The 57,671-nt window shown below is 67.9% G+C and carries 51 protein-coding genes and 1 pseudogene (2 of these 52 cut by a window edge); 24 read left to right on the top strand and 28 right to left on the bottom strand.

Annotated features, from left to right (window positions below; all coding sequences use genetic code 11):
* A protein-coding gene (locus D451_RS0119245; RefSeq protein WP_014912442.1) for an LLM class flavin-dependent oxidoreductase crosses the window boundary here: on the top strand, positions 1 to 411 show its end. 654 nt of this gene lie to the left of the window's left edge; only the last 411 of its 1,065 coding nucleotides appear in the window; its start codon lies off the left edge, out of view; the stop codon is at positions 409 to 411.
* A gap of 162 nt (positions 412 to 573) precedes the next feature.
* On the opposite strand, the gene D451_RS0119240 is transcribed toward D451_RS0119245, so the two are convergent.
* From D451_RS0119240 to D451_RS0119225, 4 genes are all read right to left on the bottom strand, one after another.
* The gene (locus D451_RS0119240) at positions 574 to 1,725 is read right to left on the bottom strand and encodes an undecaprenyl-diphosphate phosphatase (RefSeq protein ID WP_014913005.1); all 1,152 of its coding nucleotides are present in this window, start codon (positions 1,723 to 1,725) and stop codon (positions 574 to 576) included.
* Between the two features lie 414 nt (positions 1,726 to 2,139).
* Complete coding sequence (locus tag D451_RS26660; protein ID WP_017535620.1) at positions 2,140 to 2,991, bottom strand: alpha/beta fold hydrolase; 852 nt, start codon at positions 2,989 to 2,991, stop codon at positions 2,140 to 2,142.
* A 166-nt stretch (positions 2,992 to 3,157) separates the two neighbouring features.
* Complete coding sequence (locus tag D451_RS0119230; RefSeq protein WP_014911092.1) at positions 3,158 to 3,784, bottom strand: GAP family protein; 627 nt, start codon at positions 3,782 to 3,784, stop codon at positions 3,158 to 3,160.
* A 192-nt stretch (positions 3,785 to 3,976) separates the two neighbouring features.
* On the bottom strand, positions 3,977 to 5,119 hold the full coding sequence (locus D451_RS0119225; protein WP_017535619.1) for a TIGR04222 domain-containing membrane protein: 1,143 nt from the start codon (positions 5,117 to 5,119) through the stop codon (positions 3,977 to 3,979).
* Between the two features lie 549 nt (positions 5,120 to 5,668).
* Here D451_RS0119225 and D451_RS27405 point away from each other — a divergent pair.
* The 11 genes from D451_RS27405 (at position 5,669) to D451_RS0119175 (ending at position 17,755) form a co-directional block, all read left to right on the top strand.
* Positions 5,669 to 5,881 (top strand): hypothetical protein, encoded by a 213-nt coding sequence (locus D451_RS27405; RefSeq protein WP_081616097.1) that lies wholly within the window; start codon positions 5,669 to 5,671, stop codon positions 5,879 to 5,881.
* Positions 5,882 to 5,883: 2 nt separating this feature from the next.
* Entirely contained in the window at positions 5,884 to 6,960 is a 1,077-nt protein-coding gene (locus D451_RS28310) for an OmpA family protein (RefSeq protein ID WP_169336179.1), read from the top strand.
* 46 nt (positions 6,961 to 7,006) lie between these two features.
* Positions 7,007 to 7,498 (top strand): hypothetical protein, encoded by a 492-nt coding sequence (locus D451_RS28670; RefSeq protein ID WP_241463351.1) that lies wholly within the window; start codon positions 7,007 to 7,009, stop codon positions 7,496 to 7,498.
* Between the two features lie 217 nt (positions 7,499 to 7,715).
* Complete coding sequence (locus tag D451_RS0119210; protein WP_014912036.1) at positions 7,716 to 8,216, top strand: aggregation-promoting factor C-terminal-like domain-containing protein; 501 nt, start codon at positions 7,716 to 7,718, stop codon at positions 8,214 to 8,216.
* A 504-nt stretch (positions 8,217 to 8,720) separates the two neighbouring features.
* Positions 8,721 to 8,900 (top strand): hypothetical protein, encoded by a 180-nt coding sequence (locus D451_RS0119205; RefSeq protein ID WP_017535617.1) that lies wholly within the window; start codon positions 8,721 to 8,723, stop codon positions 8,898 to 8,900.
* A 650-nt stretch (positions 8,901 to 9,550) separates the two neighbouring features.
* A complete protein-coding gene (locus tag D451_RS0119200) occupies positions 9,551 to 12,013 on the top strand; it encodes a glycosyltransferase family 4 protein (protein ID WP_017535616.1) in 2,463 nt (820 codons plus the stop codon).
* 351 nt (positions 12,014 to 12,364) lie between these two features.
* Positions 12,365 to 13,570 (top strand): outer membrane protein assembly factor BamB family protein, encoded by a 1,206-nt coding sequence (locus D451_RS0119195; protein WP_234305872.1) that lies wholly within the window; start codon positions 12,365 to 12,367, stop codon positions 13,568 to 13,570.
* A gap of 487 nt (positions 13,571 to 14,057) precedes the next feature.
* Entirely contained in the window at positions 14,058 to 14,405 is a 348-nt protein-coding gene (locus D451_RS0119190; protein WP_014912758.1) for a hypothetical protein, read from the top strand.
* A gap of 215 nt (positions 14,406 to 14,620) precedes the next feature.
* On the top strand, positions 14,621 to 15,700 hold the full coding sequence (locus D451_RS0119185; protein WP_202423213.1) for a pilus assembly protein TadG-related protein: 1,080 nt from the start codon (positions 14,621 to 14,623) through the stop codon (positions 15,698 to 15,700).
* Positions 15,701 to 16,096: 396 nt separating this feature from the next.
* A complete protein-coding gene (locus tag D451_RS26650; protein WP_017535614.1) occupies positions 16,097 to 16,750 on the top strand; it encodes a hypothetical protein in 654 nt (217 codons plus the stop codon).
* 189 nt (positions 16,751 to 16,939) lie between these two features.
* Entirely contained in the window at positions 16,940 to 17,755 is an 816-nt protein-coding gene (locus D451_RS0119175; protein ID WP_017535613.1) for a hypothetical protein, read from the top strand.
* Positions 17,756 to 17,852: 97 nt separating this feature from the next.
* On the opposite strand, the gene D451_RS0119170 is transcribed toward D451_RS0119175, so the two are convergent.
* From D451_RS0119170 to D451_RS0119145, 6 genes are all read right to left on the bottom strand, one after another.
* On the bottom strand, positions 17,853 to 18,950 hold the full coding sequence (locus tag D451_RS0119170) for a pectate lyase family protein (RefSeq protein WP_017535612.1): 1,098 nt from the start codon (positions 18,948 to 18,950) through the stop codon (positions 17,853 to 17,855).
* A 305-nt stretch (positions 18,951 to 19,255) separates the two neighbouring features.
* Positions 19,256 to 20,959 carry an ABC transporter family substrate-binding protein gene (locus D451_RS0119165; RefSeq protein WP_017535611.1) on the bottom strand — a complete coding sequence of 568 codons (1,704 nt, stop codon included), beginning with the start codon at positions 20,957 to 20,959 and terminating at the stop codon, positions 19,256 to 19,258.
* Positions 20,960 to 21,036: 77 nt separating this feature from the next.
* A complete protein-coding gene (locus D451_RS0119160; protein WP_017535610.1) occupies positions 21,037 to 23,262 on the bottom strand; it encodes a dipeptide ABC transporter ATP-binding protein in 2,226 nt (741 codons plus the stop codon).
* A gap of 16 nt (positions 23,263 to 23,278) precedes the next feature.
* On the bottom strand, positions 23,279 to 24,208 hold the full coding sequence (locus tag D451_RS0119155) for an ABC transporter permease (RefSeq protein WP_014912607.1): 930 nt from the start codon (positions 24,206 to 24,208) through the stop codon (positions 23,279 to 23,281).
* 103 nt (positions 24,209 to 24,311) lie between these two features.
* Positions 24,312 to 25,292: an ABC transporter permease gene (locus D451_RS0119150; protein ID WP_014911571.1), complete on the bottom strand. Its 981-nt coding sequence runs from the start codon at positions 25,290 to 25,292 to the stop codon at positions 24,312 to 24,314.
* 631 nt (positions 25,293 to 25,923) lie between these two features.
* Positions 25,924 to 27,483 (bottom strand): glycosyltransferase, encoded by a 1,560-nt coding sequence (locus tag D451_RS0119145; RefSeq protein ID WP_014909540.1) that lies wholly within the window; start codon positions 27,481 to 27,483, stop codon positions 25,924 to 25,926.
* A gap of 543 nt (positions 27,484 to 28,026) precedes the next feature.
* Between D451_RS0119145 and D451_RS0119140 the strand changes: the two genes are divergently transcribed.
* A complete protein-coding gene (locus tag D451_RS0119140; protein WP_014911680.1) occupies positions 28,027 to 28,581 on the top strand; it encodes an ATP-binding protein in 555 nt (184 codons plus the stop codon).
* A gap of 46 nt (positions 28,582 to 28,627) precedes the next feature.
* Here D451_RS0119140 and D451_RS0119135 read toward each other — a convergent pair whose 3' ends face one another.
* Complete coding sequence (locus D451_RS0119135; protein WP_014912461.1) at positions 28,628 to 28,816, bottom strand: hypothetical protein; 189 nt, start codon at positions 28,814 to 28,816, stop codon at positions 28,628 to 28,630.
* Between the two features lie 357 nt (positions 28,817 to 29,173).
* Between D451_RS0119135 and D451_RS0119130 the strand changes: the two genes are divergently transcribed.
* Positions 29,174 to 30,379, top strand: a complete 1,206-nt coding sequence (locus D451_RS0119130; protein WP_017535609.1) for an MFS transporter — start codon at positions 29,174 to 29,176, stop codon at positions 30,377 to 30,379.
* A gap of 37 nt (positions 30,380 to 30,416) precedes the next feature.
* Positions 30,417 to 31,250, top strand: coding sequence for an aldo/keto reductase (locus D451_RS0119125; RefSeq protein WP_026125189.1), 834 nt, complete (start codon positions 30,417 to 30,419; stop codon positions 31,248 to 31,250).
* Between the two features lie 116 nt (positions 31,251 to 31,366).
* Here the strand turns inward: D451_RS0119125 and D451_RS0119120 are convergent, their stop codons facing one another.
* Both D451_RS0119120 and cmtR read right to left on the bottom strand, forming a co-directional pair.
* Complete coding sequence (locus D451_RS0119120; protein WP_026125188.1) at positions 31,367 to 34,624, bottom strand: efflux RND transporter permease subunit; 3,258 nt, start codon at positions 34,622 to 34,624, stop codon at positions 31,367 to 31,369.
* 629 nt (positions 34,625 to 35,253) lie between these two features.
* Positions 35,254 to 35,595: a Cd(II)/Pb(II)-sensing metalloregulatory transcriptional regulator CmtR gene (gene cmtR / locus D451_RS0119115; protein ID WP_187294466.1), complete on the bottom strand. Its 342-nt coding sequence runs from the start codon at positions 35,593 to 35,595 to the stop codon at positions 35,254 to 35,256.
* A 125-nt stretch (positions 35,596 to 35,720) separates the two neighbouring features.
* Between cmtR and D451_RS0119110 the strand changes: the two genes are divergently transcribed.
* The 5 genes from D451_RS0119110 (at position 35,721) to D451_RS0119090 (ending at position 40,646) form a co-directional block, all read left to right on the top strand.
* Positions 35,721 to 36,632 (top strand): cation diffusion facilitator family transporter, encoded by a 912-nt coding sequence (locus D451_RS0119110; RefSeq protein ID WP_017535608.1) that lies wholly within the window; start codon positions 35,721 to 35,723, stop codon positions 36,630 to 36,632.
* Between the two features lie 194 nt (positions 36,633 to 36,826).
* Positions 36,827 to 38,269: a TrkH family potassium uptake protein gene (locus D451_RS0119105; protein WP_394296800.1), complete on the top strand. Its 1,443-nt coding sequence runs from the start codon at positions 36,827 to 36,829 to the stop codon at positions 38,267 to 38,269.
* A 56-nt stretch (positions 38,270 to 38,325) separates the two neighbouring features.
* A complete protein-coding gene (locus tag D451_RS0119100) occupies positions 38,326 to 39,006 on the top strand; it encodes a potassium channel family protein (protein WP_017535606.1) in 681 nt (226 codons plus the stop codon).
* 86 nt (positions 39,007 to 39,092) lie between these two features.
* Complete coding sequence (locus D451_RS0119095; protein ID WP_036568378.1) at positions 39,093 to 40,073, top strand: metal ABC transporter substrate-binding protein; 981 nt, start codon at positions 39,093 to 39,095, stop codon at positions 40,071 to 40,073.
* A 339-nt stretch (positions 40,074 to 40,412) separates the two neighbouring features.
* On the top strand, positions 40,413 to 40,646 hold the full coding sequence (locus D451_RS0119090; protein WP_014909954.1) for a DUF397 domain-containing protein: 234 nt from the start codon (positions 40,413 to 40,415) through the stop codon (positions 40,644 to 40,646).
* A 215-nt stretch (positions 40,647 to 40,861) separates the two neighbouring features.
* On the opposite strand, the pseudogene D451_RS26645 reads toward D451_RS0119090, so the two are convergent.
* Together D451_RS26645 and D451_RS0119080 are read right to left on the bottom strand one after the other, a co-directional pair.
* Positions 40,862 to 41,699, bottom strand: a pseudogene (locus tag D451_RS26645) (helix-turn-helix domain-containing protein).
* A gap of 269 nt (positions 41,700 to 41,968) precedes the next feature.
* A complete protein-coding gene (locus D451_RS0119080; protein ID WP_017535604.1) occupies positions 41,969 to 42,466 on the bottom strand; it encodes an ATP-binding protein in 498 nt (165 codons plus the stop codon).
* Between the two features lie 311 nt (positions 42,467 to 42,777).
* Here D451_RS0119080 and D451_RS0119075 point away from each other — a divergent pair, with 311 nt between their 5' ends.
* The gene (locus D451_RS0119075; RefSeq protein WP_017535603.1) at positions 42,778 to 43,536 is read left to right on the top strand and encodes an SDR family oxidoreductase; all 759 of its coding nucleotides are present in this window, start codon (positions 42,778 to 42,780) and stop codon (positions 43,534 to 43,536) included.
* A gap of 35 nt (positions 43,537 to 43,571) precedes the next feature.
* Here the strand turns inward: D451_RS0119075 and D451_RS0119070 are convergent, their stop codons facing one another.
* The 10 genes from D451_RS0119070 to D451_RS0119025 form a co-directional block, all read right to left on the bottom strand.
* Positions 43,572 to 44,513: a serine hydrolase gene (locus D451_RS0119070; protein WP_017535602.1), complete on the bottom strand. Its 942-nt coding sequence runs from the start codon at positions 44,511 to 44,513 to the stop codon at positions 43,572 to 43,574.
* Between the two features lie 159 nt (positions 44,514 to 44,672).
* Positions 44,673 to 45,299 (bottom strand): energy-coupling factor transporter transmembrane component T family protein, encoded by a 627-nt coding sequence (locus D451_RS0119065; RefSeq protein WP_017535601.1) that lies wholly within the window; start codon positions 45,297 to 45,299, stop codon positions 44,673 to 44,675.
* Positions 45,296 to 45,994, bottom strand: coding sequence for an energy-coupling factor ABC transporter ATP-binding protein (locus tag D451_RS0119060; RefSeq protein WP_014910212.1), 699 nt, complete (start codon positions 45,992 to 45,994; stop codon positions 45,296 to 45,298). The genes D451_RS0119065 and D451_RS0119060 overlap by 4 nt, the downstream gene beginning before the upstream one ends.
* Positions 45,994 to 46,629 carry a biotin transporter BioY gene (locus D451_RS0119055; protein ID WP_017535600.1) on the bottom strand — a complete coding sequence of 212 codons (636 nt, stop codon included), beginning with the start codon at positions 46,627 to 46,629 and terminating at the stop codon, positions 45,994 to 45,996. The genes D451_RS0119060 and D451_RS0119055 overlap by 1 nt, the downstream gene beginning before the upstream one ends.
* Positions 46,630 to 46,862: 233 nt before the next feature.
* Entirely contained in the window at positions 46,863 to 47,510 is a 648-nt protein-coding gene (locus D451_RS0119050; RefSeq protein WP_014910741.1) for an RraA family protein, read from the bottom strand.
* Positions 47,511 to 47,560: 50 nt separating this feature from the next.
* On the bottom strand, positions 47,561 to 48,976 hold the full coding sequence (locus tag D451_RS0119045) for a TRAP transporter large permease (protein WP_017535599.1): 1,416 nt from the start codon (positions 48,974 to 48,976) through the stop codon (positions 47,561 to 47,563).
* Positions 48,973 to 49,554 carry a TRAP transporter small permease subunit gene (locus D451_RS0119040; RefSeq protein ID WP_017535598.1) on the bottom strand — a complete coding sequence of 194 codons (582 nt, stop codon included), beginning with the start codon at positions 49,552 to 49,554 and terminating at the stop codon, positions 48,973 to 48,975. Before D451_RS0119040 ends, D451_RS0119045 begins: the two co-directional genes overlap by 4 nt.
* Complete coding sequence (locus tag D451_RS0119035; RefSeq protein WP_014911240.1) at positions 49,551 to 50,666, bottom strand: C4-dicarboxylate TRAP transporter substrate-binding protein; 1,116 nt, start codon at positions 50,664 to 50,666, stop codon at positions 49,551 to 49,553. Before D451_RS0119035 ends, D451_RS0119040 begins: the two co-directional genes overlap by 4 nt.
* A 3-nt stretch (positions 50,667 to 50,669) precedes the next feature.
* Positions 50,670 to 51,470 carry a carbon-nitrogen hydrolase family protein gene (locus D451_RS0119030; protein ID WP_017535597.1) on the bottom strand — a complete coding sequence of 267 codons (801 nt, stop codon included), beginning with the start codon at positions 51,468 to 51,470 and terminating at the stop codon, positions 50,670 to 50,672.
* The gene (locus tag D451_RS0119025; protein WP_014913447.1) at positions 51,470 to 52,216 is read right to left on the bottom strand and encodes an HpcH/HpaI aldolase family protein; all 747 of its coding nucleotides are present in this window, start codon (positions 52,214 to 52,216) and stop codon (positions 51,470 to 51,472) included. Before D451_RS0119025 ends, D451_RS0119030 begins: the two co-directional genes overlap by 1 nt.
* Before the next feature lie 113 nt (positions 52,217 to 52,329).
* On the opposite strand from D451_RS0119025, the gene D451_RS0119020 reads away from it, so the two are divergent.
* Positions 52,330 to 53,004 (top strand): GntR family transcriptional regulator, encoded by a 675-nt coding sequence (locus D451_RS0119020; protein WP_026125185.1) that lies wholly within the window; start codon positions 52,330 to 52,332, stop codon positions 53,002 to 53,004.
* A gap of 73 nt (positions 53,005 to 53,077) precedes the next feature.
* Here D451_RS0119020 and D451_RS0119015 read toward each other — a convergent pair whose 3' ends face one another.
* On the bottom strand, positions 53,078 to 54,277 hold the full coding sequence (locus D451_RS0119015) for a lactonase family protein (RefSeq protein WP_014909723.1): 1,200 nt from the start codon (positions 54,275 to 54,277) through the stop codon (positions 53,078 to 53,080).
* Between the two features lie 107 nt (positions 54,278 to 54,384).
* A complete protein-coding gene (locus tag D451_RS0119010) occupies positions 54,385 to 55,206 on the bottom strand; it encodes an SDR family NAD(P)-dependent oxidoreductase (protein ID WP_169336178.1) in 822 nt (273 codons plus the stop codon).
* 491 nt (positions 55,207 to 55,697) lie between these two features.
* Here D451_RS0119010 and D451_RS0119005 point away from each other — a divergent pair, with 491 nt between their 5' ends.
* Entirely contained in the window at positions 55,698 to 56,186 is a 489-nt protein-coding gene (locus D451_RS0119005; RefSeq protein ID WP_017535595.1) for a globin domain-containing protein, read from the top strand.
* A gap of 55 nt (positions 56,187 to 56,241) precedes the next feature.
* Entirely contained in the window at positions 56,242 to 56,982 is a 741-nt protein-coding gene (locus D451_RS0119000; RefSeq protein WP_017535594.1) for a pyridoxamine 5'-phosphate oxidase family protein, read from the top strand.
* Positions 56,983 to 57,032: 50 nt separating this feature from the next.
* Here the strand turns inward: D451_RS0119000 and hrpA are convergent, their stop codons facing one another.
* Positions 57,033 to 57,671, bottom strand: the 3' end of a protein-coding gene (gene hrpA / locus D451_RS0118995) for an ATP-dependent RNA helicase HrpA (RefSeq protein WP_017535593.1). It continues 3,348 nt past the right edge of the window; only the last 639 of its 3,987 coding nucleotides appear in the window; the start codon falls outside the window, past its right edge; the stop codon is at positions 57,033 to 57,035.

Genomic DNA, 57,671 nt, shown 5'->3' with positions numbered 1-57,671 from the left:
TACCGGGAGGGGTTCGCCCCCTCGGCCCAGGCCGAGAAGCCCTACGCCATGGCCGGGATCAACGTGTGCGTCGCCGACACCGACGAGGAGGCCGAACGCCTGTTCACCTCCATGCGGCTGTCGTTCCTCGGGATCCTGCGCAACGAGCGCGGACTCCTTCAGCCGCCCGTGGAGCCCTCGGCCCTGGACACCATGTGGCGCCCCGGGGAGAAGCCGCAGCTCGACATGATGCTGCGTTACTCCTTCGTCGGCTCACCCGAGACCGTCGTGGCGAAGATCGATCGGTTCGTCGCCGACACCGGGGTGGACGAGCTGATGCTCTCCTCCATGATCTTCGACAAGGAGGCCCGCATGCGCTCCTACGAGCTGCTGGCCGACGCCTACGGCCTGGAGGCGCCCACGAGCGGCTGACAGGTCGAGAGAAAGCCCTGGTCGGGGGAGCTGGGTCAAGGGTGATGGTGTCGAGTCAGGCAGGGCTCGACATCGTCTTCCCCCGATCATCGGGGCGTGGGGCGGAATCGGTCAGGGTTCCGCCCCACGCTTTATTCACCGACCACCGCCGGAGAACGTTCCCTAGTGGTCCCGCGCGGCGAGGTCCGGAGCGTACCGTTCACCGCTCATGGGGTTGGTGGCCATGCCGCTCACGGGGTCGTAGTCGACGTCCATGCCCAGGTTCGGATCGTGCAGGAGACCGCTCTCCGGGTTGCGGAGCAGACCGGACTCGGCGTCGATCTCCCAACCGGTCGCCGGATCGACCTCCGGGGCGCCCGCCTCCGTGGAGGGCTCGGTCGAGGGCGCCTCGGCCTCTCGCTCCTCCTCGTCGGCGGCCGGGGCCTCCTCTTCCTTCTCCGGGGCCTCCTGCTCGGCGACGACGTCGCTCCGGGCGGGCTGGGACTCCGCGCCGCCCTGAGGGTCGAGCGCGCCCCAGCTCACCAACGCCAGGATGACGATGCCCAGAGCCACGCGGTAGTAGACGAAGGGCATGAAGCTGTGCGTGGAGATGAACTTCATCAGCCACGCGATCACCACGAAGCCGACGACACCGGCGATGACCGTACCGACGATGGTGGCGCCCCAACCGGCGTACTCGTCCCCACCGATGTCCAGCATCTTGTAGAAGCCCGAACCGAAGACCGCGGGCAGCGCCAACAGGAAGGCGTACTCGGCGGCGTCCTTACGGTTGAAACCGAGCAGCATTCCACCGGTGATCGTGCCGCCCGAACGCGAGACGCCGGGGATCAGGGCGAGAGCCTGGAACATACCGAAGGCCAGACCGCGGGGGACGTTGAGGTCCTCCAGGCTGCGCTGCTTACGCGCGTACCTGTCGGCGATACCGAGGATCACACCGAAGATGATCAGGTTCAACGCGACCAGACGCAGATCGCGGAACACACTGTCGATCTGGTCTTCCAGGAGCAGGCCCAGCACCACGATGGGGACCGAGCCCAGGATGACGTACCACCCCATACGGGCGTTGATATCGCTTCGCAGCTCACGGACGACCAGGGAGCGCGTCCACGTCGACAGGATCGCCCAGATGCGTTTACGGAAGTAGATGACCACGGCCAGCTCGGTACCGATCTGGCTGACGGCGGTGAAGGCCGCACCGGGGTCGGGCCAGCCGAAGAACGCGGACACCACGCGCAGATGCCCGCTGGAGGAGATCGGCAGGAACTCGGTCAGCCCCTGGACCAGTCCAAGGACGATTGCTTCGATGAGGGACACAGAGGGGCCTTCTGTTGAACGTCGGCGCCGTGGCCGCGCGCGTCGATGTCGACACCGATCGTCACGCGGTCGAACGTGCTCGATGAGATGACACAGGACAGCAGGTCAGCGATGCCGCCGGCCCGATCTGGGTCATCGTATCCCGCTCTGGCGCGCCCTTCTTCGGGCTCGTTCGGCCCCCACGAACCCGTTCTGTCCCGGTATCGGGCACCCTCCGGTGGGACGAAGGCAGCGATGTCGGACACCACGCCCCTCCGAGACCGGCGCGTCGTCCGCCCGGAACGGGGACTTCTCCGCGGCGGTGGGGCGAAGACCACACACCCATCCGGACACGGCCACCGGCACGACACACGGAACGCCCCATGTCGGAGCCCCGAGGCCGGACGCCGACGGTGTCCGATATTCGCCATGATTTCACCGGGTGTCCCCCGGCCCTCCACCTCCGTGTACGGAGACCGCGAAGAGAACGGCCGCCTCCACACCCCGGCTCAGCCCTCGTTCTCCCCCAGGAAACCCTCGATCCGGGCCAGCAGGGGCAAGGGGGGTCTCCTCCATCGCGTAGTGCCCCGCGTCCTGGAGCACGTACAACTCCCCGCGGGGGAACCACTCCATCCAGGTCGCCCTCATCACCTCCGCGGACAGGGCCGGATCATGGGCCCCGGCCACGGCGAGCGCGGGAACCTCGGCCCCCTCGACGGCCTCATGGAAGTCCTCGAAGGCCCAATCCCGGAAGTAGGCGGCGAAGGCGTCCCGGTCCGAACGGGCGAGGGAACGATCCACCATCCGATCGAGCCACCTGGCGGGGAGCCTGCCGCCCGTGGTGAGATCGATGATGGCGCGCCGGGCCGCCGGATCCCCCGCGGCCTGGGTGAAAAGGGCCCGGGCATCGTCTCCGAGCCCCGCCCCCGAGGCCGGGACCGGAGAGATCCCCACCATGCACCGGACCCGCTCGGGGGCCAGCGCGACGATGTTCTGCGCGACCTTGCCGCCCATGGAATGGCCGACCACGGAGAAGGTCGACCACCCGAGATGATCGGCCAGTGCCAGGGCGTCGGCCGCGACGCGAGCGGTGGTGTACTCACCCCCGATGCCCCCGGCGTCACCATAACCACGCTGGTCGAGGGCGGCGTAGGTGAAACGCCCGCCATCGGAGTGGGCCAACACCGTCTCGTAGTCATCGCGATCTCCGAACCATCCGTGCAGGGCGATGACGCCGTGCGGGCCGGTACCGCGAATCGTGTGGGGCAGGACGAGGGGTTCCGCCATGGGGGGCGCTCCTGGTGCGTCAGGGGTCGTACGGCGGCCGGGATCGGCGCGACGGTGGTCCGGGGCGTGGCGCTGGAGCCCCTACCCACTGGGGAGGAGGTCAAGCGCCACCACCGCCCGCGTGAAGATCTCGGGGCCCGGTCTCCGTCCGCGCCGGGCCCGGACCTCACAGGATGAGGAGCACGAAGACCGCACATGTGGCGATGGTGATCACCCAACTGTTCGAGGTCAGCCAGTCCCGTACGGCGGGCATGGCGTCCCTCCCACGATGGCCCAGGGCCAGGAGCGTCAACAGTGGAAGAGCCGCTATCAGCACGGTCGCCGCGACGAACCCCAGCCCGGCCACGAAATCCTCCCCGCCATGGGCCAGGTGCGCCCCCACCGTCAGCATGACGACGATGTCCGAGGGCATCGCCAGGATCACCAACAGCCCGGTCGTCAGCCCACGACCGACCCCCGCGTCCATCAGTCCGGTGAGCCACCCCGGTGGCTCGGACGTCTCCCGTGTCAGGAAGGCCCGGATCGCGGCGAGGACCAGCAGCACCACCAGCCCGATCTGGATCAGGGTCCCCACCGACCCCGAGTCGGAGGGGCTCCCCAGAGAGACCTTGTTCCCGAAGAGCCCGAAGAGGCCATGGGTGATCGCCACCCCGACACTCGTGGCGATGGCGACCCCCAGCAGGAACGCCACGGACACGCGTACCGCCTGTCTCGCCGTGACCAGGACGAGGGCCGCGATGATCTGCGGCCCCGCCATCATGGTGATCGCCAGCGGCAGGATCTTGAGGTCCATACTCTCCCCCGTCGTTCTCGAGGAGTCGGTGCCGGCCGAGGGCGGGGCGTGGGTCTCCGATGCTCGTGACCACGATCCTCCACCCGCCTACCGACGACGGCATGGTCTCCTCCAGTCTGCGCGGAGGGCGGCAAAACCACGGGCAATGACGGCTCGACGATCGGTCGACCTCGATGAGGACCGGATCGGGGATCAGTCTCCCCCGCCGCCTCCACCGTCCCCACCACCCGAGTCGCCACCACCACCGGAATCACCGCCACCGGAATCACCGCCACCGGAGTCTCCTCCGAAACTCCAGCCTCCCCCGTCACCACCGAAGCCACCGGAATCACCGGAACCGCCCCCATGGGAGCCACCGCTCGACCCGCCGCCGCTCTCGTCGGCGCACCGCTCCGCGTAGTCGCACACCTCGTCCCAGGTGAAGACCTCCCCGCCGACGGCCCCCTCCCCTCGCGACGAGTGGTGCGCGCCCGGGTCGACCATGAGGCCGGGGTCGGTCACGACCGGTCTCCGCTGTCGACGCACACCCGACATGCCGTGGATCGCTCCGAACCGTAGAGCCGTCTCCCGGTTCACGTCCCGCCCTCGGGATTCGGCGAGCGGATAGCGGGCCTCGGCCACCTCCAGAAGCCGGTCGCCCGCGGACGTGCGCGGCACCGATCTCCCTCCCCGCCGCTCCGGAACACCGGAGAACCCGGAGGCGACCGTCCCGACCACCCCCAACGTCAGCCCGAGCGCCAGTTGCCCCGACGCCCAGGAGACCCCCTCCAGCAGAAGCAGGAACACCGGCCCGAGGACGGCGATCACCCAACCGGCCTTGGCGATGACCTGGAGAAGGGCGTGGGAGCGCCGTCGACGACCGAGCGACCGCTCCGACCCGGCCGAATGGACGATGAGACCACGTTCGCCGAGACCCCGCCGAACGGTGTCGAGAACATCCCCCTCGGAGACGGCGTCGACGATCGCCACGGCGTTCACCGCCACCCTCCCTCGAAAGACGGCGAGCACCGCCCTGCCGACCGGATCCCGCTCACCGACATAGGGGCGTTCGGGACCGACCAGGGTGATGAGCCCGCCTCTCCGTTGGGCCCGCACCCTCCCCCTGAGGAAGAGCTCCATCAGGACGACCCTCCCCGCCCTTCTCGGTCCTCCCGCGAGGTAGGCGAGTTCGACCGGGGAGAGCTCGTCCACCCCTGTGACCCTTTCGGGTTCGGGCGTTCGAGCGGCCTGGCGACGCAGGCTCAGATTCGCGACGATGAGGGAGAGGACCGGCCACAGGGTGAGCAGAAGGCCGATCACCACCCCGGAGGCGACGAGGAAGGGCACGGTGTCCATGGGTGAGGCCCTTTCGGCGAGGAGGACACGAACACGGAGGCGACAAGCGGGGGTAGGGCTCGGGGGGAGTTCCAAGCCTCCCACTCGACCGGACGAAGCGGACGAACAGGGTTCGGTCGACGCCCCACCGCCCCCACCCCAGGCCCCATCGAACGCCGCCCTCCGAACAGAGCGATCGTTCCCGGCGTCTCGAACCACCCGTACTCGTCGAATCGGAGATCAGCGTGGGAGACCACACCCGAAAACAGCGCTCATCTGCAGAAATAAGATCCGCTCACCGCACACGTGAGATAGTCGCGAAGAACCGGGTCCTTCACTCATCACGCACCGCTCTAACCCCTCTGACCTGCATACTCATAAACCCCGTTGACCACATCCGGTCAAAACAGAGCAGGCTATCCTGGTTCTCCTGATAGTGGTGGTCGCCTCTGTCCAGGGGAGTGGGCCTCGTGCCATGATCCACAGGGAGACCTCCACGCTCAGCCCTGCCGAGAGCCACAGACGAAGAAGACATTCACACAATCCCCCTCCCCTACAAGGAGTCGATCCGTGAACATCACCCACAAGGCCTGGGCGAAAATCATCTCCCTCCTGACACCACCAGAAGCCGACACGAAGGATAAGGGGGCCGGCTTCGTCGAATACGCCGCCATCATCGTGTTCGTAGGCATCATCGCCGCACTGCTGTACAGCAGCAACATCGGAGATCGGATAGCCCAAGGGATGATCTCTTCGATCAATAAGATCTTCTCTCCGACCTAAAAATGGATAACAAAAACTCGAACTCAAGAAAAATCCACGAGGGAAAAACAATCCCGCGCGAAACCCCAAAGAAGAAAATAAGTAGAAAATCAGCACTGGCCCTGGCCTCTGTGATCATCATATCCTCATCAGGTTGCGTGACAGCCCCTGAAGAACCACATGAGGCAAGCAACACGCCGACCTCCCCCAATCCGGGCAATCCTCCGAACGAAGAGGCTTCGAGAGAGATACTGCAAAGCTCCATAACAACATCGACGGCGCTCGGATCCGACCTTCGAATAGACGTCTTCGCCCTCGAGCGCCTAGAGAACAACCTCCTAAGGCTACAACTTGGCGTGACAAATGAATCTTCAGATCCATTCGATCTCGGGTTCGGCCTCTCAGACACCGAAAACTATCTGTCAGCCAGCAATGTAAGCCTCATAGACGACATAAACCAACAACACTATCTAAGCTACAGAAGCAACGATGGAAAATGCTTCTGCAGCTCCCTGGACAGCTCAATAGAAGGCGGGAAAACCGAAGATCTCTGGGTGATCTACCCAGAGCCACCGGAGAATATCGAAAAAATGACAGTGGTGACCCCGCTCTCTCCACCGATACTCGACATCCCGATCAGTGAATCATCTGAAACAGTCGAGACCAGCAACCTTGCAGAACCAAAAATCCTCGATCTCACACTGATCTCGGACAGTCTCGAAGACCAAACCGGGCGAAGCGAAAGCGGAGACGAAGTAAGCATTATTCTCTCATCCGATGTACTCTTTGAAACCAACAGCTCCGAACTGACAGATGATGCCTCTGACATCTTGAACCAGGTGGCAAGAGAGATCGACGACTCGAGCTCCAACGTGGTTTCGATCGACGGACATGCCGACAACACTGGAAATGACTCCATCAACCTCCCCCTCTCTAAAGAACGAGCAGAGAGCGTTGAATCGAGCCTGGCCGACCTCATAAATAGGGAAGGCGTGACATTCGAAGTGGAAGGACACGGATCCGCCGCCCCTATCGCCGACAATGACACCGAAGAGGGGCGCGAGCGAAACCGCCGAGTCAGCGTCACGTTCGAAAAGTAGGTGACTTCATTTGAAAAAATGGAAACGCATCATAGGAATATCCGCGATGGCAGTCATTCTACCCGTCAGCACTTCATCCGGAGTACTGGCATCCGCAACCCCGAAAGTTGAAGACCTCACCTCCCTGGGCACCTCTTCCTCGAATGAGGAGATCAGCACAGGACTCTCCGCAGAGGCACATAAAGCCGAACTCAGCGAGTCAGGCAATATTCTTTCGGTCACCTGGAGCATCCAGAACACAGGAAGCTCGGGCGTGGATTTCAACTGGCCATCAGGAAAATCTTATATGTACAGCAATCCATCACACTACTCAGGAGTGACGATAACCCCATCAGACCAAAGAAGCAGGTATCACCCTGTCATGAACGGCGAAAGCGAATGCCTCTGCTCAGGAGATACCTCCCTCGACTTCAAAGAAAGAATAGAACCCGGAGAGCAGGTCGCTTATTGGTCGATGTTCTCTGTTCCTTCGGACGTGGACACCATCACTCTGGAAATCCCGGGGTTCGACCCGATCGAGGACATTCCTATATCCTGACCTCGGCCCCTGACCCACTCCTGGAACTTCTCTGGAGGCGGCGTTGACCACCCCCCACCATCCTGAACTCGGGGATCCTCGGCGACCCTCGTCGACCCGCCCTCCGAACCGCTCCGACGAGCGTGGACGTCCACCACGGGCGGCGCCCCGGCTCGGTCGTGTCGCTCGTTGGTTCCGGCCCGCGCGGCGAAGCGAGAGAGATCGTGGGGCCGGTCTGGTGGAGGTCGGGGCGACCACGATCTTCGCCGCGCTGGTGATCACGTTGATCTATCAGAGCGATCTCGGCACACGCTTCAACGACGGTGTGCGTTCGATGGTCTGCGCGGTGCGGGGACCGGGCTGTGGCGACGAGACCTGGGTCGACCGTGATCGGCCAGAGGAGCCGGAGCAGTACGACTGGGGGGCGGGCGGCGGCGACTTCGAGGACAACAAGAACATCGCCATGCAGTCGGCCAGGGGTTACAACTGGACCGATCAGGAATGGGCCTGCCTGGACAATCTCTGGAGTCGACAGTCGGGGTGGGACCCCGGCATGGTCGACTCGGAGACCGGCTCGCGGGGGATCGTCGGGTTCAATCCGGCTCTGCACGGGGAGATGCCGGAGGGTTTCGAGGGCAGCGCGGCCGCACAGATCGACTGGGGGCTGGACTACATCCGGGATGCGCATGGGTCACCCTGCCAGGCGTGGGCGTACTGGCAGTCCACTCGGACCTACTGACCCCTCCGCCCCCTCGTTCCCAGAGGTTCGCGCGCCTCCGGCGGTGAGTCGGCGAGAGCGCGGGCGTTCTGGGTGAGGTGCGATATTCGCCCTGGGCCCCGGGGACATACGGCCATGCACGGATGACGAGGAACATCCTCGTGGTCGGGCCGGCCGCGGTCGAGAGGCGTTCCGCTTTCGCCTTCTCCGGGTTTCGTCGCCCCTGAGAAGGCGTCGGTCCGAGTCGACGCTCACCCTCCGCCAACTGGGGATTCCCCAACGTGGCCGGTTACGGCCACAAGAAGTACCCGTCAGAGCACGACATTTTCCTTTGTTTGCGGCAAAGTGTCTCTCACGGGCAACATTGCGTTGCCTGCGGCAATACATGAGATGTAGGACAACCCTCACGCGTTTGTTGTTGATCATGAAAACGATCCGCCGATGAGCGCACGCCGATGGACTCACGGGGTTCTCGACCGAGAGTCCATCGAACAACGAGCCTCCCCCGACTCGTCAGGAACAGCCGTGGACATCACCCCCTTCGACCTCTCTCCGGAGCGCCCGCCCTTGCCCAAGCGGACACCTCCGACCGTCCACAACGTCGACAACCCGCACGACATCGCTCATGCCGTCCAGCGTCTGGCGCTGTTCGGGATGATCGGCCTCGTCCTCGCTCACGCTCGAAGAGACGACGCCGACGTGTGATACCGAGCCAGGAGGCGGCACCGGTGTGGGGGGCGGGCCCCGACCCGGTCGACCGGGCTTCGTGGCCCGATGACTCCCGAGCCTGGAGGGTCTTTCGGGAGCTTCTTCGGCCACGGCCCGGAAGAGATGGAATTCCGTCCTGCCGCCTCCGATCCCGCTCCCTCGGCCGAAGCGCTCCTCATGGACGCGGGCCGAGGGGGCGGACCCTCTCCCGAACGCTCAGGGAAGCGTTCGGTCCAGGCCGGCGGGCGCGCGGTCAGCAGAGCCCCATCCCACCGCGCGCCCGTCCTCTCCCGGGGCCTCGTGAACGGTCGTGAGGGCGAAGCCCACCGCCGTCGGCCCGGGAGCACCGGCGCGGACCGTCTCGCGCGAGGCCGGCCCGCACGAACACACCCATGAGGGTCCGCCCTCCCGGGTCTCCGTCTCATCGCGACCGGACGGTCTTCGCGCTCATGGCCCGTGTTTCACGAAGGCCCCGCAAAACCCCCACAGGAGAGGGCAAATATTCGGACAGGCGAGCATAGATATGGACCTTTTGCACCATTTCTCCCCCTAATCTGATCGACCACTCGCGCATCGCTCCGATGTGGGTGAGGGGGATCGTCTCCGTCCGTCAGCGCACAGGGCGGGGTTGAGGACACGGGGGCCCGATGAAGATCGCTTATCTGATCAACGACATGTACGGCATCGGTGGCACCGTGCGCACCGTCGCCAATCAGGCCGCGGCTCTCTCGGAACGGCACGAGGTCGAGATCGTCTCGGTGTTCCGCCACCGTGCCGACCCCGTCCTGCCCGTCCCCTCCCGGGTCCGTATACGTCCGCTCGTCGACATCCGCCGCCATGGGGACCAGGGGACCGGCATCGGAGGGCGGCCCCTCTACGAGGGTTCCGAACGCGCCGGCCTGCCTCCTCTCCTGTTCCCCCCGGAGGACGGGCGCGGTTCCACCCACAGCCGGCTCACCGACGACCGGCTCGAGGAGTACCTGGCCACCACCGACGCCGACGTGGTCGTCGGCACCCGCCCGGGCCTCAACGTGGTCATCGCACGGGCCGCCCCCGACCACCTGATCAAGGTCGGACAGGAACACCTCACCTACGAGCAGCATTCCGACGAACTGCGGCGGATCCTGGCCTCCGAGTACACCAACCTGGACGCCTTCGTCACCGTCACCGAGGCCGACGCCCGCACCTACTCCGCGAAGATGCCCCTGCCCGGGGTGCGGCTGTTGTCCATCCCCAATTCGGTGCCCGCCCCCGCCTTCATCGGCAACGGCCACGACACGCGCACGATCGTCGCCGCCGGACGGCTCGCGCCCAGCAAACGGCACGACCTGCTCGTCCAGGCCTTCTCCATGGTGGGCGACGAGTTCCCCGACTGGACCCTGCGCATCTACGGACGAGGCAGCAGGCGAGGCGCGCTCGGACGGCTGGTGAACTCCCTGGGGCTCCAAGACCGGGTGTGGCTGATGGGGCCTCATCCGCGGGTGGAGGAGGCATGGGCCCAGGGGTCGTTCGCGGCGGTCACCTCCAGTGAGGAGCCCTTCGGGATGACCATCGTCGAGGCCATGCGTTCGGGGCTGCCCGTGGTTAGCACCGACTGTCCGCACGGTCCGGCCTCGATCATCCGCGACGGCGAGGACGGACTGCTGGTGCCCAACCGATCGGCCTCCGGCATCGCCGAGGGGCTCGCCGAACTGATGGGCGACGACGATCTGCGTCGGCGCATGGCCTCGGCCGCGCTGACAGCTTCGGAGCGGTTCGATCCGGTCAACATCGTGCGCCTGCACGAGGAGCTCTTCCACGAGCTGGCCGGGGAGCGCCTCCCCTCCTCTCCCCCGATCACCGTGCCGGCCCCACGATCCGAGCCGCCCGCCGCCTGTCGGGTGGAGCTCGGCCCCGACGGGGTGGCGGTCCTGAACTTCGGGCCCTCCCTCGGAGAGACCGGCCTCGGGTCGATACCGGACAAGGTGGTGCTCTCCCGGGGGGCCGGGCACCTGGAGCTGGCACCCGATCGCGACGGAAAGGTGAAGGTGGACGCCTCCGCCCACAACCTGGCCACCGGAACCTGGCAGGTGCATCGGAAGGACGCGGGCGTGGAACGCCCGATACGGGACGTGACCATCCACCAGCACGGTTTCCCGCTCTCCGTCGCCGACACCGAGGAACTGTCCCTGGTGATCCCGGACCGTTCCCCCAAGGGACGGCTGGTCCTGCACGCGCGGCGCTCTCCCCACCACGCCGAGGTCGAACACGTGGAGATCGCCGACGGGCTCATCACCGTCCAAGGACGGCTTCTGGGCCGGCGGCTCCCCGACGCTCGGGCCCGCCTTGTGGTGCGGACGACCCCCTCTTCCCAGGAGCGCCACGAGTTCCCGTCCGCCGTCGCCTACGAAGGCGAGTTCACCGCCGTCATCGACCCGGCCGAAGTGGTGCGGGGACGCCATGGGGATTCCGACAAGTGGCAGATGAGGCTGGTGTTGTCCGACGGAACCGAGTGCACTTTGGGGCGGCATCTGTCGGGGGTCGTGGGTTACAAGAGGATCATCGACTATCCGGCCCAGCAGGTGAAGACCGGTCGGGGCACCGGTTCCAAGGTGCGGCCGTACTACACGATCAACGACCGCCTGGGGCTTCGCAGCTCGCCGTTGGCGCCGACCCTGCCCGTGGAGAGAGTGCGCGTGCGTCCCGTCGGGAGACGCGCCGACGAACTGCGTGTGGAGGTGGGTCTCGGAGCGCCTTCTCCGGAGGGGGTGGCCTACGCGCTGGAGGTGGTACGCGGTACCGACGCCGGCCGTCGTTTCCCGTTGGAGGTCCTCCCGGGTTCCTCCTCCCGGGAGGAGGGACGGCTGGTGGGCACGCTGCCGCTTCTGCTCCATGACGACTACCGGGGGTTGACGATCTCGCGTGCCCGCTGGCGTCTTCGGCTGCTCGCCGGCCCTTCCGGAGCGTTGGGGAGGTTGGGGGCCAAGGCCGTCCCCTCTCTGACCTCACGGCGGTGGAGTCATGGGGCGTACGCGAGGTCGGTGACCGTGACCCCGACCGATTCGGGGGACCTGCGATTGACCATCGCCGACGTGCACGTCGTGGAGGCCCTGAGCCGCCGACTGCCCTGATACCGCGCACACGAGAACGTCTCAGGGGCGGACGTTCCATCCGGGGGTGCGCTTTCACGCGCGCTGAGGGCTTCCGTGGGGTACTCCACCGGCGCGGCATGCTCCGGAGCCCGCCTCCCGACGGATCACGACTCGGCTCCATGTGACGCTCGCGGTGGAACACGGTAGAACGGCCGGGAACATCCCCGAGCGAGAAGGTCTCCCGTGCCCACTACCACTTCTCGAACGGTCGGTTCCCTCACCGTTCTCTTCCTCTGCGTCCCACTTCTGGCGTCCGGCTGCTCGATCATGCCCGGCGTTTCAGAGGGTTCCACCCCTGTAGAGCACCATGTCCTCGATGGTGAGGCGCCTGTGCGTTCGTTGCCGACCTCGGTGTCGGAGGTGGGCTGGGAGTGGAGCGCCGAAGAGGCCGGTGGCAGGCTCGAGTACATCCTGCCGGGGGTGTCCGGCCCCTTGATGGTGCTGGGCAGCGGTGTGGTGGGGTTGGACGGGGTCACCGGGGAGGAGCTGTGGAGCTACCGGATGCCACAGACCTCCTCCGCCCGTGCCGGGGTGACCCCGGATCATGAGAGCGTCCTTTTGACCTTGTCGGAAGGGGCGGTCGATACGACCGTGGTGCTCGACTCCGGGACGGGGCGGGTTCTCGCCGAACACGAGGATGGTACGGGTGAGATCTTCCAACGGACGGTGGAGCTCACTTCGGACGCGGCGATCGTCGCCTCGAAGGAACCTGGAAGTCCGGTGGAGACCTTCTCCCTCATGGAAGGGGAACGGCTCTGGTCCTTCGAACCACCCGAGCGCGGGGCGGGGGTGGTCGTCGAGAAGGTGCTGAGCTTCGAGGACACCGTCGTGCTCATCATGGCCTACAACGACGGCGGCCTACGGGACGACTCGGTCGACACCAGCGAGCAGGGGATGCTCGTGATCGGGTTGGACGCGACCACGGGAGAGCCCCGTTGGGAGCTGGAGCAGGGGTTCACCGACACGGTTCGCCGTGTGGCCGACCACGAGCTCGCACCGAACGGTAGGGCGCTCCTTCTCCAGGTGGGTTCCGGGAATCAGCGTCATGAGTTCCTCATCGACCCGGTCACGGGCGAGGAGATCGAGGGTGAGGCCTACCGGGTACAGGAGCGGGACCCGGTCGGGTTGCTCGACGACGGTTACGTGGAGACCTCCATCGACGATGACGAGTCCACGGTCGACTACTGGTACACGTCCTTTACGGGTGAGGAGGTGGCCCACTTCGAGGTACCGGAACGCCCTGGCGAAGGCGACGACATCGGTCGGGGGCTTCTCCTGGAGGAGGGTGTGCTCCGACTGGATCCGCTGACGGATCCGGACCTGGAGCGAGGGCCGGTCGGGGTGGAGTTCGCACGGTGGGAGGGCTCCGAGACCCCTGTCCATCTGGACGCGGACCTGACCGTGAACGAGGAGATACGCGCTGTTCCGGAGGGGGCCGTCGACTCTCCCTACCTTCCGGTGGCGACGCTCATGCCGGGCGCGGTCGTGGTCACCGAGAAGGACCCCGGGTTCTGGGGCGTGGTGGGGGTGGTTTGAGGGGCCCGGGAAAAGAGGGGACGCCTCGCCGGGAGGATGTCCCCCACTCGGGCGGCGTAGGGCTCTAAGGTGATGCGGGATGGTGGCGAAGCGCCACCGTCGATTCCGTCGACCCTTGCACGGAATCCATCACCATTTCGGTTCCGGACCTGGTGGCCTGGCCGCCGGGTTCGGTTCTGAGTGCTGCCCGAAAACTGGCCCTGGCCACCAGGTTGGCATCTGCACTGGTCAGCCCATGTCTTCAACCTGGCCACCAGGTCGCCAGGTCTTCTTGTGGCCACCCTTCAGGCACTCACGAGATACGGCCGGCCAATACGAAGGTATAGACACATACCCGTATAACACCGACCGGAAGAGGCCGCCCTTTCCCGGCGGAACATCCCAGGGGGGAGTTTTCCCCAGGTTCCGGGATCTCGCTTGTACCGCCCTTGGGAACAGCGCATGCTCGGTCCAGGGTTCTTCTCCCCCAGTGAAGAGGTGAGTCGCTTTGATCCGCGAACCCCTACGGTCGAAACCCCCGGTCGGCGACCTCGAGGACTCCGTCCTGCGCGCCGCCGTCCTCCGTGTGGCCCCCGATGCCCTCACCACCTTCGACACCCAACAGCATCACGTCCGCGACCTGTGCTCCCGTAACGGGGATCCGGCTCCGGTCCGTATGTTCCTTCGCCGTTGGGGCATGTTCGTGGAACTGCGCAGCTGCCCGCGCCGGGCCGCACGGCTGGCCCGTCTGGAACTGGCGGTCTCCGAGGCGACCGACATCGAGACCGCGCGGGCCGCCGCACAGGAGATCGCCCTCATCCTCGACGGGGCCACCCGCCGGCTGCCCGCTCCCTGAGGCCCCCTTCCGAGGCGGAAGGCTTTCGTCCTCGGCCGTACCGCTCCGACCTGGGGCGACCCCGCGGATCGTCCACAGATGAGGGAGTTCCCCCTGTACCCGGGGTACGAGGCGGACTAAGCTTCCCGAAGCAGGGGTCCGTGCGAGAGGGCCCCTCCCGCCCCACGACCCGCCCCGACCGTGCCCGCCCCCGCGGGATCGACCCCCGGACCACCATGCGACGGACCTCCCCCCGAACGGACCGCGGACGCCTTCTCCAGGGCCGCCGTGACGACGGCCAGGCCAGTATCCTCCTGATCTTCGGCATGGTCATCGCTTTGCTCTCGCTCACCGTGTTGTTCGTCCGCGTGGGCGCGGCCAACGACCAGCGTTCCCAGGCCCAGACCGCGGCCGACGCCGCGGCCCTGGCGGCGGTGGGGGCGCTCCGGGACCACGCGGCCCGGCAGCTCGCCGACGGCGTCTTCCCGATGCCCCGATACGACGAGGAGATCGCCAGGGACCGGGCCGAGGCCTATGCCCGGGAGAACGGGGCGGTGCTCACCGATATCCAGGCCAGCGACAACGTGATGGGCCGCTCCGGCAACATCGTCCGGGTCGAGGTCCGGGGCGCGCTCTGCCAGAAGGAGCTGGAGCCGGACGGTTCCCGGGACTGGAACGACATCGTCTGCGACGGAGAGGACGATTCGGGGTCGACGGCGGTGGGCAACGCGTCGGCGATCGCGATCATCGAGATGGGTTCGGGCTGTGGTCGCCAGGACATGGAACTGACCTGTGACGGCGCCTCCGTGGACGATGTGGACCAGGCCTCGGGCTACTTCGACGTCTACCTCATCGACCGGGTCGGAGAGTACGCGTTCGACCCGAACTCCGTGTTCGGCGGCGGCGCGATCGTGGACTGTGCCGACCTGGGGCGGCTGGACCCGGCCATGTGCGCGACCCACAAGGTCCTCAACGATGAGTTCCCGGGTTTCTACATCAGCGCGGGGGGCTATCGCGACGAGGGGACCAGCGACCACGGCTACGGCCAGGCCGTCGACTACATGATGGCCGACCTCGGAGGGGTCCCGACCCCGGAGATGGACGCCACCGCGCTCCAGGTGATCGACTTCCTCATCCAGAACCACCGGGAGCTGGAGGTCAAGGGGATCATCTACAACTACCGCATCTGGAACCCGGCCAAGGACGCGGTCGGTCCGTGGTCGAGCGTGAGCCGACCCGCCGGCGAGCGCGGCAGCAACACCCAGAACCACGTGGACCACGTCCACCTGTCCGTGGGGCCCCCGCCCTTCCGTTAGGCGAGGCCCGTTCATCGGGGAGCGGGGTCGTCCACAGGTTCGAGAAGGGGCTTGCCCGGCACCGGTCCGGGGCCGAACCTGGAGGTATGGCCTCGGACCCTCTTCGTCCCGATCCGAACGTCCCTCTCTTCGCCCGCCCTCGTGTCGCCCCTCCTCCCCCTCCACCGCGCCCTTCGGGGCCTTCCATCCCCTTGGCGGCCTCACCACCCGGTCGGGATCTGCTCCTGCGGACCCTGCGCCCGATCCTGTCGGAGCTGTCCGCCGATGCCCTCGCCTTCGGTCGGACCGCCGCCTACCTGTGGGGGGTGGACGTGCATCCGCGGGGCACCTCGGTCACGCGGGAACGGTTGCGCGTAGCGCTCCCTCCGGGGGGGGCGAGGGGCCTCGCGGCATGGTGTGGTCGTCCACCGTGAGCTGATCCCGTACCCGGACCGTTCACTGATCGAGGGGGTGAGGGTGACCGCCCCGGCCCGTACCGCCCTGGACCTGGCGGCGGAGGCCGGTTGTCCGTATCGGGCCACCGCGGTCCTGGATCGTTTTCTGGCACGGGGAGCGTTACGGAGGGGGAGACTGCTCTCGACTCTGCGCCGCCACCCTCGTTCGAGTCTCCCGGGGCTGGCCTTGGCCGTCGGGCTCTCCGACGGGGGCAGTGGTTCTCCGGCGGAGAGCCGGGTCCGGGTGTTGCTGTATCGGGCGGGGCTGCCCAGACCGGTCACCCAGTGCCGGATCGAGACCGCCCGGGGACGCTTCCACGCCGATCTGGGGTGGCCCGACCAGAGGGTGGCTTTGGAGTACGACAGCGCCGAACACCATTCCTCCCGTGTCGAACGCGAACGAGACCGGCGACGGTACTCGGCCATGACCGACGCCGGGTGGGAGGTGGTGTCGATCGGGATGCACGACCTGCGTACGCACCCCGAGCGTCTGCTGCGCCGGGTCCGGGACCTTCTGCTCGACCGTGGCTGGCGCCCTTCCCCCACGGCCCGGGAGAGGGTCGAGCGCGCCGTCCGACGGATCGAACGCGACCCGCCACGTCTGGACGAGGGATGAGGACGGCACCCCGTTCGGGCCGAGATCGCCGGGCCGGTCGACACGTTCGCGGCCCGTTTCGTCACTGCCTGTCGAGATTATGTGTCGGCGACGCTCGAACGGAGAGGACGGTCCCCGCGTCGTAACCACCGTAAGCGGTCCCCCCATCCACCGAGCCGCAGAAGCGAGGCGTTGTCAGTGTCGACATCGATGCCGTTCTCCGGACCGGAGCCGGCGGAAGACGACCCCGGCCGTCCCAACTGGCCTTTGGCCCTGATCGTGGTCCTGACCTGCCTGGCGGTGATCGCCAGTGGATGGATCGTCGCCCGCCTCACCCTGGAGGACGACACGGTCGCCCCCTTGGCCGAACCGTCCGAGCAGGCCCGTCCCCCGCGGGAACGTTCGGGAAGCGTCGACCCCGACGACGCCGAGGCCTTCCTGGCGTTGGCCGCTCGAGGGCTGCGAGACGCCCCCTCCCTGTCCGTGAGCTACACGCAACGGGAGGAGGGCGAGGAGGCGGGTCGGGGCTGGGCCCGGAGGGGCGTGGAGGCCGATGTGGTCTTCGAGCACCACTTCACCACGGCCGAGGGTGTCGAGGTGTACCGGTACGAGTTGGACGACACCGGCCACCTGATGACCGCCGAACGCGGGATGACGGGGATGAGCCTGTTGAACCCGCCCTCGGAGGCGGATCGACGGCTGTGCTCGATCGAGTTCGCCCTCTCCCCCTTGGACGACCTGGTGGATTCCGCCTCCGATCTGGTGTGGGAGGGCAGAGAGGAGATCACGCTCCCCGAGGGCTTGGACGGGTCTCCCGAGGGTTCCTACACCGCCTACAGGTACACGGGCGACTTCACCGCGGTGATGGGCGGTTACGAGGAGGAGAACGGGCACAACACGCTGACCGTGCTGCCGAAGACCGAGTTCAGCCTCTGGATCGACGAGGAGGGGTACCCGCGCAGACTCGAATACGACACCGAGGAGGGTTTCGGGGAGACCTACGACTACCGGCCGACCGTCGACTGATCGGACGCGCCTCTCCGGCCGGTCGGGCACCATGCCCCCGGGTGAAGGAGGGTGTCCCCGTCCGCTCCCTCCCGGGTGGACGGGGACACGGTGTGGCCTAGTAGGCCCCGGCTCGGCTGCCGACCAGGTCGGGGATGGTGACGGTGTCGTCGAGCTCGTAGGCGTAGGGCGGGTCGGGGACCTCGCCGCGTAGTTCGGGCTGGTCGGAGTCGACGAGAAGGTTGTCGCGGGTGGCGACATTGCCGGGTTCGTCGTCCTTCTCGGTGGCGACCGACAGGGGTGTGCGTTCGAAGTAGTTGCCCTCGACCAGCACGTTGGCCCCGTCCGCCGAGCTCACCCCGTACTCGGGGTTGTCGCGGAAGTAGTTGTTGAACACGTGGACGTGTTCGGCGTTGAGGGCCCGGGGGTGCCGGGCCGTGGTGCCGTCGAAGAAGTTGTGGTGGACGGTCACCCGGGGGGCCCGCTCCCGCTCCTCGTCGTCCCCCCCATCGATGAGGATGGCCGCTTCGGCGTCGGTGAAGCGATTCCAGGACACGGTGACGTGGTCGGCGTCGTCGGTCACCGAGACGAGGGGGTCGCCGTCCCCTCCGGAGAAGGTGGAGCCGTCCACCCACACGTGGTGGGCGCCCTCTCCGATGCTCACGGCGGTCTCGTCGACCGTCATGGTCACGTTGGCGATGATGACGTTGGCGGCCTCTTCGACGACGAGTGCGCCGCCGGTCAGTTCGGCGCCCTCTCCGACACCCAGGAGCGTCTTGTCCGATCCGACACGGATCCGGCCGTCGAGGTCGATGTCGCCTTCGATCTCCACGGTGAGGGGCTCGTCGGTCCGGAGGTGCTCGGCGAGTTCGTCGGCGTCCTTCGCGGTGACCGTCTCTCCCCCGGCTCCGCCGGTCACGGCCGTGTGCTCCTCGGGGTCGTCGACCTCCTCACCGTCGTCCTCGTCCTCATCCGGTTCCTCGGTCTCCTCGACCTGCCCCGGGTGGCCCGCCCAACCGACCGGTGTACCGAAGGGAGGCTCCTCCTCGGATTCCTCCGAGGGCGTTCCGGTCTCCTCCGTCTCCTCCGGTTCGGGGTCGACGGCGGCTCCGGCGGTGGGTTCGGCGTTCCGGCCGTCGTCCTCACGGGAGCAGGAGGTGAGTGCCGCGCACATCAGGGCCGCCACGCAGGCGGCGACGAGAGGGTGGGGTCGCATGTGGGACTTTCCAACGAGCGGGGAGGGAGGGGTGGGGTCGAACGGTACCGATTCTGTCAGGCCCCGGAAGGTTTCGGACACACCGCTCTCGGTAGGCGCGGAAGCCGACGGGGCCGTGTTCGTCGGGCTCGGACGTCGACCGGGCACGCCGAAGGGCGCCGGCCCCGTTCGGGGGGCCGACGCCCTCGGTCACCAGTGGTGGAGTGCTCACGCGGTGGGCCGCCGGCCCGGACGCTCATCGCGTCCGGGGGAGGGTCCCGGCCACGTCGGAGGGTGCGGGGCTTCGCCCGTCACCCGCCGGGCGGCTACTCCTTGGCCCAGCCGATGTCCTCGTAGACGTAGTCCGAGGCCAGCCCGAACTCACCCCAGTTGTGCAGGTTCTCGTCGACGGCGTAGAGGCCGGGACGCTCGAACATCGGGATGGTCACGACCTCTTCCCACAGCAGGCGGTCGATCTCGTTGGCGAGCTCGGCGTAGCGGTCGGGGTCGGTCTCCGCCATGAGCTCGTCGAACTTCTCGTCGATCTCCTCGGTGGAGGTGCGGGCGAGGTTGTTGCCCCACTCGCCGTCCTCGGTGGGCATACCGTAGTTGCCCTTGCTGTCGCCCGCGTAGGGGTTGACGCCGGTCAGGACGTAGCTGGCCATCTCGTAGTTACCGGGGATGACGTACTCGGGGAAGAGGGAGTTGCCCGGCACCTGCTGGACCTTCACCTCGACACCGATCTCGGACAGCATGTCGCTGGCGATGTCGCCCTCGTCCTGGGCGACGGCGAGGTCGTCGGAGACGACCCAGTCCAGGGTCAGGGTGTCGCCGTCCTCGTTGGTACGGACGGTCTCGCCCTCTTCGAGGGTCCAGCCGGCCTCGTCGAGGAGTTCACCGGCGCGCTCGGGGTCGTACTCGCCGTAGCCCTCGCTGTTGTCCTGGTAGCCGTACTGGCTGGACCGCAGCAGACGGTTGACCTCACCGGTGATGGGCCAGTCGACGGCGTCGAGGCTGACCTCGGAGAGGACGTCGGTGTCGATGCCGAGGGAGATCGCGTGGCGGACGCGGACGTCCTCCAGGCGGGGGCTGCCGCCGTTCAGCGAGATGAAGCGGTGGCCGTGGTTGACGGCCTCGGTGAAGTAGGTGCCCTCACGGTCCTTGATCAGCTCATAGCCCGCGGCGTCGTAGCCGAGGTAGAAGCCGTTGACCTCACCGTTGTTGAAGGCGCCGGCCTGGGCGTCGCTGCCCATGGCGTCGAAGATGATCTCGTCGAGCAGCGCCGGGGTGCCCCACCAGTCCTCGTTCTTGCTGACGGTGATGCGCTCGGAGACGTCGTCGAACTCCACGTCGCCGAAGGGGCCGGCGGTGACCGGGTAGTCCTTCTGGTAACCCTCCTCGAACAGCTCCTCGTCCTCCATGTACTCCTTGGGGTACAGGGGGCTGAAGAGTCCGGGCCACTCGGAGAAGGGCTCCTCGAACTTCAGGGTGAAGGAGTAGTCGTCGTCGGAGACGAACTCCTTGACCAGGTCGTAGCCGCTGGTGGAGCCGAGCTGGAAGTCACCGTCGCGCTGGCCGGAGATGGTCAGCCAGTTGGCCTCGTAGTCCTCCGCGGTGATGGGCTCACCGTCGGACCAGACCGCGTCCTCGTTGAGCTCGTACCAGACCTCGAGACCGTCGTCGCTGACCCCGTAGTCGAGGACGTAGTCGGTCAGCGGGGAGTTGGTACCGTCGGCGGCGTAACGGCTGGTCCTGGGCATGACGGCCGCGGCGGTACGGCGCACGTTGGCCAGGTTGCCGTTGGTGTGCCACATGTTGTGCTGCTCGGCGTACTCGTTGAGGGCCCACACGAAGGTGCCGCCCTCCTGAAGGTCCTCACGAGGCGCGGGGTTGAGGTCCTCGGCGGGCAGTTCCGCGACCTGTTGCTGCGCGGCCTCGGTGTCATTGCCGTCGTCGCTGTCGGCGCAGGCGCTGGCCAGCAGGACCAGGGCAGCGGCCGGGGCGAGATAACGCACCTTCCCGATTCGCATGGGGATCTTTCCTCCTTGAGTGTTCCAGCCAGTACGCGGGGCGGTACTGGCCTGTGCCAAGTCGAACTTCCGGTTCCTCAGCTGACCGTCAGCCGTTCGGCGTAGTGGCAGGCGGTCCCCTGGTCCCCACCGTTGGTGGGCTGGATCGTCGGTTCGTTGCTCACGCACCGCTCCTGTTCGGACTCCGAGAGGGTGATGAACTTCTGGCACCTGGTCCGGAACCTGCAACCCGAGGGCGGGTTGGCGGGGCTGGGCAGGTCGCCGTCCAAGACGATGTGCGTGCGCGCGCGTTCCTTCTCCGGGTCGGGGATCGGGATCGCGGACAGCAGCGCCTGGGTGTAGGGGTGGGCGGGACGGGTGTAGATCGACGTGGTGTCGCCGATCTCCACGATCTTGCCGAGGTACATCACGGCCACCCGGTCGGCGATGTGCCGGACCACGGACAGGTCGTGCGCCACGAAGAGGTAGGCGAGACCGAGCTTGGCCTGGAGTTCCTCCAGCAGGTTGACCACACCGGCCTGGATGGAGACGTCCAGTGCCGACACCGGCTCGTCGAGCACCAGCAGTTTCGGTTCCAGGGCCAGAGCCCGGGCGATCCCGATGCGCTGACGCTGGCCGCCGGAGAACTCCGACGGGAAGCGGGTCGCGTGCTCGGTGTTGAGGCCGACCAGTCGGATCAGTTCGTAGACGCGCTCGACGACCTCGGCCGCAGGGACGTCGTGGGCGCGCAGGGGCTCGGCGATGATGTCGAAGACCGGCATACGCGGATCCAGGGAGCTCATCGGGTCCTGGAAGACGATCTGCATGTCCCGGCGCAGGGCGAAGCGGTCGCGTTTTCCGAGGGTCGCGGTGCTCTTGCCCATGACCTCGATCGTGCCGCGCTGGGGCTTCTCCAGCCCCATGATCTCCATGAGGGTGGAAGACTTGCCGCACCCGGACTCGCCGACGAGGGCGAGGGTCTCTCCCTCGCGGATGTCGAAACCGACCCCGTCGACCGCGTACACCGTACCGACACGGCGCTTGAAGACCGCGCCCTTCATCAACGGGTGGTGCTTGATGAGGTCGTCGACGCGCAGCATCTCCGCGCGGTCCTCGCGGGCCTGGGAGGAGGCCTCCACCTCGGGGATCTCGGGGACCGGATAGATGTCCCGGGCGGTCCAGTCGTTGGTGTCGATCTCGCCGGAGCGGATGCAGGCGGCCCTGCGTACACCGGTGTCGTGGATCCTCTCCTCGGGGTCCTTCTCCCGCGCGCCTGCCGAGGCGTCCTCGTGGGCCACGGCGAGTTCCCGGATCCTCTCCGCGGAGGGCTGTCCACCGATGGTGAGCAGTTCCGGTTCGGCGAGTTCGCATTCGGGCTGCGCGATGGGGCAGCGCGGCGCGAAGGGGCAGCCGGGCGGCAGCGCGCTGAGCGAGGGCGGGTTGCCCTTGATCGGGACGAGGGCGCCCTGACGCTCTTGGTCCATACGGGGCACGGCGCCGAGCAGCCCCATGGTGTAGGGCATGCGGCTCTTGTAGTAGATCTCGTCGACGTCGCCGATCTCCACGGGGCGTCCGGCGTACATGACCAGGAGACGGTCGACGAACCCGGCGACGACACCGAGGTCGTGGGTGATCATGACGATCGCGGCGCCGGTCTCGCGCTGCGCGGTGCGCAGCAGGTCCAGGATCTGCGCCTGGATGGTGACGTCCAGGGCCGTGGTGGGCTCGTCGCAGATGATGACGTCGGGGTCGTTGGCCATGGCCATGGCGATCATGACGCGCTGGCGCATACCGCCGGAGAACTCGTGCGGGAAGGAGCGGTAGCGCTCCTCCGGCCGGGGGATGCCCACCAGAGAGAGCAGTTCGATGGCACGGGCGCGCGCCTTGTCCTTGCCCGCCTTGGGGTCGTGGACCAGGACCGCCTCGGCGAGCTGATCGCCGACGGTGTACACGGGGGTGAGCCCGGAGAGCGGGTCCTGGAAGACCATGGAGATGACCTTGCCGCGCTTGCGCGCCATCTCCTTGTCCTTCTTGCCGAGGATCTCCTCGCCGTGCAGACGCACGGAGCCGGTGATCACGGCGTGGTCGGGCAGCAGTCCCATCGCGGCCATGGAGGAGACGGACTTGCCGGAGCCGGACTCGCCGACGATGCCCAGCACCTCTCCTCTGTGGACGGCGTAGCTGACGCCGCGCACCGCGTGGACGTCGGGGTTGCCGCCGAGTCCTTGGAAGGTGACGTTGAGGTCGGTGACCTCCAGGACGGGGACCTCGGAGGTCGGTTCGTCCGTGGTGTTCTCGGTGGCCTCGGCCGTGTCGATGCTCATGTTCGTGTCCCCTCCCCTAGGACCGACGCGACTTGGAGTGCGGGTCGAGGGCGTCGCGCAGCCCGTCCCCGATCATGTTCACGGCGAGGACCAGGACCACCAGCAGAACCGTGGGGAACAGGAACACCCAGGGGGCGGTGGTGGCGTACGGGGCTCCGTTCGCGATGACCACACCGAGACTGACGTCCGGAGGCTGGACGCCCAGCCCGAAGTAGCTCAACGCGGTCTCGCCGATGATGGCGGTGCTGACCATGATGGTGGCGTCGGCGATGAGCAGGGACGACATGTTCGGCAGGATGTGCCGCAGGATGATCTTGTGCGGGGGGACGCCCATGAATCGGGCCGCGTGGATGTACTCGCGTTCGCGCAGTGAGATGGTCAGACCGCGCACCATCTTGGAGGTGACCATCCAGCTGAACGCGGCCAACAGGATGACCAGGATGAGCCAGCCGCCCTGGCCGACGAAGTGGGTGGACAGGATCGCCAGGATGACGAAGCTGGGCAGGACCAGGGCCAGGTCGGCGACCCACATCAGGACCCGGTCGGTGATACCCCCGAAGTAGCCGGCGAAGGAGCCGACGAGCGCTGCGATGACGGTGGAACCGAGCGCGACGAGCAGACCGATGAGCAGCGACTTCTGCAAACCGGCGGTGGACTGGGTGAAGATGTCCTGACCGGTGTGGTTGGTACCGAACCAGTGGTCGGGCGAGATCCCCTCCAGACGCGCGGTGAAGTCGCGTTCGCCGATCCCCCACTGGCTGATGACGGGGCCGAGGAAGGCCAGAGCGGCCAGCAGGGCGATCAGGACGAGCCCGATGATGACCCGCCGGGTCCTCAGAAGCTGGAGCAGCACGTCCTTGGCCCGGTTGGGCATGGGCGGGATGGACGGCGTCTCTTCGGCCCCATCGGGGCGCTCGGACTCCGTGAGGTCTTCGGTCTGGCTCATGACGTGGTCTCCAGCTGGGCTGCCGCGGCGGGACGCGGAACGTACGGGAAGGGACGGGGGGCCATGGCCCCCGTGGCGACGAGGGCGGAGGTGTGCGTCATGGTCACACCCGCACTCTCGGGTCGAGCCAGGCGTAAAGGATGTCGGAGAGGAAGGACGCGGCCATGATGGTGATCGCCATGAACCAGGAGACGGCCGCGACCACGTGGACGTCGTGTCGGGCGATGGAGTCGATCAGCCAGGCGCCCATACCGTGCCAGCCGTAGATCTTCTCGGTGAAGGTCGCTCCGGAGACCAGGGCACCGAAGGTGAACGTGAAATAGGTGATCGTGGGGATCAGCGCGGTGCGCAGGGCGTGCTTGAACAGGGCCTTGCGTCGAGTGAGCCCCTTGGCCATCGCGGTCCGCACGAAGTCGGCGCCCAGGACGTCCAACATCATGTTGCGTTGGTATCGGGCGAAGGCGGCGAACAGCGCGACGGCCAGCACGAGTGTGGGCAGCAACGCGTGGTAGACGCGGTTGAGCAGGAGTTCGTACCACTCTCCGCTGAAGCCGGCCGTGTACTCGCCCGAATAGCGCAACAGTTGGAACCCGGCCAGGTCGTTGATGCTGACGGCGAGTACCTGGACGACGATCGCGATGACCACGGTGGGGACCGAGAGCACGAAGAAGGAGACCGCGGTGGCGGACTTGTCGAAGGCCCGGTACTGACGGATGGCGGCGTAGGCGCCGATCGCGATCCCCAGGAAGCTGCCGAGGAGGGTGGCGACGGTGATGAGGCGGAGGGTGACTCCGGCCTTCATCCACATCTGGGAGGCGACGTCGCCGCCCTGGATGGTCTTACCGAAGTCACCGGTGAAGATCCCGCCGAGCCAGGTGAGGTAACGCTGGGCGATCGGGGTCTGGTCGTTGAGGTTCAGCGCGTCGAGCTGAGCGTTGACCGCTTCGGGCGATGGCGGAGGCTGCATCTGCTCGAAGTAACCGCGCGGGTACAGGTTGGTGGCGGCGAGCAGGTACGCGAAGCTCGTCGCCAGGAAAATCAGTACGACGTAGTTCAGCAGCCGCCTGGCCAGGAACTTGCCCAAAACTATCTCCGAACCTCAACAGCCGAGCCCGGCGCTTGATCTGTGGTTGCGAGTCGCCGACACGGGGAGTGAGCCGGGGTGAGCAGGGCTTCACTCATGCCCGGATGGTTAGTCCGGTTAAGCATTCGCGAGTCGCCGACACCATGAGGATTACTCCATGTGACTGCCGAAACACACTGACTTCCGATTCACGGTCAGTGACCGGAATGTCAAGAGTGTGCGGGATGATGAGACACTTGGCGGTAACCACTCCATCAAGAAAAGACAACGGTGATGATTCGAGCCACAGATTTCCGCTCCATTGTCAAACACCACACTCGCCGCACTCGAGGCATCACTCAAAGTGAGAAAATGCGCCATACCCTGCCCAAACAAGCAACTTCGTCCCACATCTCGTAAACAACGTTTACCCAAAAGCCTCTTTTTCTCGGGCCAATAACACGACCGAGATCTCCGCGCAACACCCCGGAAACAACCCTCGGACCTCCGAAGACACCGCGTGACCAGGACCACCCGAAAATAGTCACACAGAGTAATGAAATGCCCGAGGGGGACCCCTTCACCCTTCCTCCGATCCCGACGATATCGTCACACGGAGTGACGCATGTTAACTCTCGCTAACATGACTCCCCTAGGGCGACTTGGCCCGAGAGCCCTCGGCACCCGCCCCCACCTGGGGTGATTCCAGTGACGTGGAGAACAACGGCGATCGAACGCGGGGGATCAGCGGGGCGAGAGAACCCGAGCGGGCCACTCCCCACCACGTACCGAGCGCACACGCCGCGTCCCCGGCGACCGCCAGCGCCGTCCACCCCAGAGGGCCCACCGTGGCCGTGCCGCGACGGCGACGCCAGGAGGCGAGATGCGGCACGGTCAACACCGCCCCGGCCAGAAACGCCCCCCGGACGAGCCCCCTCCGCCGACCGCCCGCCCCCGCGGCGGCCCCGGCGACCACCATGCCCGCGAGCACCGGCCACCAGGTCGTTCGCGCCGTACGGGCCCCGGCCCGGACCGCGCTCGTCAGGTCGACGACCGCGGGGCGTACCGCTTCCAGGGTCGGGGCGCCGGCCTCCCCGGTCAGGCCTCGGGCGGTGAGCGCCGCCCCGGCCGCGCCGATCACGAGACCGCTCACGGGTCGGCCCCCGAGCACCGAGAGCAGGGCCACCAGTCCGTGCGGCGACATCTCCGGGCCCGTCGCCCACCGTCCGTACCGGCGCGCCGTCGCTCCCCCCTCGGCCGCGTGAACGAAGCGTGAGCGCAGATAGGTCCCGATCCCGTCCGGCATCGGGAGCCGGACCCTCGACCGGGGTTCGTAACGCACCGACCACCCCTCCTCCGCCGCGCGCCATACGAGGTCGGTACCGGCGAGTTCTCCCGCGTCGTGGGAGACCCGGACGGCCGCGCGACGTGCCACCAGGACGCGGACGGGCTCCAGGGGGTCGGCCGCGCCGTGCTCCTCCGGAGGCGAGGGGCGACCTCGCCCTCGATGTCCGTGCCCCCAGGGCAGGACGGGCGCGGGGTCGGCCCCCCGGTCGGCTCGTAGGGCGTGCAGTGCGGCCACCGTCATGCCCGAGGGGCCGAGGGGACGGCGGACCGCGAGGGTCCTGGGGATCACCGCGGCGACATCGGGGTCGACGAAGTGTCCGAGCGCGTTCTCCAGCCACCCTGGAGAGGGTTCGGCCCCCGCTTCCAGAAGCGCGAGGAACTCACCGTCGCAGACGGCCAGCGCGGCGGCCAGGGCCCCGGGACCCCCTGTGGGCCCGTCGACCGTGCGGGCGCCTCTCGCGCGAGCCGTACGCGCCGCGATCCCGGTGGCCCCGACCACGAGGGGACGTGCGCCGGGGTGGTGTTCGGCGATCAGGTCCAGCGTGGTGATCAGCGCGGCGGGGTCGATGGCGCCGCCTCGGCCGATCAGGACGATCCGTGTCCTCTCGTCGAGGGCGGCGGGGGCGGGGCGGGGGTGGGCCAGACCGGTCTCCACCAGGGTCCGGGCGAGGATCCGCTCGTCGAGGTCGGTGGGACGCGCACCGCTGATCCCGCGGATCACGGAACCGACACCCGTCGCGGGCAGCCGAAGAGCACGTGGAGGTGTGCCTCCGACGAGGACGTGTCCCTCATCGGTGAACCGGACGGAACGGTCGATCTCGATGCCGAGGCCCCTGGGGAGGGGGGCGGGGGTGGGCCGGGCCATGCCCCTACCTTGACGTGTGGGAGAGGACACGCGCAAGAGTGGACGAAGTGGTTAAATTCGACCCGCGTTCACCATATTGTTATCCGACGCGGGGGAGATCGTAGGTCGTCCGCCTTCGTCGACGATCGCCCCAGAAGGGGCTCATCGACTCTCCTCATCCCCTCTTTATCCAGTTCAGGCATGGTGGAACTGTCGAAAGCAGGCCGGTCGGGTTTCCAGAAAGGCACGAAGCGTATGCTGAGCGCGAGTAGGCCCTTCAGCGCCGTAGGGCACACCTCTTAGCCGCCATGACGATCTTCCACGGCCGACGCACAGGCCCCACCACCGTCCCCTCAGTGAAGCTTCGCGGCTTCTCCCCCGCCCTATGTCGCCGTCCTCGTACCGTCCCCCCACCGGTACCGAGCCGCTTCCCTCCCTGTTCCCGGGGGCTCCGCCCCGTACATCCACGACGCGCCGTGACCCCTTTCCGGGCATGGACGCCGCGTGGTACCGGCCCGGCTCCGCCCTGCCCGCGCACCCACTTCTCCAGGGGAGTGAACCCACATGAGTGAGACCACCACCCCTCGTTCCGCGCCTTCGGACCCGCTCCTGACGACGTCGGCCCCTCTCATCCGTCCCCAACGCCCGGCGAGACCCATGGAAGAGCCCAACAGCATCGGACAGGCCACCGCCCACCACGGCGGCGCCGTCCCTCTGTCCGCACAGCGACGTTTTCCCGGACTGCCGAGCCAGATCGCCTACGTACGCCGGTTCGTGGCGCGTCGACTGGCCGACTCGCCGGAACTGACCACGGCGACCCTGCTGGCCAGCGAACTGGCGACCAACGCCATCACCCACAGCGCCTCGGGACGCGCCACCGGCAAGTTCGAGGTATGCGTGCTCCAGGCCCCTGGTTGGGCACGAGTGGAGGTCCGCGACCTGGGCAGCACCACCGAAGAGCCCGAGCCTCAGCATCGTGACCCCTATGACACCGCCGAACACGGCCGTGGTCTGGATCTGGTGGAGGCGCTGTCGAGCTCCTGGGGCACCGAACCGCGCAAGGACGGCCGAGGCCGCCAGGTGTGGTTCGAGATCGTGTGGGACGGCGACGACCGCTAGGAAGACCAGGAGAACGTCGCCGTACCGGGTGGTACTACGGCTCCGTTCACTCCTCCGTTCCCGGTGAGCCGGTTCGACCGGTCACGGTGTCGGTGGAGTCGTTCGGGGTGGTCTCGTCGAGCGGCAACCGGTAACGCTCGTAGAGGCGGCGTGCGTAGTCCTTCGCCTCCTGCGAGGGCTCGTCGCCGAGCTCGTCGCGCAGTAGGTCCTCGAGGCTTTTCTTGGCTTCATCCATGCAACGCAGACTGCCTGGAGTGCGCGGATAGCACAAATCGACAGTCCGGTGACAGAGGGGAAAGTCCCGAAGAGCCCAGGGGACGGACGTCGTGGCGCCCGGATCCCGGTCCGCGCGGGTGATCGCGGGGTTCGAAGCGTACCCTCACCCCTTCCCGGCGAACGATCCGACGAGTCTCGCCCGAGAGCACGGGGTCGGCCGTTACCGGGGTTCCCGGCGCTCCGCCGCCCGTGATGCCCCTGTGAGCATCCTCTCAAATTAGTTGCTTGCGCTGGTTATTTGCGCATGCAATCATAACTTGCACCCACGGGAACAACGCGTGTGCAACTATTTTTCTCAGCCTATCAGGAGCCTCCCATGCCACTCGGTCTCGTCGCGCTCGCCATCGGCGCGTTCGGTATCGGACTCACCGAGTTCGTCATCATGGGCCTGCTGCCCGACGTCGCCGCCGACTTCGCCGTGTCGGAGGCCACCGCGGGATGGCTCATCTCCGGATACGCGTTGAGCGTGGTCGTCGGCGCGCTGGGGATCACCGCGGCCACCGTTCGACTCCCCAGGAAACCCGTGCTCATGGGTCTCCTCGTCCTCTTCGTCATCGGGAACGTCCTCACGGCCGCCGCCCCGGACTACACGGTCGCGATGATCGGACGGATCGTGGCGGCCCTGTGCCACGGCGCGTTCTTCGGGATCGGCGCCGTCGTCGCCTCCGGTCTCGTCCCCGCCGCGAAGAGGGCCGGTGCCGTGGCGGTCATGTTCACCGGCCTGACCGCCGCGAACGTGCTCGGCGTTCCCTTCGGCACCTTCCTCGGCCAACAGATGGGCTGGCGTTCGACCTTCTGGGCGATCTCGATCATCGGCGTCCTCGCCCTCATCGGTATCGCCGCCCTCGTACCCGCCGTACGCGGTGCCGGGCCCGAGGTGAGCCTGCGCGGCGAACTGAGCGCCTTCCGCTCCGGCCAGGTCTGGTTGTCGCTCCTGGTGACCATGCTCGCCTTCGGCGGCATGTTCGGAGCGTTCACCTATATCGCCTACACCCTCACCGAGGTGACGGGCTTCGCCTCCGGCACCGTGCCGTGGCTGCTCGTCGTCTTCGGTACCGGGTTGCTCGTCGGCAACTGGGCGGGCGGCAGACTCGCCGACCGTTCCATCGACGGCACCCTCGTCACCTTCGTGGCCGTACTCGCCGTGATCCTCGGCGTGTTCGGACCACTCGCCGGATCCCCGACCGCGACGGTCGTGATCCTGTTCCTCATGGGCGGGTTCGGGTTCGGCACCGTGCCGGGCCTCCAGACCCGGATCATGCGCTACGCGGGCGGGGCCCCGACCCTGGCCTCCGGCGCGAACATCGGCGCCTTCAACGCGGGTAACGCGCTCGGCGCCTGGGCCGGCGGCGTCGGTATCGGCTCGGGCCTCGGCTACACCTCGCCGATCTGGATCGGGGCGGCGCTCACGAGTACCGCCCTGATCGTCATGGTCCTCGCGGCGGTCGCCGCGCGCCGGAACCGGCCCGCGGAGCCTCGGAGCGGGGCCCCGGAGCCCGTCGACACCGTCCCCGCCCACTGAACGACGGACACCCGCCCGTCCACTTCCAAGGAGAACCATGTCCACCATCGAGGTACCCCGGATCACCCTGAACAACGGCGTTCGGATGCCACGGCTCGGTTTCGGCGTCTTCCAGGTACCGGACACCGAGACCACCGCCGCGGTGACCTCCGCGCTGAAGGCCGGATACCGGGCCATCGACACCGCCTCCGTCTATGGCAACGAGGAGGGTGTGGGGCGCGCGATCGCCGCATCGGAGGTCGCCCGCGAGGAACTCTTCGTCACCTCCAAGCTCTGGAACTCCGACCACGGGTACGATCACACGCTCCGTGCCTACGACGAGAGCCTCGCCCGGCTCGGCCTGGACCACCTCGACCTCTACCTGATCCACTGGCCGGCCCCCGCGAACGACCTCTACGTCCAGACGTGGCGGGCCCTGGAGCGGCTCTATGCCGACGGTCGCGTCCGTGCCATCGGAGTGTCGAACTTCCAGCCCGCCCATCTGGAGCGTCTCGTCGAGGAGAGCGAGATCGTGCCGGCGGTCAACCAGGTGGAACTGCACCCGGCTCTCCAGAACCGCGAGGTCGTGGCCGCGAACACCGCTCACGGTGTGGTCACCGAGGCCTGGAGCCCGCTGGCGCAGGGGGCCGTACTCGGCCAGGAGGAGGTCGTCGCGATCGCACGCCGGCACGGGAGGTCCCCGGCCCAGGTGGTACTCCGTTGGCACCTCCAGCAGGGCCGTGTCGTCATTCCCAAGTCGGTGACGCCCTCGCGGATCGTCTCGAACATCGACGTGTTCGACTTCGAACTCACCGCCGACGAGATCGCGACCATCGACACCCTGGAGCGCGGCGGGCGCACCGGCCCGCACCCGGACGAGTTCTCCGACTGAGACGACGGGGCCGCCCACGACGGGAGGCGGGGTCTTCGGCCCCGTCTCCATACGAAGGGCGCCCCCGCACCGTGCGGTGCGGGGGCGCCCTTCTCGTCCTTCACGGGCTTCGACCGTTACCGGCCGACGGGTTCCTCGGAGTCCTCGTCCCGCCGGTCCTCGGGCACGTCGCCCACCGTCGCCGCGGAGGCGGAGCCGTTGCTCGCGGCGTTCGCCCCGGCCTTGGCACGGGCCCTGGCCCTGCGACGTTCACGACGCGCCTCGGCCTTGGCCTCGCGCTTCAGACGGCGCACCTCCACCAGCTGGTAGAGGACCGGGACCAGGATCAGGGTCAGCAACGTCGAGGTGATCAGACCGCCGATCACCACGAGGGCGACCGGGGCGGAGACGAACGCGCCTCCACCGGCCATGCCCGTCGCCATCGGGATCAGGGCGGCGATGGTGCCGACCGCCGTCATCAGGATGGGCCGCAGACGGTGCCGGGCGCCCTCGACGATGGCCTCGCCGAGCTCCATCCCCTTCGCCCGGTTCTGGTTGATCAGGTCCATCAGCACGATGGCGTTGGTGATCACGATGCCGATGAGCATCAGCATGCCGATCAGGGCCGCCGCGCCGACCGGGGTCCCGGTCATCAGCAGCAGGGCCAGCGACCCGGTGGCGGCGAACGGGATCGAGATGAGCAGCATGAGCGGCTGTAGCAGGCTCTTGAACGTCGCGACCATGATCAGGTAGCAGATGACGATCGCGGCGAGCATGGCCAGCCCGAGCTGGGCGAAACCCTCGGTCTGGTCCTGGCTGACGCCGCCCAGGGAGGCGGTGGCCCCCGACGGGAGGTCGAGGCCGTCCAGGGCGGTCATGATCTCGCCGCTGACCGCGCCCAGGTCGGACGCGCTCGGGTTGGCCGTGACCGTGGTGCTGGTGACACCGTCGATGCGGGTGAGCTCCGGAGGCTGTTGGACCTCGGTGACATCCGCGACGTCGGCGAGCTCGATCTCCCGCCCGGTGGGCGTGGTGATCGGCAGCTCCTCCAGTTCCGCCACGGTCTGGGGCGCGTCCTGGACCAGGACTACCACGTCGCGGCGGATGTCCTCGATGGTGGCGGTGCCGACGTTACGGCCGTTGAAGGCCGCGGAGACGGTCTGGCCGATCATGGACTCGCTCAGGCCCTCTTCGACGGCCTTCTCGCCGTCCACGTGGACCTCGAGCGCGGGCTGCGAGGCGGAGATGCCGCTGGTGACGTCATCGGCTCCGTCGATGGAGCGCAGTTCGTCCTCGACCATGCCGGCGGCCTCGGCCAGGGTGTCCTGGTCCTCGGCGGTCACCTGGACCTCGATGCCCGATCCGCCCATGCCGCCCATGGAGTCGAGCCGGGGCTCGTACTCGGTGTCGAGGTCGGCGAAGGTGTCGCGCAGGACGTCGCGGTTGCGGATCTGGTCGGTGTCGGGGTCGGCGGTGATCGTGTAGTCGATCTGGGAGGAGCCGCCGCCCATCATCGGATTGCCGCCGATGTTGACCTGGTAGGTATCGATCCAGGCCATCCCCGCGAGCGCCTCCTCGACCTTGACGGCCTCGGCGTCGGCGGTCTCCAGGGAGGTGCCCGGGTCGAGTTCCTGGACGACGGTGTAGGTGTTCTCCTCGGCCTCCCCGAGCCAGTCGGTCTGGGAGTTCGCGGCCAGGGCGATCGTGCCGACGAAGACGAGGACCGAGGCGGCCAGGGTGACCACGGTGGCGGTCCGACGCTTGGTCGTGATCCAGCGGATGATCGGCAGGTAGGCACGCTGCATCGGGCTGCGCATCTCGCGCTCGTGCGCCTTGCGCTCGATCTCCTCGCGGGTGCTGTCGCCGACCTCGGCGGGCCGCAGGAACCAGTAGCACAGCACCGGGGTGATGGTGAGGGCGACGATCAGCGAGCCGCCCAGGGCCAGGGAGCTGGTCACGGCGAAGGGCATGAAGAGTTCGCCGACCATGCCGCCGACGAACGCCAACGGCAGGAAGACGGCGATCGTGGCGAAGGACGAGGAGGCCACGGCCGTGGCGACCTCACGGACGCCGTCCTTGACGGCGGCCATCCGTTCCTTGCCGTAGTCCATGTGCCTACGGATGTTCTCCAGGACGACGATGGAGTCGTCCACCACCCGGCCGATCGCGATGGTGATCGCGGCCAGGGTGAGCATGTTGAGGGTGAAGCCGAAGGCCTGCATACCGACGAAGGCCACCAGGACCGACACCGGGATGGACACCGCCACCACGAGGGTGGAGCGGATGGAGAGCATGAAGACCAGGATCACGATGACCGAGGCGACCAGGCCGTAGCCGCCGGCCTCGAACATGTCGGTGATCGAGTCGTTGATGAAGGGCGCCTGGTCGAACACGACCGAGAGGGAGACGTCGTCGCCGAGCAGGTCGGACTGTTCGTCCAGCACCTTCTGGACGCCCTCGGAGATCTCGACGGTGTTGCCGTCGGGGGTCGCCATGACCATGAGGGCGACGCTCGGGTCGCCGTCGAGACGGGCGATGGAGGTGGCGGCCTCGGGCACCAACTCGACGTCGGCGATCTCGGAGACCTGGACCGGGGAGGGCGCCGGAGCGGGCGGGGCGCCGGGGAGTGCCGCCGAGGGGTCGGCCCCGGCGGAGGGCCGCACCCACAGGTCCTCGATCTCCCCGAGGTCGGTGAGCTGGTCACCGGTGGTGACGCTGAGGCTGCGACCGTCCTCGTCGATGGTGCCGCCGGCCATGAGCAGGCCGCTCGCCTCCAGGGCGTCGGCCAGGTCCTGGACGCCGATCCCGGCCTTGTCCAGCTCGTCCTCGTCGGGGGTGACCTCGACGCGATCGGCCGGCAGGCCGGTCAGGTTGGCCGAGCGGACCCCGGGCACCGACTCCAGTTCGGGGATCAGGACGTTCTCGATGGTCGAGGCCATCGCCTGCTGGTCGAGGTTCTCGGAGCTGGCGGCCAGCAGCATCACGGGCATCATGTCCGTGCTCATGGCCATGACCGAGGTGTCGACGTCGTCGGGCAGCATCGGGGCGATCTGGTCGACGGCGACCTGGGTCTCGCGGACCAGGGCGTCCTGGTCGCGGCCGTAGTCGAACTCCGCCATGATCTGCGTCGAGCCGGTACTGGACGTGGAGGTGACCGTGTCGATGCCCTCCACCCCCTGGAGGGCCTGTTCCAGGGGTTCGGTGACCTGTCCCTCGACCACCTGTGGTGTGGCGCCCTGGTACTGGGCGGAGACCATCACCATCGGCAGGGACATCTCGGGGAAGAGTTCCCGTTTGGCCGAGAGCGCGGCGACGACGCCGAAGAACAGCACCGCCAGAGTGATGAGCAGGACCAACGCCCGGTTTCCGAGCGACATGACCGAAAGGCGGTTCACGCGTTCGTTCCTTCCGCGTGGGGGGCGGTGTCCCGGCCCGGGGACCGGTCCGCTCCAAGGGCCGTTGTGGCCGTTCTGGACATGAGAGGTGCTCGCTCCTAGCTCGACGGGTGTGGGACGGTCCGGCCCATGGGTGAGGAGCGCGTGTCGAACGCGCGCTCGCCTGCATGGCCTCGGTCCGGTCCGCGAGGTCGTGTGGTGCGGGGGATGCCGGGTCACCCGCCCGTGGGAGGTCGTGTTCTCCACGGACCGGTGGTCGTCCGGGGCGGGCCCTGTCGATGGGCCTCGTCTCCTCCGGGCGCACTCTCACCATACGTCGCGTTATATCTGGAGTGCGGCCGGATCCGGCTACTTCAGGGAACTCTCAGGGTCATATCCACCTTCTGTCGGGGACGACCCCGACCAAAGTCGGAGCGGGACGCGAGGATCGAGGGGGACTCTTCGCGAAGCGGCCCCGAACAGCGCCGATACCCCACCATCGAAGTAACGGACGTCACAGGGAAAAATTTCGGACACCCGGAAAAACGCACGCTGAGCGCACACCGAGAGCGTCCACCGCCTCACGAAGGGTGGAGAGGGCACCGGCGCGGCCCTCGCGCCACCCCGCACGAACGGCGCGGCGCGGTGACTCAGACCGCCCGGGACTGTTCCTCTGGAGAGGAGAGGGCCTCGTGGGGCTGAGCGGTCCCCCAGACCACCTGGAGCAGATCCTCCAGGGCGTGGGCGAGGGAGTCGTCGACGAGTTCGTAACTGACCTGGCGCCCACGGGCATGGGTCCTGACGAGACCGCAGTCGCGCAGGCAGGCGAGGTGGTTGGAGACGTTCTGCCGGGTGAGGCCGAGCCGGTCGGCCAGACCCGCGGGGTAGTCGGGCCCTTCCAGGAGGGTCAACAGCAGGCGGCAGCGCGTGGGGTCGGACAGGGCTCGTCCCAGGCGCTGGATCGCGGCGAGACGCTGTTCGGAGGTCAACATGAAAACCATTGTACATAGCTTGCTGTATAGACAGCGATGGCTGTATAAACAGTCTTGAATGTATGGACAGCCGACGCTGTACTGAATCGTGAAGACCTCCACGACACTTCCGAACAGGGGGAACGATGGGTGCGGGACACGACCACGGCACGATCACCGCCGGGGCCGCCAATAGCAAGAGACTCGCGTTGGTTCTGGGCATGATGCTCAGCGTCGCGGTCGTCCAGGTCACGGGCGCCGCCTTCAGCGGCAGTCTCGCCCTGCTCGCCGACGCCGGGCACACCGTCACCGATTCCTTCGGGGTCGCCCTCGCCCTGGCCGCCGTATGGATCGCCGCCCGACCGGCCACCGCCCAACGGACCTTCGGATTCCAGCGCGCCGAGATCCTCGCCGCGGCCGTCAACGCGATCGTCCTGTTCCTCCTGTGCGGGTTCATCGTCATGGAGGCGATCGACCGATTCCGGGAACCCGCCGAGGTCTCCGGCATGGGGATGATCCTGGTCGCCGGGTTCGGCCTGGTCATGAACATCGCGGCCATGTTCGTCCTGCGATCGGGGGCCGAGGAGAGCCTCAACGTCAAGGGCGCCTACCTGGAGGTGATGAGCGACGCCCTGGCCTCGGTGGGCGTGATCGTGGGCGGTCTGATCGTCCTGTTCACCGGCTGGCAGCAGGCCGACACCCTCGTCTCCCTCGCCATCGCCGCGATCATCGTGCCCCGCGCCTGGTCCCTGTTGAAGGAGGCCGTGCACATCCTGCTGGAGGCCACGCCCAAGAACGTGGACCTGACCGAGGTCCGCTCCCACCTGATGGGCCACCCCGCCGTCATCGACGTCCACGACCTGCACGCCTGGACCATCACCTCCGGGGTCCCCGTGATGTCCGCCCACGTCGTCGTCGCCGAGGAGGATCTCCGGGACACCGGGAAGATGCTCGACGAACTCCATTCCTGTCTGACCGGTCACTTCGACGTCGAACACTCGACCCTCCAGCTGGAGCCGCCCGGCCACGCCGACCATGAGGGCGCCCGGCACCCCTGATCCCGACCGGCCGCCACCGCTCCTCTCCCGCTCATCCGCCCACACCTCCTCGAACACCCCCGACCGGGAGACACGGATCATTCCGCCGATAGGTGAGAACGCTCCCGCTCCTTGGCACAATTGACCGGGTCCGTGTGCGAGGAGGTGCAGGCGGAGATGGCGTACGACGACGCCTGGGCGGAAACGAACGCCCTATGAACGGGACCGGGGAAAGGCCCCTGACACGGTGGTGGCGGAGCCTGCCCTGGCCCATCAGACGACGGAGCGGGCGCTTTCACGTCACCGAGCCCGGGGTCGCCCAACGTGAGATCGGCGCCTGGCGCAAGCCGGCCCGGGTGTTCCTCACCATCTTCCTCATGGTGAACCTGGCCGGCACCCTCCTGCTGATGCTCCCGGTCTCCACCACGGACGGCCGGGGGCTGGACTTCGTCCCCGCGCTGTTCACCTCGACCACGTCCCTGGCCGTGTGCGGACTGAGCGTGATCTCCGTGGGGCACGATCTGAGCGTCTTCGGCCAGGTGGTGCTCATGGTGCTGATGCAGGTCGGCGGTATGGGCATCATGACCCTGGCCGCGATCCTCGGCACGGCGGTCATCCACCGCTTCGGGTTGCGGATGCAACTCAACGTGCAGGCCGAGACGCGGAGTCTGTGGGTCGGCGAGGTCAGCGGGCTGGTCCGCCGTGTGGCGATCATCTTCCTGGTCGTTCAGACCTGCGTGTTCCTGATGATCGCCCCGCGCATGTGGCTCGCCTACGACATGGACCCGCTCCAGGCCGCGTACTCGGGGCTGTTCCACGCGGTCTCCTCGTTCAACAACGCGGGCCTGTCCCTGTACGACGACAGCATGACGCGCTTCTCCGGGGATCCGTTCATCCTGTTGCCCATCGCCCTGGCGGTGATCCTCGGCGGTATCGGCTTCCCCGTCATCATCGAACTGTGGCGGAGCCTGCGCAGGCGTGAACGCTGGTCCCTGCACACCAAGCTCACCGTCACCACGAGCGCCGTCCTCATCGTGGCCGGGGCCGCCCTCATCACCCTGATGGAGTGGAGCAACCCCTCCACCCTGGGAGGTCTCCACTGGTGGGCCAGGCTCACCGACGGCTTCTTCCACGGAGTGATGCCGCGCAGCGGAGGGCTCAACGCCGTCCCCACCGGGGAGATGCGCGATTCCACCCTGTTGCTCACCATCATGCTGATGTTCGTGGGCGGCGGCAGCGCCGGAACGGCCGGCGGGATCAAGGTCGCCACCCTGGCGGTGCTGTTCCTCGTGGTGCTGTCGGAGGTGCGTGCCCATGACAACGTGCACGCCTTCGGCCGTTCCCTCCCCTCCACGGTGATCCGCCAGTCGTTGAGCCTGGTCTTCCTCTCCGCCTCGGTGGTCGCCTTCGGCACGCTGCTCATCCTGCGCACCACCGCGTTCGACTTCATGCAGGTGCTGTTCGAGGTCGTCTCCGCGGTCGGCGTGGTGGGCCTGTCCACCGGCATCACCCCGGACCTGCCCCCGTGGATCCAGGTCCTGCTCGCGGCGTTCATGGTCGCCGGCCGAATCGGCCCTATCACCTTCGTGACGGCCCTGGCCTTCCGTGATCGCAACCGCCACTACACCTTCCCCCAGGCCCGCCCCATCATCGGCTGAACCACGACCGTCCGGGGCGGGCGGCAGCGCCCCGCCCACCGCCTTGAGGAGAGATCTTGCCCAACCACGAGAGAAGAGACGACGAGAAACGCATCCTGGTGATCGGCCTGGGACGTTTCGGCAGTTCACTGGCGTTGGAACTGGCCCGACGCGGGTGGGAGGTCCTGGGCATGGACTCCAACCCCCGTCTGGTCCAGACCTACGCCGACGCCCTCACTCACACCGTCATCGCCGATTCCACCGACGAGGAGGCGCTGCGTCAGGTGGGGGCCCACCAGTTCGCCCGGGCCGTGGTGGCCATCGGCACCCACCTGGAGGAGAGCATCCTCACCACGTCCCTGCTGGTCGACATGGGCGTCGGCAACATCTGGGCGAAGGCCACCAGTCGCAGGCACGGACGGATCCTGGAGCAGGTCGGCGCCCACCATGTGGTCCTGCCCGAGCACGACATGGGCGAGCGCGTGGCCCACCTGGTCTCCGGCCGGATGCTGGACTACGTGGAGCTGGAGGAGGGCTTCGCGTTGGGCAAGACCAAGGCCCCCAAGGAGCTTCTGGGCCGGACCCTACAGGAGACCCGGGTGCGTCAGCGCTACGGGATCACCGTGGTGTCGGTCAAGCGGGTGGGGGCCTCCTTCACCTACGCCACCCAGGAGACGATCCTCCACAAGGGCGACCAGATCGTCGTGGCCGGCCGGACCGACGACGTGGAGAGGTTCGCCGAGAGCCAGCGTCCCTGAGGTCGCGGGCTCGGCGAAGGGGGTCCCGAGCCCGGACAAAGCAGGCAAATTGACAACCGTTTTCATTTTCCCTCATGATGGACCCCATGCGAACTGGGACCATCGTGCGTGCCGCCGCCCTCGGCACCACCGCGCTCATGCTCATCACCGGCTGCGGGAACGGCGGGACGGACACCGGAGGGGGGACCTCCCCGGCCGACGCCGACCTCACCGTCGTCACCGGCGTCTACCCCCTGGAATGGTTGGCCCGGGAGATCGGCGGCGACACCACCGCCGTCGTCCAGCTGACCGAACCCGGCGCCGAACCGCACGACCTGGAACTCACCGGACGGCAGATCGCCGAGGTGGACGAGGCCGACCTCGTGTTCTACGTCGAGGGCCTCCAGCCGGCCGTCGACGAGGCCGTCGCCCAGCAGGCGTCGGACTCCGCACTGAACGTCGCCGACGTCGTCCACCTCCGCCCGGCCGCCCCGGGGGCCGAGGACGATCACGACCATGATCACGAGCATGAGCACGAGCATGAGGAGGAGGGACACGACCACGGCGACCACGACCCCCACTTCTGGCTCGACGTGGAGCTCATGTCCGAGGCCGCCGAGGCTCTCGCCGACCGGATGGCCGAGGCCCACCCGGAAGGGGCCTCGACCTACCGGCAGGAGGCCGAGCGGGTCACCGGGGAGCTGACCGACCTCGGCGAGGAGTACGAGCGGGCCCTCTCCTCCTGCGAGCACCGTGAGGTGGTCGTCGGCCACACCGCCTTCACCTATCTGACCGACCGCTACGACCTGGAGCAGATCGGCGTCAGCGGGGTCGACCCCGACACCGAGCCCTCACCCTCGCAGATCGCCGCGATCACCGACGTCGTCAAGGAACGCGACATCACCACGATCTTCACCGAGCCCCTGATGCCGGAGGCCACCGCGGACACCATCGCCGCGGAGACCGGGGCCGAGGTGAAGGTGCTCGACCCGCTGGAGGGCGTGACCGAACGTTCCCCCGGCGACGACTATCCCTCCATCATGCGCGGCAACCTCGAAGCGCTCTCCTCGGCGCTCGTCTGCTCATGAACCCGGCACTTCTCTCCTATATCCGATGACACGGAAGAGGGCCCCGTCGACATGATCGTCGACGGGGCCCTCTTCTTGTTCGATCACGACCTTCCGGACCCGTTATCGACCAAGGTCCCCAAAACCACCGAACCTGCCCTGAACAGGCAGAACAAAGAGAAGTACGGTCCCGTGAATCGCATCCCGATTACATGGCGCTTACATCCCGCCAAACCCTCGGACAGGGCACTCCCATCACGCTATGCTCGTGAGAGTACTGGTGCCGATGCACGTGCATTTGTTAGTGCATCAGCAAGCACGTCTTCCCCTCTGTGCAAGATTCAAGGAGCGACTGGAACCATGACCGCACACAACGGTATCCGCGCCACCGAGCTGACCGAGGCCGCCTGGCAGAAGGCCAAGCGCAGCAATTCGCAGGGCGCCTGCGTAGAGATGGCCCGCCTTCACGACGGATCGATCGCCGTCCGCAACTCGCGCTTCCCGTCCGGCCCGGCCCTGGTCTACACCCAGGAGGAGATCGACTGCCTCATCCTGGGCGCCAAGGACGGCGACTTCGACAACCTGCTCGGCTAGGGCCGAGAGAGCGGACGCGCCTCGGGACGGCGCGTTCAACGAGAATCGAACCCTTGCGCCCCCGCTTCCCGAGCGGGCGAACGGAGGGCTCCGCCGACCGCGCGGAGCCCTCCGAACCGTTCCCTCCGGACATCGAAGAGGGCACCGCCCTTCGGGGTCGGTGCCGAACCGGGGCCCACCGCCCCGTCACCGTGTCGATCGACGTCGACGAGGCCTCACTCCTCGTCGAGGTCCCTCAACATCTCCTCCAGCATCGCGAGCGTCTCGTCCGGCGTGGCCGCGGAGACGCTGAGCTTGGTCATCGCTTTGGTGTAGGCCTCGACGGTGGCCCGTTTGTCCACGATGTCACCGTCGGTCAGATGCTCCAGGTAGAGGATGTCGGAGAGCTCGAAGTCGGAGTAGCGCAGCAGCGTGAAGGAACCGGCCTCCGCCGCGTGCGCGCCCACCGAGAAGGGGGACGATCTGCAGGGTGATGTTGTTCCGATCGCGGCAGATGTCGATCAGGTGACTCAGCTGGCCACGCATGATCTCCTTGCCCCGTTCCCTTCCCCCGATCGGCCTGCGCACGGCGGCCTCGTCGAGGATGATCCACATCTTCTTGCCGCGCTCCAGGTGTTCCTGTCTCTTCAGTCTGGCCTGGATGCGCTGTTCGGTGACCTCGTCGGTGTCGACCCCACCGGAGATGACCTCTCGGGCGTACTCCTCGGTCTGGAGAAGACCGGGAACGAACTGGGATTCGTAGATGCGGATCTGGTCGGCGGCCTCTTCGAAGCCCACGTAGCGGATGAACCACTTGTGGAGCGCGTCGCCGTACTCCTTCCACCATCCCGGCTTGTTGGATTCGAGGGCGAGTTCCTTGAATTCCTTCAGAAGCTTGCGGTCGGTGACCCCGTACAACTTCAGGAGGTCCTCGATATCCCGGGCCTTGAAACCGACCCGGCCGAGTTCCATACGGCTGATCTTGGAGGCCGAGGCGCGAATCTTCTCACCGGCGTCCTCCCGGGAGATCCCACAGCGCGTACGGTACTGCCGGAGCTGGTCGCCCAGGAGCATGCGGCGCACGGTGGGGCCACTCCCCTGACGCAAATGAGCGATATCCACGTTCGCCGCCTCTCTGTCCATTCTCCGCACCAGGGTATCGGCTTCGGTCCGGCCCCTTTGCCGTGCGACCGGGACACCACACGTACACGATATCGGCCGCGTCCCGTTACTCCCACGGGGTGTCCCCGCGGTCCCCACCGCCCCCTCCCCGGGGCGGCGCCCGTCCGTTCTCCCCGCCTTCGAGCGGCGAAGCGTCCGACAACGGGCTTCCTGACATCGACTCACACGAATTGCGCCCAAACGAACTTTCCGCCGGACGGTGTGGGAATCACACCCCACTCTTGCGCGAAAGCACTCACGAGGGCAAGCCCTCTGCCGCCCTCCATCCCGACCTCCGCTTCCCTTCTGCGCGGCAAGTGATCTCCCCCGTCACGAACCGCACAGATGAATTCACGACCACTGCGCATCAGGGAGAGCTGAATACCGGACTCACCCGGCCTGGTCAAGGCCACAGGTCCCCCATGACGTACGGCATTGGTGACCAATTCGGAAACGACGACCGAGACATCCTCCGACAAGTGCTCCATGCCCCATTCCAGGAGCAAGGCTCCGGAAATCTCCCGGGCCGCGCCCACCGCTCGGGCGCGAGGCTCGAAGCTCCATGTGACGGCGTCGTGCCTGTCACCGCAGACGGGGGTGTTCCAGCGGCGGGACCCGTGTGTCAGGACTTTGAGCCACCAAGCACCGGTCGGCTCCGCCACCGCCTCCGCACACTCCATGCCCTTCAACTCCTCACTGACGCGCCGCGCCCTACCACCCTCGGGCGGAAGCTCGTGCTACTGCACGGCTCGAATGCACGTGCATCTCAGTCTTGGTGGTAATCGTAAGCCAAGCCCGGACAATGTGCAGGCAAATGAGCACACAGAACCGCTCGGAGCGGTGCGATCGCAGGTGAGAAGCCTTGCGGAAAGGGGATTCCGGTGAAGCGCGCCCGGAAGGGGGCACCGTCGACACCCCGAGTACGTACCGACCGGTAGGCATGCCGATAGGATTCCCCCGCGCCCATCACGTGAACAATGGAGGTAACCCCATGTCCCCGACATCTCGTGTGGCGATCGTGACCGGAGCGGCCCGCGGTATCGGCGCCGCCACCGCCGAACGTCTGGCCCGCGAGGGTCGTGCCGTCGCCGTGCTCGACCTCCGGGAGTCCGATGCACAGGAGGTCGTCGATCGGATCACGGCCGACGGCGGTCGAGCCGTCGCGGTGGGCTGTGACGTCTCCGACGCCGAGCAGGTGGACGCCGCCGTCGCCATGGTGGCGGAACGGCTCGGTCCGCCCGCGATCCTGGTCAACAACGCCGGTGTGCTCCGTGACAACCTCCTGTTCAAGATGTCCCCGGACGACTGGGACACCGTGATCAACGTCCACCTGCGCGGCGCGTTCCTGATGAGCCGGGCCGCCCAGGCCCACATGACCGACGCCGGGTGGGGCCGGATCGTGAACCTGTCCAGTTCCTCGGCCCTGGGCAACCGCGGCCAGGCCAACTACGCGGCGGCCAAGGCCGGGATCCAGGGCTTCACCAAGACCCTCGCGATCGAGCTGGGGAAGTTCGGTGTCACCTGCAACGCGGTGGCCCCCGGTTTCGTGGAGACCGCGATGACCCGGTCCACCGCCGAACGCATCGGGATCGCCTACGACGACATGAAGGCCTTCAAGGAGGCCGAGATCCCGGTACGGCGCGTGGGATACCCCGAGGACATCGCGAACGCGGTGGCCTTCTTCACCGGTGAGGACGCCGGTTACGTCTCCGGTCAGGTCCTGTACGTGGCCGGCGGGCCGCTGGACTGACGCCCGCCCGCCGGCCCCGTCCACCGCGGACGGGGTCAGCGGGCGAAGGTGTCCCCGGCCGATGTCCTCCCCCGTTCCCCCGCGCCTTCGATCGTCTCGATCACCTCGGTGATCAGGTCCTCCACCGTTTCCACCCCGGAGGCGTAGTCCGCATGTCCTCGGCTGAGCACCGCCACCAGGTACTCCCGATCGGGCCCCACCACATAACCGACGGTGCCGAGGGCCCACCGGTCGCCGTCGGACGGACGTGGCGTCCATCCGTTCTTGAGTCCGACGATGTCCTCCGGTCCCGCCACGACGGACACGCCCCAGGCCTGCTCCGGGGCCACCGTCTCCATGAGGTCGAGGACGTGGGAACGGGAGTCGTCGGTGATCGGTCCCTCCCCCGAGTACAGGACGCTCAGCAGACGGAGCTGGTCGGCGGGGGTGCTCATGGTGGAGCCCCAGGAGCCGGAGGGGTGGGGCTCGGTAGCGGTGAACCCGAGCTCCGCGGCGTATCGTTCGAAACCCTCGATGTACCCCATACGCGTGTAGAGGCCGTCGGTGACCTCGTTGTCGCTGTGGCGGATCATCCGTTCGGCACGGGAGAGCTCGTCCGAGGTGAGCCCGCCGCCCTCCTCCTCCACGCACATGTACAGCATGGTCAGGATCGTCAGCTTGGCCACGCTCGCGGTGGGCAGGGCCCGTTCCGCGTCATGCCCGTAGGCGATCCCCGTCCGCAGGTCCTGGACCGCGATGCCGAACTCCACCTCCCGTCCCAGCTCGGTGATCCGCCGGTCGAGGTCCCGACGTTCGTCGATCGAGAGCGCGGGGCCGGACGAAGGCGGTGTGGTCGCCGGTGCGAGCGAGCCCGCCGGAGGAGAGGGCATCGCCGCGCCCCGGTCCGGCGGACGGGCGGCGAAGGACGTCGCGACGGTTCCGGTCACGACCGATCCGGGCAGGGTCAGGGCGATACCCAGGGTGAGCAGGACGGACATGGCACAGGACCAGGTCCGTCTTTCGGCGGGGGGACGCCGGAGCACACGATCACCGGTTCGTTCTACACCTGAGGGGTACGACTCGTACCGGTGATTATCCCCAGATAAGACACATATGGCACCTGTCCGACATTCGATCGATACGGGTGCTCTCTCCGGTCACGCCCGTTCGACCCGTTCGTCCTCGTCGATCCCTCGGGCCGCCAGAGCCTCTCCCGTCGCCTCGGCCATCCTGAGCAGGTGCACGATCACCGGCACCACCATCAGGTGCGGGCGCCCGACGATCCCACGTGCGCGATAGCCCTCGCGGGCGGAGTTCAGGGCCACCGCCACCATCGGGATGGACCGGATCGTCAACGACAGGACCAGCGCGACCCGGTCCGGTGAGACGCCCACGTGCCGGAGCGGCCCGGCCAGCCGCTCGAACAGCCCCAGCATCTCGCGCACCCGGGTGGTGAGGGTGATCGCGTTGGCGAGCAGGACCAGAGCGGCGAGCTGGGCGCACAGCCGCGCGCCCTCGGTCCAGGCGCCCACGAAGAGGGCCTGGAAGAGCCCGATCGCCAACAGGAAGGGCCACAGCACCCGCAGCGCCCGCCACGCCCTGCGCGCACCCAGCCCCACGGCCGGATACAGGAGCAGGGCGAAGACCAGGGCGCCCACGGAGAGCCACAGGTGGGAGGCGATGATCAGGACCGCGCCCAGCACCAACAGGGCGAGGAGCTTGGGCCCGGCCGGGACCCGGTGCATCGGCCCGGTGCCGGGCACGTACAGTCCGAGCACGCTCACGACGTCCCGTCCTCGTCCGCGGCGTCCATGAGCTTGAGGTAGAAGGGGACGGCGTCGGCCGGTGGACCGTCGAAGGCCACCCGGCCCGCCTCCATCACCAGGACCCGGTCGAAGCCCTCGAGCAGTTCCAGGTCGTGGGTGAACAGAAGGACCCGCTGTTCGAGCCCGGCCAGAGTACGCCGGAACATACGGGTGTTACGCAGGTCCAGCAGGGTGGTCGGCTCGTCGAAGACGAGGATCTCCGGCTCGGTCACCAGGACCGAGGCCAGGGCCAGAAGCTGCTTCTGTCCCCCGGAGAGCAGGTGGCCGGGATGGTCTCGGTGACCGTCCAGGCCGTGGCGGACGAGGATCTCGTCGACCCGGCGGGCGGTCTCGGCCTTCCCCAGCCGCAGGGAGCGCAGTCCGATCTCGACGTCCTCGACCACGGTCGGCATGATGATCTGATTGGCCGCGTCGGAGAAGACGAAGCCGACCCGCCGCCGGATGTGTTTGGCGTGCCGCCGGGTGTCCCACTCCCCCAGCGACACACGGCCCTCGTCCGGGACGACGAGTCCGTTGAGGGTGCGGGCGAGCGTGGACTTGCCCGATCCGTTGGCCCCGATCACACCGATGCGGTGTTCGGCGAGGTCCAGGGTGACGTCGCGCAGGACGGCGCGGTCGTCGTAGGAGTGGGAGACCCCCTCGAGGCGGAGCATCAGTCCTTCTTCCCGTCCTCGACGTCCGTCACGTGGACGGGGCGGCCCGCCGGCGGGATCGGGTAGGCGCGGAAGACCGTCGCGGCGATGAGCGCGGTCACCACGGCCTTGGCGATGTCCCCCGGAAGGAAGGCGGCCATGGCGGCGGTGGTGGCCAGGACCCCGTCGCCGAGGACGACCGACATCCACGGCAGGCCGATGACGTAGATGACGATGACGCCACCGAGGAGGTTGACCAGCAGCCCCTGCCAGAAGCGGTACCCGCCGTTGCGGACCATGACGTCGGTGAGCAGGCCGATGACCAGGGCGGCGAAGATCCAGCTGACGATGAAGCCGCCGGTGGGGCCGGCCAGGACCGCGACGCCTCCGCGTCCTCCCGCGAAGAGCGGAAGACCGGCCAGGGCCAAGGCGAGGAAGGCGGCGACGGCAAGCGTTCCGCGCTTCCAGCCGAGAAGGCTCGGCGCGAGCATGATGCCCAGGGTCTGGAGGGTGATCGGTACGGGAGAGAACGGAAGGGGGATGGCGACGGTGACGCTCAGCGCGGCGATGAGCGCGGCGAACACCGCGATGAGGGCGAGGTCTCGGGAGACGAGACCGCGGTACCGGACGTTTTTCCTGGTCCCGGTGGCGGGCATACGTGATTCCCCTCAGGAGGACGGTGGGAGTGGGGCACGACCCATTGTCCGCTACGTACCTCTTCCTGTAAGGGGCCGGGGCGTACAGAAGGGGACGGCCGGGCCTTGTAGGCATCCGCCTGAGATCCGCGTCACAAGATCGCCTCGGAGGTTCCACGACGAAGGTCCCGGGGGCACGACGGTGGTGACCGTCGTGCCCCGGGACCGGTGATGTCCTCTCGCGCGAACGCGTATCAGGGGCGGTACGCGGCGGCCCCGGAGAACTCGGCGAGGGAACCTCCGGCCGAGATCGTGTCCCGGGCCGGGATCTCGGCGTCCTCCTTGGACTTCAACAGCTCGCCCAGGCCCACGGCCTCATCGGGAGAGAGGAAGACGGCTCCGTCGGAGTCGGCGAAGACGACGTCGCCCGGGCGCACGACCGCGCCCGCGATGCCGACCGGCACGTTGATCGCGCCCTCGATCCCGGCGATACGGGTGGTCAGCGGGCTGTACCCGCGGGAGATCACCGGGAAGTCGTAGGCCAGGGTCTCGTCATGGTCGTTGATCGACCCGTCGATCACCGCTCCCACTGCGCCCCGGGCCTTGGCCGTGTAGGAGACCAGGCCGCCGAAGCACGACCGTCGATGATCGCCGGACTGGTCCACGACCAGGACGTCACCGGGACGCAACATGTCGACCGCCATGTGGACGGCCGTGGAGTCCAGGTGCGGGATGCGCACCGTGACGGCCGTGCCCACGAACTTGAGCGGGCGCCTGTTCGGCTGTAGACCGAGGGCGAAACCGTGATCCCGAAGGTGACCGAGCGTCGAGACGCACGTCTTTTCGAGTTCGGTGATGATTCGACCGTCGATCTGTTCGGGCATGTCGTTGACGACGAACACAACTGTTCCTTTCTCGGAGGAATCGTCCGGATGCTTCGAGGAGCGACCGGTCACTTGGCGCTGGAGAGCTCCGGGATGAAGGTCACGATGTCGGGCACCAGGATGAGGATGGCCACGACCACCAGGTCGGCGACGATGAACGGCACGATGCCCCGGAAGACCCGGCCCAGACCGGCCTCGGGCACCGCCCCGGAGTAGACGAACGCGTTCATCCCGACCGGGGGCGTGATCAGCGCCATCTCGGCGACCTTCACGATGAGCACGCCCAGCCAGAGGCCTTCGAAGCCGTACCCGGACAGGATCGGGTGCAGCAGGGGCGCCGCGACGAGGATCATCGAGATCCCGTCGAGGAACATGCCGAGCGGCAGGAGGAGCAGCAGGCACAGGACCAGCACGACGTAGGGCTCCAGGTCCGCGGCCAGGACCGCGTCCACCACCGCCGTGCTCGCCCCGGACAGGGCGAGGAAGTACGTGAACACCCCGGCCCCGGCCATGAGCAGGAACGTCATGGCGGTCAGGCCCACGGCCTCGGTGACCGACTCCTTGATCGCGCGTGCCCACCGGGGCGGCCTGGTGCGGATGAGCAGGATGACGAACGCGGACACCGCGCCGAAGGAGGCGGCCTCGGTGGCGGTGGCGACACCCAGGTAGATCGTGCCGATCGAGACCATGAAGATGACGACGAGCAGCATGAAGCCGAACAGGTCGGGCCGATCCTGTCGGGTCCCCCCGGAGGCCCCGGTCTCCTCGGCCGCCTCGGGGAGGCCCGCTCCGGCCGGCGGCGAGGACGGAACCCCGCCGGCCATCGCCGGCTCCCGTTCCAAGACCGTGTTCTCCCGGGCCCGCCTGCGCCGGCCGACCAGCACCATCAGGACGATGGTGATCCCGTAGAGGAGGATCGTCAGCAGACCGGGGCCCAGCCCCGCCAGGAGCAGCTCGCCGATGCTCTCCCCCGTGACGACCCCGTACAGGACGAGCACGATGGACGGCGGGATGAGCACGCCCAGGGTGCCGCCGGCACAGACGACGCCGGCCGCGAGCCGGATCCCGTGCCCGGCCTTGACGATCGCGTCGGTGGACACCCTGGCCATGGTCGCCACCGTCGCGACGCTGGACCCGGTGACCGCGGCGAAGAGCCCCGACCCGGCCAGCGAAGCGAGCGCGGAGCCTCCCGGGAGACGGCGCAGTACCCGCGCGGCGAGGTCGAACCCCGCCTGGGCGAGCCGGGCGTGAACGGCGAACACGCCCATGAGGATGAACAGCGGGATGATCGTCAGCGAGTAGTCGGCCGAGGTGGAGAAGGGCTGGTTGGCCACCGTGCTGACCGCGGCGTCGGTCCCCCGCATGAGGACGATGCCGACCAGACCCGCCACCATGAGGGAGAGGCCCACGTGGAAGCGGATCGCGAGCAGTCCCAGGAAGAGCGCCAGGACCGCGAGGACGATGAGGAGTGTCTCGGTGGTCATGACGCGCCCTCGCCGTTCTGTCGGTGCGCGGTGGAGCGGTCCACTTCGGGAGCCGTGTCCACCTCATCGGTCTCCGGCGTTCCACCGGAGCCGAGCGTGCGGAACTCCATGACTTCCTTCCAGACCGCCATGACGAAGAACAGGAGGAAGGACAGGAAGAGCACGAGCTTGGCCGGCCAGGTGGCCAACCGCAGGATGTCGTTGGTCGTCTCCCCGCGTTCGTAGGCGCTGAGCAGGACCTCGCCCATCCCCCAGACGATGAGGGCACCGAGGATCGCCAGCAGGACCACGCGCGCTCCGGAGAGGATCCGGCGCGTCCGGGGGCCGAAGCGCTCCTCGACGAGGGTGACCGAGACGTGCTTTCCGTCGATCTCGGCGGAGGCCAGTCCGAGGAAGGCGATGGTCACCAGGAGCAGGGTCGAGATGTCCACGGTCCCCAGGACCGACCGACCGAACGCACTGCGGCCGACCACGTCGGCGACGGTCAGGAACATCAGGGCCAGGAGCAGGAGTCCGGCTCCGAGGTTGAGCACGGTGGCCACCGCCCCCACCGACCGGGGAAAGCCGATGCGACTCACTCTCGTTCTCCTTCCGTGCAGGCGACGAGCGGGTCGGCGTAGTCGGAGACCGGGGTCTCCTCCGCGATGATCCGCCGATAGTCGTCGAGTACGGACCGGGCGTCGTAGCCGCGTTCCTCGTAACGCGCCACCCAACGCTCGGCGACGCCGGCCTCCTCCTTCCACACGGCGACCTCCTCCTCGGGGAGGGAGAGGAACTCCGTTCCGTTCTCGACCATCTCCTGACAGGCGATCTCTCCGAGCGCGTCCATCTCCTCCAGCCCGTTGGAGATGCCCTGCGCGGAGGCCTCGGTCAGCGCCTCCCGGTACTCCTCGGGCATGGACTGGAAGAGCTCCTCGTTGATGACCACGATCGACGACGAGTACGCGCCGATCCCGGGGTCGAGGAGGTACGGGGTGGTCCGCGAGAGCCCGAAGGTGGGCAGGTTCGCCAGGGCCAACGAGGTGTAGCCGTCCACGACTCCACGACTCATCGACTCGTAGATGTCGTTGGCCGTCATGCCGATGGGGTTGGCGCCGGCCGCGAGCATCACGTCCGATGTCAGCCCACCGGCTCGGATGCTCCTCCCCCTCAGGTCGTCGAGGCCGGTGACCTCGTCCTGCAACCCGATGGCGGCGCTGCCGAGCGGCAGTGGGAAGAGGAGGCGGACGCCCTGACGGTCGAAGTCCTCCCGATAGACCTCGTTCTCCTCGTACAGCCGCTCGATCGCGGTCATCTGCACCTCGGGGTTGTCGGTCTCGAACGGGAGCTCGATGACCGTGAACATGGACAGGTCCGAGGCGGCGTAGATGGACCCGACCTGGGCCACGTCGGCGCGACCGTCCAGGGTCGCCTGGGCCGATTCGTCGGCGCCGACGAGACTCTCCGAGTAGTGGAGCCTGACGGTGACGCCACCGTCGGTGAGCTCCTCGACCTCCTCCGCCCACCGCTGGGCCGTACGGGACTGGTCCGACGTCGGGTTGGAGTAGGTCGTGTAGTGCAACACGTAGGTGTCGTCACCGAGAGCGGTACCGCCACAGGCGGTCAGTACCGCCAGGGCCGCGCCCGAGGCCAGGAGCCCGGTGGTGCGTACCGGGCCACCGGCTCGGGCGCGCCTTGCGCGTCTTCTCATGTCTCACGCTCCTGCTGGGGCCACGCGGTAGCGACGGAGGGACAGTGCGGGGTTGACCTTGCGGACGTGCTCGATGCGGTCGCACTCGACCACGGCCGTGCCGAGTCCGGGGGCCTCACCGACGGTGGCGATGGCGATCCCCATCGGGTCCACGACGGCGCTGTTGCCCGCGCCGGTCGGAGCGCTCTGGTCGGCGGCGAGGACGTAGACGGTGTTCTCGATCGCCCGCGCCCGCACCAGGGTGTTCCAGTGGTACTCCTTCAGCGGGCCGGGCACCCATTCGGCGGGCAGCGCGATGATGTCCGCCCCGGCGTCGACGAGGACCCGCGAGACCTCCGGGAAGCGCAGGTCGTAGCAGGTCTGCATACCCACCTTGAAACCGTCGACGTCCAGAAGGTCCGGCGTCTCCGGGTCGGCGGCCAGGACACGGTCGGACTCCTTGTAGCCGAACGCGTCGTAGAGGTGGACCTTGCGGTAGACCGCCTTGATCTCACCGTCCTGGATCCCGACCAGGGTGTTGTGGATACGGCCGCCCTCGGCCGTCTCGTTCACCCCGGCGATGACGGAGAGCCCGAGCTCGGTGGTGAGGGCGCGCAGGCGCGAGACCGTCGGGCCGTCGAGCGGCTCGGCGCTGTCGACGAATCGGTCGTCCATGGCGGGCGCGGTGAAGACCGCGTACTCGGGCAGGACCGCCAGGCGCACACCGAGATCGGCGGCCCGACGCAGCATCCTCTCGATCTCCGCCAGGTTCTCGGCCTTGTCCTCGGCGGGCGCGAACTGTACGACTGCGACGTTCAGGGTCATCAACGGCTCCTCAGCTCGTTCTCGATCTCTCGCAGGGTTTCGAGGGCTCCGGTGAAACCGGACAGCAGCGCCCCGTACTGCATGGTGGTCACGATGGTCTCGGCGTTCTCCTCGACCGCGAGACGTTTCTCCGCGTCGCTCCAGGCCGGCAGGACCCAGGGCTTCCCGGCGGCCCCCGCCGCGCGGGCCAGGTGTCGCAGGTCCGCGAGGTCGGCCTCTCCGGCGGTGTAGGCGCCCCGGTCACGACGTAGCGACAGGTCCGAGGGGCCGATGAAGATACCGTCGACGACCGGCAGAGCGAGGATCTCCTCGATCTGTTCGAACGCCGAGGCGTCCTCGATCATGGGGTAGCAGCGGGTCCCCGTGTCCTGACGGGCGACCCACTCGTCGGTGAACCCCCGGAAGTCGGAGGTCCGGCCGCCCGCGAAGGAACGGTCGCCCAGAGGCGGGAACTTCGCGTACCCGCAGACCTTCTCGGCGTGCGCCGCCGATTCCACGTGCGGGATGGCCACGATGTCGGCCCCGAAGTCCAGGGCCTGCTGGATCGGCCCCCTCTCCGGTCCCAACACCTTCGCGATGACGCTCATGCCCTTGGAACGGATGAGCGGGATCAGCCAGTCCAGGGCCGCCAGGTCGAAGAGACCGTGTTCGATGTCGAGCACGACGGTCCCGTAGCCGGCCAGGTGGGCGATCTCCACCGCCGCCGCGGAAGGCTCGGAGAGCCAGATCGCGTGCCGTTTCTCCACTTGGTCGTTCACGCCGTCCCCCTTCACGGGATGTGACCCACATCCCTAAATATCTGGTGTGGACACCTTGTATACACGTAGCATCCAAGGCGTGTAAAGGTAGGATGCTCTTTGTGTCAGATCAAAGGAAGACCTCAGCCGGGAGTACTCGACCTCGACAGTCCGCGCGGGAACGCGCTTACGAGATGATCGGGGCCGCCATCCTGGTCGGGACGTTCGCCGAGGGCGAATTCCTCGACGAGGCCGTTCTGGCCCGAGAGGTCGGAACCTCACGGACCCCCGTACGCGAGGCCCTCCACCGGCTCCAGGCGGAACGCTTCGTCGACCTCGTCCCCCGACGCGGGGCCCAGGTACGGGTCGTCACCGCCACGGAGATGCGCGAGATCTATCAGGCGCGCTTCGTCATCGAGTCCGACGCCATCGCCAAGATCTGCGACCGTCGACTGGGTTCTCCCCCCGACGCGGAGGAACTCATCGAGGCGATGGAGGCCGCCGGCCGGAACCGGGACTGGAACGCGCTCGCCCAACTCGACCAGCGCTTCCACTGCTCCATCGTCCGGCATCAGGGCAACGCCGTCCTGGGCGAGATGTACGACTCCCTGCGCCCCCGTCAGGTGCGCCTGGCGGTACGCACCATCGGCCGGGGCCCCGAACGGCTCCCCATCATCGAACGCGAACACCGCGAACTGAAGGCCGCCCTCGACGCGCACGACGGCCCCCTGGGCACGGCGATCCTCAACGTCCACCTCCAGGAGGTGCCCGAGCTCGTCCAGGCCTTCTCGGAGTGACGCCGGGCCCTCCACCGCGGCCCGGCGCCCTCACCCCCTCGACGCCCCCGGCACGCCGGGGGCCGCCCTCCCCCTACTCGGCCGTCTCGGCGCGGCGGATGCGCTTGATCGGGATCGGCAGAACGCACACCGGGACCGGGACCTCCAGGCGATGACCGGTGTCGGTGGGGATCCCGGTGTCGGGATCGATGAGCAGCGACCTGAGCTCATCGCCGTTCTGGGCGGCGGCGACCAGGTGATCGGGCTCGTCGCGGTGACCGCGCACGACCGTGAAGTGGCGCGGCCAGGCGCCCACAGGCGTGTCGGCCAGGTGCTCCAGACGGGCGCCGCCGTCGCGGACCGCGAAGGTCGAGATGACGTCGGCCCCCCGGTTGGAGACGTAGACACGACCCTCATAGGTGCTCGTGAGGGGGAGGACGTCGCCCTCCGCGATCTCGCGCCCCTCGACCTTGAGACGGTGCAGGACGATCTCGGCGGGGAAGTTGCTCCCCGCGGCCTCCTCCGCGGTGGCGGGGACCGACCCCAGGTGTTCGCCGGCGCCGGCCACCCCGTCCCAGCGCACGACGTGCACTCGGGAGTCGAGTTCGCCCACCACGTACACGTGGTCGCCGTTGACGACCATGTGCCGGGGGCCGGTGCCGGGCGGCAGCGGAACGACGGGGAAATCGTCCTCGTTCGGTTCGGGCACCTCGTCGGTGACCTGTTCGGGCAACGGCGTGTAGTGGTAGACGCGCAGGTCGTCGGTGCCCAGGTCGGCGGCGAGAAGATAGCGGGCCGCCGGCTCGAAGGAGTCGAGGGCCACCGCCGTGCTGTGCGCGTGCGGGCCCTCCTGACGGTCGGCCACCGGCCCCTTCCCACGGTGCGCGAGCGACCGGACCTCCCCGGTGGGCGACCCGTCCTCGGCGGTCGCGACGAGAGAGACCAGACCATCGGCGTACCCGGCGACGGCCACCTCGCGCGGGCCGAGGTAACGGACGTGGCAGGGAGAACCGCCGCCGGTGGGCACGGAACCCAACTCGGTGAGAGAGGCGTCGCCGTGCGGCCGGAAGGCCGTGAGGGCCCCTTCGGCCCGCTCGTTGACCGCGTACACGGTGGGCGGCTCGGGCCGGTAGGCCAGAAAGGAGGGCCCGGAGGCGCGGGCGGCGACCCCTCCGTCGGTCAACTCTCCTGTGCTCGGGTCGAACCAGACCCGGTGGATGCCCCGCCCCTCGCCCGGGGGATCGGAGTCGGGGGTGTAGGTCCCCACGAGCAGGAGTCGTCGTGGTGTGTCCACCGGGAGCCTCGTTTCCGTCGACTGGAGCGGACGTGTGGTCCATACCGCCCGCGGCATGCTACCCGTCCCCGCCCTGCCCGGGAAGGGACGAGGCCGGAAACCCCGACTCAGTCGATCACGGCCCCCGCGGTGAGGTTGAGGGCCGCCCCCGAGACGTGACGGGCCCGGTCCGAGGCGAGGAAGACCGCCGCGTGCCCGGCGTCGGCGAGCGTGGGCAACGCTCCGAGCACCGTGCTCCGGGCGAGTTCGTCGAGCTCGCGCTCCGTGGTGGCCTCGTCCGAACGCGAGGAGAGCGGTACCTCCCTCCCCTCCACGATCACCTTCAGGTCTTCCCCGTAGGCGTCGGCCCCCGCCACGGACTCGGCGAACCCGCCGGTGCGCAACCAGGCGATGCGCACCCCTCGCGAGCCCAGCTCACAGGCCCACTGGCGGTACATCGCCTCCACCGTCTCCCAGGCCACCCGGGTACCGCCCGGCTCCGGGGAGGGCGGGCCGTGCCCGATCACCGTCAGCACCACACCGGAGCCCCGTTCCGCCATGTGCCGGGCCGTGGCCCGGACAGGGTGGAACTGCGCGGCCAGGGCGGTCGTGACCGGGGCGGCGAAACGGTCGAAGGGCATCCGTTCCAACGGCGCCCCTTGAACGTCGCCGTAGGAGACCGCGTTGAAGACGATGTCGACGCGTCCGGCCTCGGAGACCACCGAGTCGGCGTGCCGCCCCACTTCTTCGGGGTCGGTGACGTCCAGACGGGCGATGCCGGGTTCGGGCCCACCGAGGCGGCCGATCTCCTCGGCGACGGCCGCGAGCCTCCCCTCCCTACGACCGGTGAGGAAGAGCCGGGCCCCCTCCTCGGCGAACGCGCGCGCCACGGCGCCGCCCACGAAACCTCCCGCGCCGTGCACGATCGCGATCCTGTCCTTCAACAACACGGAACCCACCTCTTCCGTCGGGGTCGAACGGTCCTTCCGTATCGACCTCCCCAGGGGCGAGGACTCATCGGTGCCGGCGGGATCGCGGCGCTGCTCCGGCGCGGGTGGAGGGGCAGGTGGAACGCCTGTCACCCCGCCGATCCCCCTCGTTTCGATGGCTCGGACCGGGTGGTTCGTATACGGAATTTCGTAAAACGACGACCATCCGACTCGTAGTACATCTGTTACAGTTCCTCCTCAACAGGCCGAGATGGGAAGGTAAGGGTCTCCTCCATCACACCCGTCCTGTTCGAGATCTCCGGATTCGGCTGACCGTACCGACGGGGATCGCGACCGGACGGGCGGCCTCCGGGCCCCCTCGAACAGCCGCTCCGGCCCCCGGAGGGACGACCCCGATCAAGACCTCATCCCCCCTCGGTGACGGCGAGTACGCGCGACCACGCGCGCTCGCGGACCGTGGTTCCCCGCTCACCCGAAGTCTGGACCTGCCCTTGACCCTCCGATACATCTCCGAAGTGCCGCTCCCCGACCGGGACGTCATCGATCTGGTGCGCCGGTCGTGCGCCGATGTGCCCGAGGGGTCGACCCGCCTGGCCAAGTGTTTCTACGACAACCTCTTCGCGATGGTGCCCGAGGTGCGGGACATGTTCCCCTCCGACATCCGGCCTCAGCAGCAGCGGATGGCCGACGCCCTCTTGGCCGTGGTGCGCCACCTCGACTCGCCCGACGAGATCGCGGAGTACCTCCGGCGTCTGGGGCGACAGCACCACCGGGAACTCGGTGTGCGGCCCGAGCACTATCCGCACGTCGGGCGCGCCCTCGTACGCGCAGTCAGCGAGGTCTCCCCCACCTGGACGTCCTCGATGAGCTCGGCCTGGGTGCTCGTCTATCAGTGGATCACCGCGCACATGATGGCCGGTGCCCAGGCCGACGACGGCTCCGAGGGCGCCCCCTACACACCGCGCAGGGCCCGCCGTTGACCGATGACGGCGCTCAGGCACATTCCCCCACACCCATCGTCGAAAGCCTCCGTTCATGACACAGCCCAGCCAGAACCGCCTGCCCGGCAGCGAGGGCGAGCATCACGTACAGCGGGTCATGGGTACGGCCGAACGCGCCGCCCGGTTCTACCGCGACCAGATGCTGGACCACCTGAACCCGGCGATGAAGGAGTTCATCGCCCACCAGGAGATGCTGTTCATCGCCACGGCGGACGGGCGGGGCGAGTGCGACTCCAGCTTCCGGGCCGGGCCGCCGGGGTTCGTCCACGTCATCGACGATCGCACCCTGGCCTTCCCCGAGTACCGGGGCAACGGGGTGTTCGCCAGCGCGGGCAACGTCACCCAGAACCCGCACATCGGTCTGATGTTCCTCGACTTCTTCCATAACCGGATCGGTCTGCACGTCAATGGTCGGGTGAAGATCATGGAGGACGAGGCTCTACGACCCCATGTGCCGACCCTGCCGCTGCCGCAGATGCCGGGACAGCGCGCGCAGATGTGGATGCTGGTCCAGGTGGAGGAGGCCTACATCCACTGCCGCAAGCACATCCCCCACCTGCGCAAGGTCGGCGCCGAGGAGTCCTGGGGAACCGACGACACCCTGCGCAAGGGCGGCGACTTCTTCGAGGCGAAGAAAGAGAACGAGGCCCGGCGCGAGGCGGTCGTCGCGGAGGCGCCCCGCATGGACGGTCGTCACCGTCGCGTGGAGGAGCACGCGGGGCAGGGGTACACCGTGGGCGCCGAATCGTACCGGGGATGGTACGGACGATCGTGACCCCGTGAACGCGAGGGCGCCCCGACCGATGTGCTCGGTCGGGGCGCGTCCTATTTCCCGTCGGCGGTCTTGACCGCTTCGAGGGCCTTCATGATGCGTTTGTCGGACACCGGGTAGGCGGTCCGCAGTTCCTGGGCGAACAGGCTGACGCGGTACTCCTCCAGCATCCAGCCCAGTTCCACCACGTCGGGGTCCTCGGCACGACCCGCCTTGAGAACCCCTCGGACCTTGGTCACGGCCTGGCGCATCTGTTCGACCTTGGCCATGTTGACCTGATCGCGGCGCGGGTTCTCCGCGAGTTTGCCCAGCCGGTACTCGATGCCCCGCAGGTAGCGGTGCAGATCGTCCAGGCGGGAGAGTCCGGCCCGGGTGATGAACCCGTCCCCGACCAGACCGGCGAGCTGCCCCTGGACGTCGTTGAGCGAGGGCAGCACCGACAGGGAGGTGGTCCCCTTGATCTTCTTGGACACCTTGCGCCACAGGACCAGGACCCGGGCGACCTTGTCGAGGACCTCGGCGAGGGTATCGCCCAGGTCGGCCCGGATCCGGTCGGCGAGCCGGGCGAAGTCCTCGCCGTTCCACACCGGCCCTCCCTCACGGGTGAGCAGGTGGTCGACGGCCGCGGCCTCGGCGTCGGCCAGCATCTTCTTGATCGAACCGTGCGGGTTGTCGGCCAGGGCGAGCTTGTC

It is taken from the genome of Nocardiopsis alba DSM 43377 (genome assembly GCF_000341225.1).
GTDB classification, from domain to species: domain Bacteria; phylum Actinomycetota; class Actinomycetes; order Streptosporangiales; family Streptosporangiaceae; genus Nocardiopsis; species Nocardiopsis alba.
This window is presented reverse-complemented; position numbering and strand designations above follow the sequence as displayed.

What these genes read in the sequence shown, in the direction of transcription:
- D451_RS26660 (WP_017535620.1), bottom strand. Translation starts at nt 2,991, where the DNA reads ATGGCGGAACCCCTCGTCCTGCCCCACACGATTCGCGGTACCGGCCCG.
- D451_RS0119230 (WP_014911092.1), bottom strand. Translation starts at nt 3,784, where the DNA reads ATGGACCTCAAGATCCTGCCGCTGGCGATCACCATGATGGCGGGGCCG.
- D451_RS0119225 (WP_017535619.1), bottom strand. Translation starts at nt 5,119, where the DNA reads ATGGACACCGTGCCCTTCCTCGTCGCCTCCGGGGTGGTGATCGGCCTT.
- D451_RS28310 (WP_169336179.1), top strand. Translation starts at nt 5,884, where the DNA reads ATGGATAACAAAAACTCGAACTCAAGAAAAATCCACGAGGGAAAAACA.
- D451_RS28670 (WP_241463351.1), top strand. Translation starts at nt 7,007, where the DNA reads ATGGCAGTCATTCTACCCGTCAGCACTTCATCCGGAGTACTGGCATCC.
- D451_RS0119200 (WP_017535616.1), top strand. Translation starts at nt 9,551, where the DNA reads ATGAAGATCGCTTATCTGATCAACGACATGTACGGCATCGGTGGCACC.
- D451_RS0119185 (WP_202423213.1), top strand. Translation starts at nt 14,621, where the DNA reads ATGCGACGGACCTCCCCCCGAACGGACCGCGGACGCCTTCTCCAGGGC.
- D451_RS0119175 (WP_017535613.1), top strand. Translation starts at nt 16,940, where the DNA reads ATGCCGTTCTCCGGACCGGAGCCGGCGGAAGACGACCCCGGCCGTCCC.
- D451_RS0119170 (WP_017535612.1), bottom strand. Translation starts at nt 18,950, where the DNA reads ATGCGACCCCACCCTCTCGTCGCCGCCTGCGTGGCGGCCCTGATGTGC.
- D451_RS0119165 (WP_017535611.1), bottom strand. Translation starts at nt 20,959, where the DNA reads ATGCGAATCGGGAAGGTGCGTTATCTCGCCCCGGCCGCTGCCCTGGTC.
- D451_RS0119160 (WP_017535610.1), bottom strand. Translation starts at nt 23,262, where the DNA reads ATGAGCATCGACACGGCCGAGGCCACCGAGAACACCACGGACGAACCG.
- D451_RS0119155 (WP_014912607.1), bottom strand. Translation starts at nt 24,208, where the DNA reads ATGAGCCAGACCGAAGACCTCACGGAGTCCGAGCGCCCCGATGGGGCC.
- D451_RS0119145 (WP_014909540.1), bottom strand. Translation starts at nt 27,483, where the DNA reads ATGGCCCGGCCCACCCCCGCCCCCCTCCCCAGGGGCCTCGGCATCGAG.
- D451_RS0119140 (WP_014911680.1), top strand. Translation starts at nt 28,027, where the DNA reads ATGAGTGAGACCACCACCCCTCGTTCCGCGCCTTCGGACCCGCTCCTG.
- D451_RS0119135 (WP_014912461.1), bottom strand. Translation starts at nt 28,816, where the DNA reads ATGGATGAAGCCAAGAAAAGCCTCGAGGACCTACTGCGCGACGAGCTC.
- D451_RS0119130 (WP_017535609.1), top strand. Translation starts at nt 29,174, where the DNA reads ATGCCACTCGGTCTCGTCGCGCTCGCCATCGGCGCGTTCGGTATCGGA.
- D451_RS0119125 (WP_026125189.1), top strand. Translation starts at nt 30,417, where the DNA reads ATGTCCACCATCGAGGTACCCCGGATCACCCTGAACAACGGCGTTCGG.
- cmtR (WP_187294466.1), bottom strand. Translation starts at nt 35,595, where the DNA reads ATGTTGACCTCCGAACAGCGTCTCGCCGCGATCCAGCGCCTGGGACGA.
- D451_RS0119110 (WP_017535608.1), top strand. Translation starts at nt 35,721, where the DNA reads ATGGGTGCGGGACACGACCACGGCACGATCACCGCCGGGGCCGCCAAT.
- D451_RS0119105 (WP_394296800.1), top strand. Translation starts at nt 36,827, where the DNA reads ATGAACGGGACCGGGGAAAGGCCCCTGACACGGTGGTGGCGGAGCCTG.
- D451_RS0119095 (WP_036568378.1), top strand. Translation starts at nt 39,093, where the DNA reads ATGCGAACTGGGACCATCGTGCGTGCCGCCGCCCTCGGCACCACCGCG.
- D451_RS0119090 (WP_014909954.1), top strand. Translation starts at nt 40,413, where the DNA reads ATGACCGCACACAACGGTATCCGCGCCACCGAGCTGACCGAGGCCGCC.
- D451_RS0119080 (WP_017535604.1), bottom strand. Translation starts at nt 42,466, where the DNA reads ATGGAGTGTGCGGAGGCGGTGGCGGAGCCGACCGGTGCTTGGTGGCTC.
- D451_RS0119075 (WP_017535603.1), top strand. Translation starts at nt 42,778, where the DNA reads ATGTCCCCGACATCTCGTGTGGCGATCGTGACCGGAGCGGCCCGCGGT.
- D451_RS0119070 (WP_017535602.1), bottom strand. Translation starts at nt 44,513, where the DNA reads ATGTCCGTCCTGCTCACCCTGGGTATCGCCCTGACCCTGCCCGGATCG.
- D451_RS0119060 (WP_014910212.1), bottom strand. Translation starts at nt 45,994, where the DNA reads ATGCTCCGCCTCGAGGGGGTCTCCCACTCCTACGACGACCGCGCCGTC.
- D451_RS0119055 (WP_017535600.1), bottom strand. Translation starts at nt 46,629, where the DNA reads ATGCCCGCCACCGGGACCAGGAAAAACGTCCGGTACCGCGGTCTCGTC.
- D451_RS0119045 (WP_017535599.1), bottom strand. Translation starts at nt 48,976, where the DNA reads ATGACCACCGAGACACTCCTCATCGTCCTCGCGGTCCTGGCGCTCTTC.
- D451_RS0119035 (WP_014911240.1), bottom strand. Translation starts at nt 50,666, where the DNA reads ATGAGAAGACGCGCAAGGCGCGCCCGAGCCGGTGGCCCGGTACGCACC.
- D451_RS0119030 (WP_017535597.1), bottom strand. Translation starts at nt 51,470, where the DNA reads ATGACCCTGAACGTCGCAGTCGTACAGTTCGCGCCCGCCGAGGACAAG.
- D451_RS0119000 (WP_017535594.1), top strand. Translation starts at nt 56,242, where the DNA reads ATGACACAGCCCAGCCAGAACCGCCTGCCCGGCAGCGAGGGCGAGCAT.